Here is a 57,671-nt window from a genome sequence, read left to right on the forward strand (position 1 = left end):
ATCTCATTTGGTCCACAACGATTCCAACCACCAGTTTTGGCCGGTCAACTGTTGTAATATCCTGTGCAACAGCATTCAAGGCTAACAATAGCCCACATAAACCAAATAGTAACTTTTTCATCATTTATAATTTTGAGGCCAAATTTACGGATAAAAGCCTTTTTAAATGATCATATGTCTGCTAAATTTTAATATTTTAGCCCTATTGTAACAGTTATGAAATATTTACAAAATATTGGTCTTTATTTTATCATGCTTGGACAGGTATTCAAAAAACCGCAGAAAATTTCGGTATTTAGAGAAAACCTGTTTAAGGAAGTAGAAGAACTGGGATTAAAATCTTTGGGAATCGTAGCTTTTATCTCATTTTTTGTCGGAGGTGTAGTTGCCATTCAGACTGCTTTAAACGTAGATAGCCCCTGGATCCCTAAATACCTGATAGGGTTTGCAACCAAGAGATCAATTATTCTTGAATTCGCTCCTACTTTTATGTCGATCATACTTGCCGGAAAGGTAGGTTCATATATTACATCAAGCATAGGAACCATGCGTGTGACAGAGCAGATTGATGCCCTTGAAGTCATGGGGGTAAACGCCTTGAATTATTTGGTGCTGCCCAAAGTGATTGCCGCAGTGTTTTTTTATCCTTTTATTGTATTACTGGCTATGTTCCTGGGTATTTTTGGAGGATGGGTTTCAGGATTTATGACCGGACTGTTTCTTTCTGATAGTTATATCGAAGGTGTTCGATTAGATTTTCAGCCTTATTTGATTCGTTATGCCTTGATCAAGACAATGGTTTTTGCTTTTGTCATCTCAACGATTCCCTCTTTTTATGGTTTTTATGTCAAAGGAGGTTCACTTGAAGTCGGCAAGGCAAGTACGCAGGCGGTTGTCTGGACAAGTATCGTGATCATTTTGTTAAACTATTTCCTGACTCAAATGTTATTAGGATAAATGATAGAAGTTAAAGACATACATAAATCATTTGGTGATCACCATATTTTAAAAGGGGTTTCGGCAACATTTCACAAAGGTCAAACCAGTATGATCATCGGATCCAGTGGCTCCGGTAAAACTGTGTTTTTAAAATGCCTGCTTGGTCTATTCGCTCCCGAACAAGGAGATATTTGCTACGATGACCGCTATTACAGTAAAATGACCTTGTCAGAAAAACGAGAACTCAGAAAAGAGATCGGTATGGTTTTTCAGGGGGGTGCCCTTTTTGATTCTGAGACCATTGAAGACAACATCAAATTTCCTCTAAAGATGTTTACCGACCAAACCGGGGAGGAAATGAAAGAAAGGGTAAATTTTGTGCTTAATCGCGTGCATCTTGAAAATGTAAACGACAAATTTCCGGCAGAGCTTTCAGGAGGAATGCAAAAAAGAGTGGCTATCGCAAGAGCTATCGTAATGAACCCCAAATACCTGTTCTGCGATGAACCCAATTCAGGACTTGACCCGCAAACAGCTATTGTCATTGATAATCTAATTCAGGAAATTACAGAAGAATACCAAATGATCACAATTATCAATTCTCACGATATGAATTCTGTCATGGAAATTGGTGAAAAGATTATTTTTCTTAAACAAGGTTTAAAAGAATGGGAAGGTTCTTACAAGACTATCTTTAAAACCGACAATAAAGCTGTTACCGATTTTGTTTATTGCTCAAACCTTTATAAAAAGGTCAGAGAAGTCTATAATAAAAGCTGATCCTTTTATTATTTAGCCTTAGTCTGGGTTTTAAGAAATTCCTTTTTCAATTCAACCGTTTGCCTCACGCCTGTTGAATCCCGAAACACAATTTGCAACTTGCGATTCTTTTCAAAAAGTGATTCCTGAATCAAAAGGTCACAGATATCGATTTCTTCTGTCTCAAGATCATTGATCATGAGTATTGCATCACCAAAACGGGCCATTTTCGCCAGATCCTTATTCCATATAATTCCCACAACAAGCGATGAATCCTTGACTGTGGGGCTAAGTGGCCAGACTTCTTCCCGAAGATCAACCTCTTTTTCAAATCCTTCCAGAAAGAATTTTTTATTTTTAAAATCCAGGGTAACTTTACCATGGGACAGCAGGTCGGCCCCAATCCTTGATTTTGAAGCTCCGGTTGAAATACTGATCACATTTAAAAAAGAAGTTCCGAGTATGGCTAGCTCAGGTACCAGCACCCTGTAATGCACCATAGGTTTTGAAACTCCAAACAATCCAAGCCCCTTATAACCTGTGGCCGATTCCACGCTGCCAAAAACCTTTAGATTGTCGAGTACCTCGAAACTGTTTCCTGAAAGGTCATAAAACCCCTGAGCCCCTGTATCAATTAAGATCTGTTCACTTGCCTTGCCTTCTCCTCTGAGCTGAATCCATATATATGGGCTGCTTTGCCCGCTGCTTAAGGCCATATCAAGGAAACCCTTCCCTTCCAGATCCAAAAGATTCATCTGGTCAGTAATGATGATCTGTTTTTTACTTGAATCAATTTGAACGATGGAGTTTCTCAATAAGTTGCTTCCGATGATCCCATCAATACCCAAACAGTCAAAAAGGAAATTACTGGCTGGATCATTTACGATGGCAGGTGAGTTTTTAAAGACCACCCCTCCAATCTCCAGGACAGGAATAGTTACAACATTCAGGGGCCTCCCGGAATCATTGGCGTCTTTAACGCGAATACTGCTCAATTCCCTAGTTTGAATCTCTTTTTTTACAGTATGACTTATTAAATTCGGGGCGCCGGTATCAAACAAAAATCGATACGTTTTATCTTGAATGATTACAGGAATAATCAGTTTGCTTTTTAACTCCTTATAGCCAACTTCTGTGTAATAACCCTTGTGTTCCGGCCTTCCTTTGTTAAATTTTACCTTCTGAGTATACCCTGGAAAACCACAAAATACGATAAGGATTAGCAGTTTTGCAAAACAGTTTATTGGGGGAGTCATATACTTATGCAACTGAAATGCTATTTGAGTTCCCTGACTTCAATGTTCTTAATATTCAAACGGGTTTGTAACCAGGCCTTGAGCTGCTCCTGCTGTTGCTTTTTCTGTCGGTTGCTCACTTTGGCTTTCCATTTGACAGAGACAATATTGAGCGTGTCCATTTTCTCAAAATTGGTAACATATTCTCTCGCATACCTAATTTCATCAAGATCAACGTAGTTAATGTGAATTTCTTTGATCATTCTGTCAAAATGAACCTCATTGGCATAATACCTGCGTAAATCCTTTTCAAGCTCATCGATTCTAAGATCCTTGTCTTTTATGGTTTCATCTCTGGAACTCAACATCTGATGAGAATTAATATAGAGCTCCTTGAGCTTATCGATATCTTCCCTGATGCCAGAATCGTCCTGGCTCTTCAATATGGTCAAGGTGCTGTTTTTTAAACCCAAATCTTCCATCTGCTGTTCCCATCGCTCTTTGTCACTTGCCGAATAATCACTTCCGAAGACATATAATTTGATCTGCCTATCTTGAAAATTAATACTTTCCTTGCTGTCACCAATAATATTTACGCCCTCTACTTTTAAATTTTCGATAAATTTCTCAGCTTTAATCGTATAATCATTTAACACGTAGAGTTGATAAAAAAGATAAATACTAAAGGCCAGAATTACAAAAGCAATCAGGGAAGCAATACGTGAAATTCTCTTTCTCTTTGCCTGATTGATATACTTGAGCATAGGAAACTTTAAGTATTTTGTGATCACAAAAGCAGCAAGGGCTATATAAATACAGTTAATCATAAAGAGGAACATGGCTCCTCCAAAATAATTGAATTGTCCGGTAGCCAAACCAAAACCTGCCGTACATAAAGGCGGCATCAGTGCAGTAGCAATGGCTACACCGGCAACGGTATTGAATTGTGGCTTATTTCGGCTTATGGCGATGATCAGTGCCAAACCACCGGAGATGGCGATAAGTACATCCCTTACATCGGGTTTTGTACGGGCCAGAATTTCAGGGGTTGCTTCCTTAAAAATAGGAATGCTAAAGAATATAAATGAGGTCAGCAGGCTCAGAAAGACCATGGCTCCAAAATTAATGACCGAAGATTTTAAAGTGTCCACATCATTGACCCCTATAGAAAACCCTATTCCAAGAATTGGGCCCATAAGAGGTGATATTAACATGGCACCAATCACTACGGCCGTCGAGCTGACATTAAGACCAATGGATGCGATTAATATTGAAAAAACAAGGATCCATGCTGTTTGCCCTTTAATGGATACGCCTTCCCTGATCGTCTTGGCAGTTGCTTCTTTATCGGTATCCCTTCGAATACTTAAAAGTTGAGGGATATATTCCTTTAAACTCTGAAAAAAGCCCTTAAATTCCTTTTGGACTTCTTCTTTTTGCTCCTGAAATTTTTTATCCTCCCCTGCCAGGTCCTTTTTATTTTCTTCCATTAAAATGCGATTAGTCAGATGACTCTAGTAAATGTAGTAAAAATTAGCCATTGGTAAATCTCTCTTCTGCTTCTTTTGAAACGAGTTTGATATTTTGTTCATCAGATTTGGGGAAAATCAGAATCGTATCATTAGTTTCCACAATGATATAGTCACTGATCCCTTCAACAACGATTTTTTTACCGGCCTGGGTACTGATCATGTTGTTTTTGGAATCTAAAAAATAGCCACTGGCATTTACCAGGGCATTTGCGTTTTCATCCTTTGGGAGTTTATCGTATAAAGAGCCCCATGTTCCCAGATCATTCCATCCAAAATCAGTAGCCATAACATATACGTTTTGCGCCTTTTCCATGATGCCGTAATCGATAGAAATATTCTCGGCAGACGGGTAATGATCAGCAATAAAATCGCTTTCGCCTTCAGAATTCCAACAGGTTGCTCCACCTTGAAACAAGTCATACATCCCTGGAAGGCTTCCTTTAAATGACTTCAGAATACTTTTAACGCTCCATATAAAAATACCTGCATTCCATACATAATCTCCTTGAGCAAGGAATTTCTCAGCTGTTTTCAGATCTGGTTTTTCAGTAAAATTCTTAACCTTCTTTACTTCTTTTTCTGAATCTTCAAACTGAATATAACCAAAACCGGTATTTGGCCCCGAAGGAGTTATTCCCAAGGTCATTAACAAATCGTTTTTCTCACAAGCCTCGAATGCCGATTTTACATTTTTTACGAACTCCTCCTCGTCTTCGATATAATGATCAGAAGGAGCAACGATCATCACTGCCTCCTCGTTTTGCGCTGCAATTTTAAGTGCTGAATACAAAATGCACGGGGCCGTATTTCTCATTGCAGGTTCCAGCAGCAACTGGTTTTCAGAGATCATAGGGAGATGCTGCAGTACCAAATCTTTATACCTTTGATTGGTAGCGATTAAAATCTGTTCCGCAGGAATCAACTTAGCCAGCCTGTTAAATGTCTGTTTTATAAGTGATTGCCCGGTTCCCAGCATATCGTGAAACTGTTTTGGGTTATCAGGGGTACTCACAGGCCAGAATCGGGAACCCACGCCCCCGGCCATAATTACTGCGTAATAATTTTTACTCATGGTTTTTATTTAATGATTTCCACCTCTGCATGAGGGTGAAAGATATATTTTCTATCGGTTAATACCTCTACACATTCGTATCTCGTTCTGCGCCTGTCACCTTTGATAAACGTCTTATTGCGGTACTGAAATTTACTTTTATCCGGGATCTCAAAAATAAGTGTTTTATCGCTATAACGATCATGATTTCGAAATGCCAGCGATAAATTAATGTCACCATCACTGCTGGCCTTCGGATTGATCAGATATTGAGCAAGAAGGCTCAAAATATCATCGGGAAAAATCTTCGGACTCAGAAAAGGAAGCATCAGTAACTTAAAATTATTTTTCCATTCCATGCCGTGTGGTTTCACATTTTTGTACTCCTTAAAAGTGACTAAATGCGCAAATTCGTGAATTAATGTCAATAAAAACCGATAAGGGTTCAGGTCATTGTTAATGGTGATCTGCACCTTGCCATTACTAAACCTTTTAAAATCTCCGTGCTTACTTCGTCTTTTCCCTACAATTCTGAGGTGGCATGGATAGCGCGCTATCAATTCCATAACCCCGGGCAATGATTCCTTGGGCACGTATTTTTCAAGTATATCTGTTCTGGTTTTCATTATATTTACGCTTTTTGCTTCAAATAAATGGATCAAGGCGTAGAATTAGAAACCTGTAAAACCTTTCCGTTGAACAATTTATTCCCATTAAGCCCGAATTCCATGATATATTGTGCCATATCAGCAGCTGTTACAGGTGCTTCATAATCAGGAAAAGCTTCCTTAAGCATTTCGGTTTGTACTGCTCCCAAAGCCAGGGCATTAAAAGATATGCCTCTGTCTTTATATTCCTCGGCCAGGAGCTCCATAAGCGTAATAACGGCCCCTTTGGATGAACTGTAAGCAGATAGTCCGGCAAACTTCATACTCCCTTGTATCCCGCCCATACTGCTTATCGCAACAACATGGCTTCCTTTGGCTAAAAAAGCATCAAGTTTTCTTGTTAGCTCCGCCACGGCAAAAACATTCACCTGATAGATTTTTATAAAATCTTCAACTGTTGTTTCTTTGAAAGGTTTATGGAGCAAGGCTCCTGCATTGTGTATGACAACATCGACAAGGCCCCATTTTTTCCCGACAAAATCAGCAACTGCCTCGATTCCTTTAGCTGTGGTGATTTCGGTTTGTATTGCAGAGAGCTGTTTAAATTTTGATTTTAATGCATCAATACGCTCTGTATTTCGGCTTAAGGCAAGGACCTGGTGACCCGCATCAGAAAACTGTTTGATCAGTTCTAAACCAATTCCCCTGCTGGCACCTGTTACCAGAATTTTTTTTTGACTCATGTTATTCCGATTAACCTGATTATATTTATCATATTAAACAACCAAAAATATGAAATTTTTAAGCACCGTCTTTCTATTCCTGCTGTCTTCTTTTATTTTCGGACAAACCACTTTTATACATTGTGGCAAACTCATAGATACAAAAAACGGAAAGGTCATGAAAAATATGACCATCAGGACAGAAGGAAATAAGATTTTATCAGTTGATCAAGGTTTTACATCGGCAAAAACTGATGATGACATTGTGATTAACCTTCAAAATAAAACCGTACTGCCCGGTCTTATCGATATGCACGTGCACCTTGAACTGGAATCCAACCCAAAGAGCTACCTCGAAAAATTCACAATCAACCAGACTGATATTGCCCTTCATTCTACTGTATTTGCAAAATCAACCCTGATGGCCGGTTTTACAACGGTCAGGGATGTAGGTGGATCCGGTGTTAACATTGCACTGAGAAATGCCATAAATCAAGGGTATGTAGAAGGGCCAAGAATCTATACCTCAGGCAAATCGCTGGCTTCTACAGGCGGGCATGCGGATCCTACCAATGGAATGAGAAAGGAAATCATGGGGGACCCCGGGCCTGCTGAAGGGGTTGTGAACGGCCTGGAAGATGCAAAAAAAGCAGTGAGGCAGCGCTATAAAAACGGGGCCGATCTGATTAAGATTACTGCAACCGGAGGAGTTCTCAGCATGGCAAAAAACGGGCAAAACCCACAATTTACATTGGAAGAAATCAAAATGATCTGCGAAACGGCAAAAGATTACAACATGCATGTAGCTGCCCATGCCCATGGCGACGAGGGTATGCAGCGTGCCATTTTGGGTGGTGTTAAAACCATAGAGCACGGAACTTTGATGAGCGAAAAAACAATGGAGATGATGAAACAGTACAACGTTTATTACGTTCCAACCATTACAGCTGGCAAGGAAGTGAGTGAAAAAGCAAAATTAAAAGGTTATTATCCTGATATCATTGTTCCCAAGGCAATAGAAATAGGCCCAAAGATTCAAGCTACTTTTGAAAAAGCTTATAAAAAAGGGGTGAAAATCGCTTTTGGCACTGATGCAGGTGTTTTTTCGCATGGATTGAACGGTAAGGAATTTGGCTATATGGTTGAGGTGGGTATGTCAGAAATACATGCCATTCAGTCGGCAACAGTCGTGAATGCTGCTCTGTTGAATAATGACTTAATAGGGTCTATAGAAAAGGGTAACTATGCCGATATCATTGCCGTTAATGAAGATCCCACTGAGCATATAAAGACACTGGAAAATGTTGTTTTTGTTATGAAAAACGGGGTCATATACAAGGATTGATCCCAACAGAATTCTTTTTACTCTTCAAAAATAATGTGCTGATAAGCCCCCATATCAGGTGAAGTTACGCGATTGACGCCCAAAATATCAAAAGGCACTTTTTGAGCCGCAGGAACATTTGCGTTTGAAATGACATCAGAAGCAGCGCCAATAAAAAGTTGATTTTCGTTGACATCTTTAAAATCTGCCTCACCATTTAAAATATTGTTTTGATACCTGCTGACATCTTCAAAATCGTATAGAGGATTATTGGAAAAATTACCTCCCGGGTCGGTAAATCGCAACAGGTTGTTCGCAAAATTAAATTCAAAACCTGCCTGCTCATTTTCCTGCATCAAAAATTCAATATTTTGATTTCCTTCTATGATACAATTCGTAAAGTTTGCTGCCAACAAGTCATTGAATATTATACTTTCTGAACCATCAGCCTCTGTAGATATCTGAAAATTATTGACAAGAACAGCCGGAAACTCCCTGATCCCACCAGACCAGAAATTGGCAAAAGTAGCATGCGTAAAATCATAGGTTCCGCCCAGGGTACAGGCTATCGATGACTGCCCGTTGTTACCTATGACCAAATTTGAACCTGAAATATGAGTAGCCCTGCCGAACAACCCAAAATTACTTGTATTGTATATTTCGGTATTCTGTATCCTAAGGGTGGGGTCGTTAGAACCACTAACAGAATCCATCAAAACCCCAATGATATTATTTTTGATAATGGCGTGGTTAATCATATGGTCTTTACTGCCTGCCCTTAACCAAATCGTCCCCCATTGACCTGCAATGTTTTCATAAAAAGGCTCCAGCCTGTCTCCCTCGAAAATTACTTTATCATCTAAAGTCCCATTGATTTTTAGTGTGCCGTTTTTCTCAACGAGAAGCCCTGAGTTTTCATGAAAATAAATATGTGCCCCTTTTTCGATGGTAAGCTCATTTCCTTTATTAACGCCGACATACCCATAAATTACATAAGGTTTTTCGCTAGTCCAGGTAGTATTCCCTTCCAGGTAAAATCCTTCAACTGTAATCTCCTCACCCTGGTTGTCAATACCCAGAACAATCTTCTCCTTGATGCCCTGAGCATCCCTCTGAGGGAACAAAAAATAAGCATCCTGAACAAGGGTAACAAGTTTCACACCCTGTTCATTACTGCCCTGATCGAAAATAACTTCATCCACATATAATGGATCGTTTACTTTTTCAAAATCGATTGTCGCCTCAACAAAAATATAAATACTGTCTCTTGGCAATATGCCAATATTTTCAAAAGATTTTCCAGGTTCACCGTTCACATTAAGTCGGTAAAACGACTGCTCTCCCCTGCTTAACCTTACACTCGGAATACTTATATGATTGCTGCTTTTGTTATAGACCTTAAAAGTTCTGGTACTGGAGCTTATATTTGTAAATACGGTATCTAAAAACACTGTGTCCTTTGAAAAGGTCAACTGACCGGTACTGGGTGTGGTTTCAAAGATATCGTCATCACAAGAATACAGGGATGCAAAAACGATCAGTATAAAAACTACATAACGAAACATAACCAATTATTTTTCGATCAGTTTGATCTCAAAGACCTTATTCCAATTCTTCCCGGTAACGTACAGGCGGTCTTGTTCGGCGTCATAAGCGATTCCGTTCAAAACATTGTCTTCACCTGTTTGGCCTGCCTTTGTCTGCAATCCTTTCAGGCTCACAATTCCTTCAATGGCGCCATTGGAAGGTTCAACAATGAGAATGCTGTTTTGCTGCCAGATATTTGCATATATTTTACCATTGACAAATTCAAGCTCATTCAATTTTTCAGCCTTTCTTTTATTCGTATAGGTTTCAATAAAGGAAACCTCTTTAAAAGTTTTTGGATCGAGGAACCACATACGTTCGGTACCATCTGTTTTTATCAAATACTCAGAATTATGCGTAAGCCCCCAACCTTCTGAACTCACCCCATAATCAAAGGTCTTTTCAAGTTCAAAATCTTCAAGGTTATAGATGAATCCAATTTTTTTTCTCCAGGTCAATTGATAGATTTTTCCATCTTTAATGGTCATCCCTTCTCCAAAATATTGCCTCTCCAGGTCGATCTTTTGAAGAATTTTCCCTGTTTCAATTTCGGTCTTTCTCAAGGTTGATCTCCCGTTTTGACCAGTACTTTCATAAAAGAAACCGTTGTGGTACACAAAACCTTGTGTAAACGCCTGATCATCATGTGGATATTCATTCACTACCTCATAAGAATACACCTTTGGAGGCGTATCATTTAAAAAATAGATGGTTTTATTCAGCTTTTTGCTTTTTCCTTCAAAATAAATGGTGGCAGACAAAGCCTGTTTCCCTAACTTATAACTTTTTATATCAACTGCTTCATGATTGTCAATCAATCTTCCATTGATAAAGTACTGAATGGAATCAATAGGGTTTCCACTTCTTTCCCTGACGCTTATTTTTAGGGGTTTATCAATTTGAATACTTTTAGGAGACTCTAACTGCAGTTGGTATTTATTACCACAGGCATTAAAAATAATAAGGCATGCCAGCGTTAAAATGGAAGCAATTTTATTCATATTATTATTTTTTGCTTAAAATAACTAAAATAATGTGTGTGAATTAAAAATATTATTTAAATTTGCACTCTCAAATTCGGCAGGTGCTGAATCTGCTTTTAAGAGAAGCGAAAGTATAAAATTTAAATGAGTTTACGATGAGAAAAGGAATACATCCCGAAAATTATAGAATGGTAGCATTTAAAGACATGTCTAACGGAGATGTTTTTTTAACAAAATCAACTGCCAATTCAAAGGAAACTATTGATGTTGATGGTGCAGAATACCCGTTGATCAAATTGGAGATCTCTCGTACTTCACACCCATACTATACAGGTAAAATGAAGTTGGTTGATACGGCTGGTCGTATTGATAAGTTCAAATCTAAATACGCTAAGTTTAAAAAATAAACTTAGGTTCAATTATTAAGATCTTTTAAAAAAGCCTTTTTGTTAAACAAAAGGGCTTTTTTTATTCATGGTATACCATGAAATTTATCAACAATTGCAGGTATTTTTACAACAATAATTAGGATAAGATCTTTAAAGTTTTAACTTTGTTTTAAGATTGATTATAAGCCTTTGGCAAAGTAATTGATTTACCCCTTGTAATAACTCCCCTCAAATAACGTTAGTAAATATATAGATTGAATTTAATTATTCGGTTTATTAGTGTTTAAACTAAACAGAACCATGGAGATAAGCGAGGTAAAAGTTAGAAATGAGTTTTTTGTATCAGCGTTGTTCATAGAGAGCACAATCACAGACTACCTGTCTGAAAAACTCAATATCAAGGATATTATTAATTCTGAATTTCTTGGAAATCACGACAAGGCTTTGTCATTTAATCAAAAAATGGATGCCCTTCTCGATTCGGTTAATTTCTCAATTATTGACAAAAGTAAACTGTCAGTGTTCAGAGAAATCCACAAGGAGTTTATAGAAAACAGAAATGCACTTACTTTGGAGGAAAGTTTTACCTCTGATGATCATAATGATGATTTTTTATTGATTCTTTATCCTCAGAATGATTATATCCCAAGAGAAGAAAAATTGATCAATGCCTGCTACCAGCTTATTGGTGAAGTTTCTGAACTGGTCGCAGAGAACACTCAAAAACCTGAAGTTAAAATGTCGGGGAAAAAGCATTATTTTAATTTAGAAAATTTCAAAATCGGAAAATTCGCCATGTTATTTTCCTTTTTGTTTGTTTCTTAGAACCATATAATAAATATTTATATTTCAATAGAAGATGACCGGAGTTCCGGTCATTTTTTTTTGTTAAATTTGTTTAAAACATCCAAGGCCATGGGAAAAATATACAGGCAAGCTGTTATGGCAGTTATCGTAAATGAAGAATCAAAAGTACTTATTGGTTATTCTCCGCGCGACAAAAGCTATAAATTTCCTCAGGGCGGATTAGATGAGGAGGAAGATCTCATCAGTGGCATCGTCAGAGAATTAAAGGAAGAATTAAACTACAATTTGCTTCACGATCATATCCTTGAAGTCTATAATGAAAAAGTCAGATATCCTTTTCCACCTGATTGCCACCCTTTATATATGGGTCAGGAATTGTCTATTGTAAAGATCAGGCATCGCCAGGATGCCGATACCATTCCACAGGATGATGAATTTGATGAACTAATTTGGATTCATCCAAAAGATTTAGGATCCTATAATTACGAATACCGCTCTGATGCCTACAGACAAGCTCTTAGCATCTGCGGGCTGATCTAAGACTCCATTGTTATGATGTCAAATTCCAATTGCAGCGGTTTTAACACTTCAACCAAAGCCGGAATGAGTTCATCTCCGTAATCTTCATAGAATTCAGCAAAGTTGGCCTGTCTTTCCTGAAGGCTCTGTTTAGGAAAAAGTTGTTCCTGGAGCCAAGTGATACGGGATACAATCTCTTTGTATTTTCTCTTTTGGGCCTGTAAGAGCCTTTTTTCCAATTTGTTTAGCCCATTGAGCTGTTTCTTCTCCTGGGCCAGGACAGCACCTGAAAATGATTTGTCAGTTCTGTCTGACAATGACTTTAAATGTCTGAACATTTTTTCCAATTCACTGCGCTGCTCAGAAAAATCAATTTTCAAATCTGATATTTCCTTGACTTTCTTTCTGACAAGGTCATTCTGACTTAAAAAGATCTCCTCCTCGCTAATGTGCAGTTTTTTTAATTTCTTTCCCTGCTTCTTATTAATGATGAGAACTGAATTGCGCAATAACAGAATAGGAAAAGGCACATTAACGCTTTTAAAGAAACTCTTGAGTTGCATCCAATAAGCCATTTCCCCACCTCCACCTATATAGCATAAATTAGGCAGGATTACTTCCTGATAAAGTGGACGCATCAATACATTCGGGCTGAATTTTTCAGGAGATACAAGCAGTAAATCCAGGAGCTGACCTTTTGTAAAAACAAGATCAGTATTGTTTACTTTAAAACATCCTTCTTCGATCAAAATTCTTTCCCTGAGTTCATTATCCAGAAAAAACAAATTGATCTCTCTGGGATTTACCTGAATCGGATAGCTGTCCCCTAATGAAACATTGGTCTTGCTTACCTCCTTAAAGCAGGTTTGATCCATCAATTCCTCTTTGATATGTGGAACAAACAAGGTTTTTAGACCAGGATCATCACCATCAATGATTACAAGTCCATAATCGGTAAAAAGTTCATTGGCCAAATAACGTGTAGCTTCGGTCAATGTATCATGCTCCAGATAAGATTTAGAAAACAATTCCTTTAATTTATCAGCATTTTTACTTTTACCAAACCTTTTTTCAATTTCATCAAAAACCAGGTTGAGCCCTTGTGTTGATGTCCTTCCTACGGCTCCTTTTACGTCTTTGTTCCATTGAATTTTTTTCCCTTTATAATTAAAAAACTGAATCTCTTCAAAATCGTGATCTTCAGTTGCCATCCAGTAAACCGGAACAAAGTGATAAGCGGGAAAATTCTTTTTAAGTTCAGTGGCAAGATTGATTGCCGAGATAATTTTATATAAAAAATACAGTGGTCCTGTAAAAAGATTCAATTGATGCCCTGTTGTCACGGTAAAAGTTTTCGGATCCTTTAATAGATAAAGATGTTCTTTGGTAAGTTTAGACAGAGAAAGATGTTTTGTCTGCTCCTGCACGCATTGAAACAACACCTTTCTGTTTTTATCCTTATAAGACCCTGACTTTTGCGCTATCTGTTTTTTAAACCCTTCTATGTCAGGGAAGTTCCCATAAAAATCCTTGATTGAATCCTCTTGATCCAGATAATCACACATGATTTTTGAGAAATACCCTGTATTCTGAAATTTAATAGTCGACTTGAGCTGTGTCAATGAATTGTAGTTTTTAGTAAAAATACACCTTTTTTAATCTTAAAAAAGAGGCTCCATTTTTTTTTAACCTTGTTTTAAGACAAAAAACTTACATCTACCTTACAAATCCTGTCTTCAATTACCCTAACCCAATTATAAAATCAGATATTAGCCTTGGGCAGGGCTTCCATAAAGGTCAAAATCAGTTGCCTCAGTTATAGTAATATCAATGAATTGCCCAATCTGAAGATAATGCTTCGCAGCGTCAACAATCACATTATTATCAACATCAGGGCTATCAAACTCTGTTCGGCCAATAAAGTAATTACCTTCCTTTCTGTCAAAAATACATCTAAAAGTCTTACCGATCTTTTCCTGATTCAAATCAAAGGAAATCTGACCTTGAATCTCCATTAATTCTGCTACCCGCCTTTCCTTGACCTCCTCAGGAACATCGTCTTCCAGGGCATAGGCATGTGTATTTTCTTCATGAGAATAGGTAAAACAACCCATTCGCTCGAACTTGGTACTCCTGACAAAATCTTTCAGCTCTTCAAACTGCTCTTCGGTTTCTCCCGGATATCCTGCTATAAACGTGGTTCGAATAGCCATTTCAGGAACCATTTGTCTGAATTTGTCAATGAGAGAAATTGTTTTTTCAGAATTATTACCCCTTCTCATTGATTTTAGAAGTTCTGAATTGATATGCTGTAATGGAATATCGAGGTAATTACAAACTTTGGGTTCATTTTTCATCACCTCCAAAACGTCAAGCGGGAAACCTGTAGGGAAGGCATAATGCAACCTGATCCACTCTATGCCATCTACCTCGGCCAGTGCCTTTAGCAGGTCTGCCAAAGCGCGCTTTTTATAAAGATCCAAACCGTAATAGGTAAGGTCCTGAGCAATCAGGATCAATTCCTTGACTCCATTGGCAGCCAGATTTTCTGCTTCATTCACGATTTGTTCTATTGGCGTAGACTTGTGGCCGCCTCTCATCAAGGGAATGGCACAAAACGAACAAGGCCTGTCACAACCTTCTGCTATCTTGAGATAGGCATAGTGTTTAGGGGTTGTCGTCAAACGTTCTCCAAGCAATTCGTGTTTATAATCGGCTTCAAGGGCCTTTAGCAAATTGGGAAGGTCATGCGTTCCAAAATACTGATCCACATCAGAGATTTCCTTTTCCAGATCAGGTTTATACCTTTCACTTAAACATCCGGTCACAAAAACCTTATCAACGGTACCCGCTTCCTTTTTATCGACATAATGCAAAATCGTATTGATAGACTCTTCCTTTGCTTTTCCTATAAATCCGCAAGTATTGATCACAACAATATTACCATCGTCATGCTCATCTTCGTGCACTACTTCTTTGTTATTGGCCTTGAGCTGACCCATCAACACTTCGCTGTCATAAACGTTCTTGGAACAACCTAAAGTGACAACATTAATTTTATTCTTTTTAGAACTTTTTGTTCTCATAATTTTCCTTCTTTCTTAATTCTGCCTTCTATCTTCTGCCTTCTCACTTAAAAAAAGAATCCACGAACTCGATTTTGTTAAAAACCTGCAGGTCATCAATTCCTTCTCCAACGCCAATATATTTTACGGGTATCTGGAATTGATCCGAAATTCCAATCACAACGCCACCTTTAGCCGTGCCGTCCAGTTTGGTCACCGCCAGAGATGTGACCTCTGTCGCTTTAGTGAATTGCTTGGCCTGTTCAAAAGCATTTTGACCGGTAGAGCCATCTAAAACCAATAAAACATCATCCGGTTTATTGGCGGCAACTTTCTGCATTACTCTTTTTATCTTTGACAATTCATTCATTAAATTCACTTTGTTGTGAAGCCTTCCGGCTGTATCAATGATCACCACATCTGCATTCTGCGTCACGGCCGACTGAAGTGTATCATAAGCCACAGAAGCGGGATCACTGCCCATTTCCTGTCTAACCATAGGCACGTCCACTCTGTCTGCCCAAACCTGCAACTGATCAATGGCGGCGGCCCTGAATGTATCAGCAGCTCCAAGTACCACTTTTAGCCCCTGCTTCTTAAATTGAGCTGCCAATTTCCCGATAGTGGTTGTTTTTCCAACACCGTTCACACCAACAACCATGATTACATAAGGTTTTTCGATGTCTTTTGGTATGGCGAATTCAGTCTCGTTTCCGGTATTGGTCTTTGCCAATAAAGCGGCGATTTCCTCTCTGAGAATACCGTTGAGTTCATCGGTTCCAAAATATTTATCTTTTGAGACGCGTTCTTCTATCTTATCGATAATTTTAAGGGTAGTCTCTACGCCAACATCCGAAGAAACAAGTACTTCTTCCAGATTATCCAGTACATCATCATCAACTTTTGACTTTCCGGCAACAGCTTTTGACAGTTTATTAAAAAAAGACGTTTTAGATTTCTCCAGGCCCTTGTCGAGGGTTTCCTTTTTTTCTTTGGAAAATATTTTTTTGAACAAACTCATGATGATTCGAATTAGGTCGTTTTTTTTTAGCGGACACAAAGTTAATCAAAATTCAGGGGAAAATAACCTGGCCCAAAATCAAAAAAGCCACTTTCAAAAGAAAGTAGCTTTATGTATATAGTTAAAAGTAAGGTCTATTTCTTGCTCAAGAAATCGTTTACTTTTGTTGGATCCATAATGCTTTCAACAAATGTATAAGCTCCTGATTTTTCAGATCTTACCATTTTAATAGCCTTGGTCAATCTCTTTGACCCTGTTTGTAAAGATGCTACTGATTTCTTTGCCATGACTCAATGTTTATTTTACATTCCCACAAATGTGAAAACCGCTTATTATTTAATTTCCTTGTGAACTGTCATTTTTTTCAGAATAGGATTGAATTTCTTCACTTCCAATCTGTCCGGAGTATTCTTCTTATTCTTCGTTGTAATATAACGAGAAGTTCCTGGTTGTCCAGAAGCTTTGTGTTCTGTGCATTCCAATATAACCTGTATCCTGTTTCCTTTAGTCTTTGCCATCTCTTCTTATTTTTTTAGATAACCATTTGCTCTTGCCTCAGCAATTACAGCCTCAACACCTTTTTTATTGATGTTCTTCAGTGCTCTGGTCGAAACTTTTAAAGTTACCCATTTATCTTCCACTGGTAAATAAAAACGTTTTTTTACCAAATTAACTTTGAATTTTCTTTTAGTTCTATTCAAAGCGTGAGATACGTTGTTTCCAACCATTGCTCTCTTGCCCGTTAACTCACAAACTCTTGACATTTTCTGACTGTTTTAATTCTTATTTCAAAACGAGGTGCAAAAATAAATATTCTTTCCTAATCTGGCAAACTATTTACTGTGTTTTTTAAAATTTCTTTTCTCAGGAGTTCCAGGGATTTAACAGAAGCTCTTTCTATCACTTTCCCTCTGGGTTTCCCGAAGAAATATTCGCTGGCGTAAACTCCAGCCGGAGTTGCAATTCCAATAAATACAACGCCGACAGACTCATCTGTTTCGTCAGTCGTAGGTCCTGCATTACCCGTTGTTGCCACGGCATAATCAGTATTAAATAATTTTTGACATTGAAGGGCCATTTCAATGGCCACTTTCTCACTTACCACTGAATGTGCATTGATCATATCAGCAGGCACATGAAGTATTCTTTCTTTTACCTCTGCGCTGTAGGCCACCAAAGCTCCTTTTAAAAATTTTGAAGCCCCTGGTATGGCAGTTATCATCCTGGCAACATTGCCCCCGGTACAACTTTCCGCCAAACTCAAAGTTAAAGAATTATCGGTTAATATTTTATTCAGAGATAGTTCCAAAGCCTCATTTTCATCTTCATCAACAAAAATATCTTCAACAAGCAAACGTAGTGATTCTGCTTCTTTATTGAGCTCATATTGCAATTGCTTCAAATCTTTTCCCCTTGCGCTTAATCTAAGTCTTACTCTTCCGTATGAAGGCAAATAGGCCAACCTAATAGATTGAGGGAGTTGATTTTCCCAGGCTTCGAGCCTTTCTGCGACCCTGCTTTCTCCCAGACCATAGGTGTGAAGTGTTTTATGTAGTATAAAAGGAAGGTGAAAACTTTCTATAAGCTTGGGAAGGACCGAATTGGTCATTAAGCCCTTCATTTCATTTGGGACTCCGGGCAGAGAAATTATGACCTTTTGCCCTTTCTTGAACCACATCCCCGAAGCAGTTCCCAATTCGTTTTTTAGTACCGTAGCCTTTGCTGGCAGCATGGCCTGGCGAATATCCATGTCGGTAAATTTATATTTGATCCTGCCAAATAATTGTTTGATATGATCCTCTATTTCCTGGTTCCTGACCAAAACATCGTTAAAATATTCTGCCAGCGTCAACTTGGTAATATCATCTTTGGTAGGACCCAGGCCTCCCGTAATGATAATTATATCAACATTAGCTTCTGCCTCCGAAAGGGCTTTTAAAATATGCTGCCTGTCATCCTGAATTGAAGTGATCTGATATACGGAAACCCCAATTTCATTCAATCTTTGACCCAACCATTGTGAATTTGTATCAACGATCTGCCCTATGAGTATTTCATCTCCAACTGTAATAATTTCTGCCTGCATCAGCCTTGTAAAATTTATTGAGAACAAATATAGTCATTGCGGAGAAGAAAAATTGGGCTCAACCAAACACAGCTTAAAAACCTTTATAAGAAATTTATATATTTACCCAAACTTTAAAATATCAATTCATGAAACACAATTTAATATTTGCCATTCTAGTTGGCTTTAGCCTTTCTATATATGCACAATCAGAAGCAGAAGTTGCCAAATCAACGATTTTCAAAAATGACATAGAAAGTCATATTTATTTTCTCGCTTCTGATGAATTAAAAGGCAGACAGACCGGTTCGGGTGAATTAGACATCGCTGCAGCTTATATTGCGAATATGCTTCGGAAATTTGGTGTAAAACCTGCAGGTGAAAATGGTAGTTTTTATCAAAACGTCCCTTTGGAAAAAATAATCCCTGCCAAGAATATCTCCGTTAAGATCAATGATATGTCAGGTGATAAATTTTGGGCATTATATGCCAGAAATATAGATTTTAAAGGAGAAGCCATCTATCTTGGATACGGAACCAAAGAAGATTTTGAAGGAAAGGACCTGAAAGGAAAAGTGCTTATTGTAAAAGTAGGTACATCTGAAACTAAAGATCAGAGATCAAAGTTTATGGCTGGAAGAGCCAAAAGGGCATTGGCCAAGGAGGCTGGAGCAGAGGCACTGATCGAACTGGCAGAAGTTGAACAGGAAATGTATGAAAGATATTCTCATTACTTTAATGAAGCCAAAACAGGCTTAAAAAGCAACGAAGAGAAAGAAGAACAATTTGTACATCTTTATATGATAGATAAAGGTATGGCAATTGCATCCAAGCTGGAGGCATCAGGTGCATCAGAAAAACTTCAGGTGGAAGTAAAAGTTGAAGGCATCAAGACTGAATTCTTTTCCTCAAGAAATGTTGTCGGATATCTTGAAGGATCCGATCCTGAGTTAAAAGACGAATTTGTGATTTATTCAGCACATTATGACCACGTGGGAATTGGAAAACCAAATGCTGAAAATGATTCAATCTATAACGGAGCAAGAGACAATGCAGTTGGAACGGTAACAGTGTTGAGTGTAGCCGAAAACCTTGCCAAATACCCGGTAAAGAGGTCCTCATTATTTATCCTGTTTACAGGAGAGGAAAAAGGATTATTAGGCAGTAAATATTATACCGAAAATCCTGTGATGCCCTTAGACAAAATGGTCTATTGTTTTAATAGTGACGGGGCCGGATACAACGATACTTCAAAAATTACCATATTCGGATTGCACAGAACTACTGTTGGCCAACACATGATTGATGCCGGTTCTGCATTTGGCCTTACTGTTATTGACGATCCGGCCCCTGAGCAAAACCTTTTCGATCGATCAGACAATGTAAACTTTGCCGCCAAAGGGATCCCGGCTCCAACTTTTAGCTTGGGATTTACTGCATTTGATGAAGAAATCAATAAATACTACCATCAGGTTACCGACAATCCTGAAACCTTGGACTATGATTATTTGGAAAAGTTCTTTAAGTCATATGTTTTAGCATCAAGATTGATCGCCAATGATCCGAAAACACCATTCTGGACAGAAGGAGATAAGTATTATGAAGCAGGTGTAAAACTATATTCCAGTAAGAAAGAAGAAGCACCTGTTTTAGATTGATGTTTTTTGTATTTTAATGGGGTAAAAAAAGCAGATTCATGGAATCTGCTTTTTTTTACCATTTTTTAAAAGGGCGTTTACTCAGTGATGAATTATAATATCGTGCTTGCCCGGTAACTTCCTTTCCTACCCATGCAGGCATCATGAATGTTTCATGCTCCGAATCCAACTCGAGTTCAGCAATTACAAGGCCTTGATTTTCAAGACTAAAGACGTCAATTTCAAAAATATGCCTCCCGGACTTTACATAATATCTCTCCTTGTCTATGATTCCGGGCTCGCAGAGTGATAAAAGTTTTTTGGCCTCTTCTCCCTCAATTTCTTTTTCCCATTCAAATCGGGTTGTACCGGATTCGTTCCCGATTCCTTTTACCGTTAAAAACCCCTGATCACCAATAAGCCTGACTCTTACAGTCCTTTCGGGAACTGAAGAAAGAAATCCTTGAATGATTCGCTCCTTTTTGAACGATTCTTTTTTAAAGTCATCATTCAAGACCAAAAATTTCCTTTCTATTTCTGTATTCTTCAAAAACTATTTGACTTTAACTTGAAAAATTTCCTTCCCTTCAAGCATCCCTTTGAGCACGTCATTCGGAGCCACTTTTCCAACCCCGGCAGGGGTCCCGGTAAAAATAACATCACCTATCTTGAGTGTAAAATACTGCGACACATAGGCGATCAATTCATCTATCTTCCATAGCATATGTGAAGATTCTCCGTCTTGGACAAGCTCTTTATTTTTCAAAAGTTGAAATTTGATATTATCAAGGTCAATTTCCGATTTATGACAAAAATTACCAATCACTGCACTGCCGTCAAATGCCTTGGCTTTTTCCCAAGGGAGTCCCTTTTCTTTTAACCTGTTTTGAAGATCTCTAGCCGTAAAGTCTATACCTAGGCCAATTTCATCATAATATTTATGTGCAAATTTTTGTTCAATAAACTTTCCAATCCTATTGATCTTCACCAGAACCTCAACTTCATAATGAATATCCTGAGAAAAGGGCGGAATGATAAAGGGATTGTTTTTTAATAATACCGCCGAATCCGGTTTCATAAATATAACCGGTTCTTTTGGTTTTTCATTGTCCAGTTCTTCTATGTGCTTGGCATAATTTCTACCTATACAGATTATTTTCATAATTCAGTTTTAATAATTCTTGAAACGATTAAAAGTCATTTTCACCTACCTCTCACTTCTCACTTCTGCCTACTCACTTCTATCTAAGGAATCCACTTTTTTTCAAAATTTGGCTTTCTCTTTTCCAGGAAGGCATCCCTTCCTTCTTTGGCTTCGTCAGTCATATAGGCCAGCCTGGTAGCTTCACCTGCAAATACCTGCTGCCCTACCATGCCATCATCGGTAAGGTTCATGGCGAATTTTAACATTTTTATCGAGGTCGGTGACTTGGCTAGTATTTCCTGGGCCCATTCAAATGCCGTTAATTCCAATTCTTCATGAGGAATCACAGCATTAACCATACCCATTTCATAGGCTTCCTGAGCCGAATAATTCCTGCCAAGGAAAAAAATCTCACGGGCTTTTTTCTGGCCCACCATTTTTGCCAGATAAGCAGAACCATATCCTCCGTCAAAACTTGTCACATCGGCGTCGGTCTGCTTAAAAATAGCATGTTCCTTGCTGGCCAGGGTCAGGTCACACACCACATGAAGGCTATGACCTCCTCCTACGGCCCATCCCGGGACAACAGCAATCACAGCTTTGGGCATAAACCTGATCAGTCTTTGGACTTCCAGTATATTGAGACGATGGTAACCATCATCACCAACATATCCCTGGTGTCCTCTTGCTTTTTGGTCTCCTCCACTACAGAATGAAAATACACCATCCTTTTTAGACGGACCCTCGGCAGAGAGTAAAACTACCCCAATATTCACATCTTCCTGAGCGTCGTAAAATGCATCGTAGAGCTCCCTGGTGGTTTGCGGGCGGAAGGCATTTCTCACATCGGGTCGGTTAAAGGCAATCCGTGCCACTCCATCACATTTTTTATATGTAATATCCTCAAATTCTTTTGCTATTTGCCAATTGGGTTGATTCATTTGATAAGTTTTATGGATTTGATAAAATAATTACCCTTATTCATCGTTGGTTAAGTAATTAGTAGGAGCGAAATTAACAAAAGTTTTAGGATAAAACTTCTTGTTAATCGTTTTTGTGGTGAAAACCAATAACAATTTAAAGCATTTCTTATGAGAAAATTCATGGTAATCTTATTCTTTATTTCCTTTCTTGGCCAGGCTCAGGACAACATCATCTATAAAAGATTCAATTCCTTTAATTTGAATCAGGAAAGAATTTTAAAGATTTATGTTCCTGATTCTTTTGAAGAAAATGATAAAAATACCTATCCTGTTGCAGTCGTATTGGATGCTGAATTTTTGTTTGATGTATATGTGGCCAACTCAAAGCTATTTGCCGCCAGAGACAAAGCTCCGGAGCAAATCGTTGTAGGTATTTTTCAAAATCAAAATGAAGAAAGATACACAGACTGTGATTATAGCGAGGACACAGGTTTACCCAACCAGGAAAGTTCAAAGTTCTATGGTTTTATAAGAGATGAACTGTTGCCTTATTTGGATGATAATTACCCTACCTCTTTGTTTAAAACAATTATAGGAAATACCCTTACAGCAAATTTTATCAATTATTTTTTTCTTGAAGAAACCCCGGTATTTAACGCCTATATCAATATCAATCCAAGTTTTGCTTCTGGATTACACGAAAAGCTAGAATCAAAAAGTCAAAGCCTGATTACACCCTACTATTATTATTTGAGCGGTGGAGACTATAATACAGAGAAAAGAACTGCATCCATCAACGACACACACAACCTGTTAAAACTGTCTGAAAACCCAAACTTCAAATACAAGTATGACGATTTTTCGAATTCCAGTAAAACAGCCTCTATCGGGCAGTCTGTGGCAAGTGCCATAGGTTTTACCTACCGGCAGTTTGCTGCCATTTCAAAGGAGGAATTTGATGAACAGATTGCCGATATGGAACCTGGAGACGCCATTGAATACCTTGAAAGAAAATATGTTGAAATTGAATATTTATACGGTTCAAATGTAAAAATCCGTGAAAGTGATATCTATAAGATCGAACCCATTATCATTGATAAAGCAAACGGGGATTATCTCGAAGAATTCGGAAAAATGATCATGAGATTATATCCGGAGACAGCTCTAGGCGATTATTATATTGGCCTGTATTATGAAACCGGTTACGAATACAAGAAAGCACTTAAACACTATAAAAACGGATACGCGAAAATTGGTTCCGACAATCCTAATTCAGACGGTTACTATGCCAATATCGAGCGGGTTCTTGAAAAGCAAAGAGCCGAACGTCTTGGCTATAACGCAGGAGAAGAAGTACCTGAAGAGGAATTACCTGAAGAGGAAAATCAAGGATAATAAACTAGGGTTTTAGGTTTATTTTAAATTGTCAAAATAGTCTCCGAGGATAGCGTCGTTAACATCACTGGAAGTAAAAACTTCCAGTAAAGCCGGCTTGTTTGACGGGGCGTAGAATTTTGCCAAATGAGTTTCCAATTGCAAACCGTCTCTGGCATCAAAATAGTCAAAACCAAACATCTCACATAAAGCTGAAGCGTTTAACTGGTGTGACGTTTCAAAATAATCCAGGGCACCTGATGACTTGGGGCCAGGAATAAATTTAAAAATCCCGCCACCAGCATTATTGACTATAATAATTCTAAAATCTACAGGAATATACTTGTTCCAAAGCCCATTGCTATCATAAAAAAAGCTGATATCCCCGGTGATGAAAACTGTTTGCCCACCATTCTGAAATGCGGCCCCCAGAGCAGTCGAAGTACTGCCGTCAATTCCGCTTGTTCCTCTATTACAGTACACTTTTATTGTAGGGTCGAGATCAAATAACTGCGCATAACGGATAACGGAACTGTTGGCAAGCTGTAAATTGATGCTGCCCGGCAAACTATTCAAAACCTGATCAAATACTTTTAAATCTGAAAAACTAAGGTTAAGAACAAAATTATCGTGTTTAATTTTTCTTGCCTCTTTAAGGACAAGCCATTTATCCTGATATGAACTGTCTACCGTTTTTGTTAAAAAGAAAAACTGACTAAAAAACAATTGCGGGGATATTTCAAAATGCCGGGTCATGCTGTGATAGGTATCCAAAGATCTGTGCGCATCTACATGCCAGTGATGCTGCGGTGGATGTTTTCTCAACATTTGTTTTATCCTTTTTGATATCACCATCCCTCCAAAGGTCAGCAGGATCTCCGGCTTTAATGCTTCAAAATCAACATCATTCAAGGGGAATATAAGCTGATCGATACTATTGATGAATTTATCATCAGCCACATTTGATGTTGTTTCGGTGAGAATGATCACTGAAGGGTCTTTTATCAAATGAGTCATTTGGGCCTGTAACAATTCATCCGGGTCAATACTTCCGATGATGACCATTTTTTTGTCGGAACCATTCCAAATCAAAGAGAAATTTTCTAAGTCTTCAAGCTGCAGCGGCTCTTCCTCCAACAAAGATCCGGTGAGTACAGGTTCCTTTTTATTAGACAGAGAACCAAAGTCGTATAAATGGTCAACGGTTTCGTATAAAGGCTCGTCAAAAGGAACATTGATATGAACCGGGCCCCTTCCGGAAGCTGCACTGACGAGTGCCTCAACAATAGCTTTTGCATTTTCAACAAGCATTGTTTCCAGATCGTTGTACAAATTAATCTGATCCTCACTATTTAAATTTGTCTGAAAAAGAATGTGATTGCTGAATACTCCTTCCTGCCTGATCGTTTGCCCGTCACCAATATCCAGAAGCCGTTTGGGCCTATCTGCCGAAATAACCAACAAGGGTATTTTACTGTAATAGGCTTCGGCAATTGCCGGGTAATAATTCAACAATGCAGAACCTGAAGTACATAACAAGGCAACCGTTTTACCTGATTGTTGTGCAAGTCCCAGCGCAAAAAAGGCAGCGCAACGCTCATCAACAATGCTGAAAGTTTTTACTTTCGGGTGATTTACAAATCCAAGTGTCAGCGGTGCGTTACGCGATCCGGGGGAGATTACTACCTGCTCAATACCATGATTTACGCAGGTCTGCATAAGCAGTTGAGCGAGTTTTTTTTTGGGGTACTTAGGCATCAATGTCATTAAAAAATAGGATACAAAAATAAGTGATTTTTTCTTGAAAACACCTTAAAAAACTACTTGTGATCCAGACCCTGAACTATCCCAGAAGAACTGACTTCATCACAAGACTCTTGTCGACCGTCTCCTCCCATTCCAAAACCGGATTGCTTTTAGCGGTAATGCCGCCTCCCACATAGACAATGGCTCCCGGTATTGGTTCGGACTTTAATTGCATACACCTTAGATTGACAAAAAGATTTGATTCAATTTCTTTTGATGATACATCCTTGTTGATGTCATAATCTTCTTTTTCCCAATTCAATTCCCCCAAAAAACCTGTATAAAAACCGCGATGATAACCTTCTTGTTTCAGAATAAACTGCTGCACCTTTTTTTTGGGAAAGCCGCAAACGGCCGCAGTGGGATGCAGCCTGTCAATCAAATGCTTCAAAGTTTCTTTACCATCAAGAACTCCTTGGATATCATTGCATAAATGCACTAGATTTCCTGCCTTTTTGGTATAGGTACTGTTGACTTCAACTGAGATTCCTTCCAAAGAATCCAGCAGGTGATCTGTTACAATTTGCTGCTCCTGAACTTCTTTCTCTCCCCAGGAAGCCTCGACTTCAGCCTGGTATTTTTGGGTGCCAGCCAAAGACATGGTTTTAAACCGATTTCCTTTTGTTCTTAAAAGTGTTTCCGGACTTGCTCCGGCCCAAAGTCCTACTTTCGGATGATACCATACATAGACAAAAGCCTCAGTGTATTTTGCCATTAACTTGAGGAAAATCTGGATGATATCCGGTTCTTTTATCTCGACAAATTCAGATCTTGAAAGAACTGCTTTTATAAAATCACCATTTTTAATGCTTTCTATACCCCTTTCAACAAGGTCGATATGCTTTTCCTTTGAGGCTGCGGGATAAACCGGCTCAATTTTATGCAATGGTTTATCGAGATTCAAATTACTTTTTGAGGGTATTTGGCTTTGGTAACGATAAACATTCCCTTTAGCAAACAAGACGGTCTTTTCATGTTGGTCAAAAGGTGCCATGACAAAGCCTGATTCCTTAAAATCAATAACATGATCCAGGCGCCTGTTTTTCTGAATAATGACTTCAATAAAATCAGCGTCTGGAATTTTGTACATTACAAACGGGATTTCCTTGACTTTGGCTTGTTCGACCTTTTCTAAAATCTCCTTCAAAATCATTGTTGCTCAATACTTTTTATTAATTCAGACTTGATGAATTCAAAATTAGTCCAAATAAGTGAATGGTTGCCATTTTCAAGGGGAATTAAACTAAACTTATGATCCTCAAAAAGTTCTTTCAAATACAGGGAATTCTCAAATGGTACTATAAAATCTTCTTTTCCATGAATAGACAAAACAGTCGAAGGGCTCCGGTTCCACCTTTTCTCATAGGCAGGCAATTCTGTAACATGCCTCAATTTCTCTATACTGGCTCCCTGGAACACCATGGGAACAATAGGTCTTGTAAACTTCCATTGATACAAATTCATCGCCCAGAACATGGGTTCAAGATCACCTCGAACAGAAGCTGCCAGAACGATTTTCTTCATATATTCTTTTTCTGAGGCCATAACGACCGTTCCGCCATAAGAGTATCCAACCACGATGATTTTTGAAGGTTTAAAAGGCTTGATTAATTGATGCAACAAGTTAACTTCCTCTTCAAGGGATTCTAAAACCCTACCTGTATCTTCTTGTCCATAACCTATCCTGTCGTAGGCAACTATATTGGCCAAACTATTTAAGCCCGGATCTTTTAAATAGCGTTTAAAGTCCATAGCAGAACCCGGGGAACCGTGTACAAAAAACAAAGTGGGCAAAAGTGTATCAATGGTTTTCTTCATTTTGATCAGCCTCACTTTTCTACCTTTAAAGAACTCATAACTTATATCGGGCTCAAAAGCAGTATCCCTGAACTCCTTCCTGATCTCATTATCAGAACCGGGGCTTATAAAGCCATACAGCAAATAACCAAGTATCAGAACTACTACCAAAAAGATGATCCCTGTGATTTTTAAGATCTTTTTGACAAGGCTTCTTTTCATTGTGGGGTTCTATTTCCGTTCTAATATGATACATGTGAGCTTACACAGAGAAATCAATCTGTCTTTTTCGTCTTCAATCCTGATCTCCCATAAGAGTGTTGTCCTTCCGCGGTGAACCATTCTGGCTGTGGCTTTGACCATTCCTTCCCGTATGCTTCTCACATGATTTGCCGAGATTTCAATACCTCTGACCTCACCTAAAGAATGATCTATAAAATGAAGGGAGGCAGCACTCCCCACGCTTTCCGCAAGGGCAACAGAGGCTCCACCGTGCAGAATTCCCATCGGCTGATGCACTTTTTTATCAACCGGCATGGTCGCCACGAGATAATCTTCTCCCACTTCGATATAGTTGATACTAAGGGTTTCCATCAAGGTGTTCTTATTGAGGGAATTGAGTTTTTCCAAAACGTTTTTACTATCCATGATACCGGGAAAATTATGACATTTTTTAACAAGGTAAAAGTAACACTTTTGGATTAAAGTATTATTTTTGCAAAAAATTACGAAAGGAAATCATGGTGTACAAAATCAGGATAATTTTAAATTCGAAGGAAGATGTGATAAGAGACATCGCTGTTGAGAAGGATGCAAACCTGGAAGATCTTCATAATGTGATTACTAATGCCTTTGGTTTTACAGGAGACCAGATGGCTTCTTTTTACAGGTCAGATGAAACCTGGATGCAGGGTGAAGAACATCCTCTCTTTGACATGAGTGAAGGAAATGAGAGAAAGGTACCAATGAGTGAAGTAATGCTCAATGAGGTATTACAAAAGGAAAATGACAAAATGCTTTATGTATATGATTTCTTTAATATGTGGTCTTTTTACGTTGAATTAATTCAGACTGATTTTGATCACAATAACCTGGTCCTGCCCTACTTGCTTTTTTCTTTAGGAGTTGTTCCTGCAAATGCCCCGGAAATTCAATTCGAAAGCGAAGATCTGTCTCTGGATGATTATGAAGAAGATGACTTTGATGAATTCGAAGATGATTTTGGTGATTTTAGTTATAATTAAATTTTAAAAAAGATGATTCTACTTAGCTGGAACTGATCTTTACTTATAATCATTTTTTATTCTTTTTTTCAGGCCAAAAATAGAATTGATTTATTTTCACTAATTTAGTAACTCAACTTAAATCAAACTATTATGAAAAAATTACCATTAATTTTGATGGGCTTGCTATTCTGCATTCCCTCTATGATTGCGCAAGGGGTCACCATGCATCAGTACAGAAGAGTAGAACCCCAAAACATGGAAGAATACCTTAAACGTGAAACTACTTACTGGCAAAAACTTGCCGAAAGCGAAGTCACCAAAGGCAATCTTACTTTTTGGGCAATCCTGCAAAAAGTAGGTGGTACAGACCAAAAAAACGGATCCAATATCCTAATTATCAATTCATTTAAAAATATGGATACCGCCAACGAAATCTGGGGTAATCTCCAGGAACTATTCCCTGATACAAAAATGGAAGATATGAATACCTGGGAACTTGCTGAGAACAGAGCGACAATTTATCTCAGAAATCTGGGAAATCACGTAGAGGTTCCGAACGCAAATCCGGATAAGGACTTCAAATATGTCTATATCATCTACCACAATCCAAAAAACATGAACAAGCTTCTGGATTTCGAAGCCGATAAATGGAAACCCATGGCAGAAAAGGCAATGGCTGATGGAATGACAACAATGAAAGGCTGGGGTAACGCAGTGGTGGTTTCACCTCAATCGAGTAAATTCCCATACGCAACCCAGAGTTATGATCTTTTTGCCTCCATGACGGATGCTTTAAGCCCTACCTTCAAAGAAGGTTTTACCTGGCCGGATAATTTTATGGCCGATATAGAAGGAAATGATGCTGGCCCAAGACATAAAAATTTATACAGAATAATAACTGTGGTCTCCACGCCCAGTGAGTGATTAAATTAATAAAAAGGCTTGCTAAAGTAGCAAGCCTTTTTTTTGGTGTCTAACCCAAATTTGCCAATCTGGCCCTTATTTAAAATTTATATATGGTTACAATTCTTTCAACCATTGCCGTATCTCATTCTGAAATTCAGGATCAAATCCATTCTTTGTGGCCGTATCCCATTCTACGCATTTGTTTTCCACCTTATAAAATCCGTGATTGCCCTTAGGCATGACTTTATAACTAATGTTTTTTGGTATTTCATAATCAAATAAGGTATTTAAAAGGTTAATATTAATTTGCGGGTCTACATTGATATCAAACTCCCCGAATAAAAACAAGGCCGGACAGCGCAAAGCTTTCAATTCTTCTTCATTCGTATAATCATGGATCAGATACCAGTGTTTTGCACTACCGATCAAACCTGAATTCTTTCCCAAATTGGCTGATTTCACTAAGGCCCTTTTTCTTTTTTCTATTTTTTTATCCAATTTATCCCCGGTATATCCCTCACAAATGAATCTGGACCTGTCATTGTCATCTACCTGTGCCTGAACCCCTATGGTCGGGCCTGCCAAACATAGTACAAAGGCAATATCATCATGCTCCGATGCCACAATCTGAGCGATCCAGCCTCCCTGGCTATGACCTGAAATACCTATTCGATTCGGATCGATAAATTCCAATGATTTTAAATAAGTGATGGCTGCATAAGCGTCTTTGGCCCTGCCGTAAAAATCATTTTGCCTCCAGTTTCCTGAAGAATTCCCCAAGCCTCTTTTATTACAGTACAATACTGCATATCCCTGCTCCAGCAATACATCTTCAATGTAAAATTTATGTGGCCCCCATGCTTCTTTTTCATATCCGTCAAAGGCATGTGGCCCTGAGCCCTGCTGAAAAACTACGGCAGGCGTATTGTTTTGCATATTTGGGCGAATAAGTATACCTTCAATCGATTCCTCTCCGCTTTTAAACATTACTTTGGAGGCTATTCTATCCTGAGCATGAACAAAAAAAGAACCTAATAAGATCATCGCTATTGTCAAAGTGGCCTTGACTTTAGTGTTCTTTGTTTTTTGATATAGCCTTAAGTGACTGAAATTTTTATAGCTAAGTTTCTTCCATAGGAACTCGACCGGGCCTTGAGGAAATTTTCTTAACCAAAGTGAACTGATCAATGACTGCAGCCCAAATAAGACCAGTGCAAGCGTATATGTTTCCCCTTGCGTAATCTTACCGAAAAGATGCAACCCTGGAAGGCAGAGAAAGAAAATCAACAGGTAAAACACAGACTGCATCAAATAATTTGTGAGGGCAGTTTTACCAACCGGGTTAAAAAACCCAATCACTTTCTTAACCCTCTCGGATCGGTAAAGTCTCAAAAAGATTGAAATATAACTCAGGCTTTGCAACAACATCCCCGCGATGATAACAAATGGAACCCAAAGTTGGGGAATATCCAATTCCAAGGCTCCGGTAAATATCAAATGTAAGATATAGCTGGAGGCCAAGCCGATAGTCAGCCCAAGTCCAATCAGCCAATTGGTAAGTGTTTTCAATTTCTCGGGAAGCCTGAAAAAATCTATCCTTCCCAATAACATGCCAATAATCATGTTTCCAAAAGTAAAGGCTAAAGTTAAAGGCATATCATTTAAAAAGTTGGTCCAGGGAGAGGTAATCCAGTTGATTTCTAAATATCGTAAAAAAGATTGAGTGATAGGCTGCTCCGCTGCCAAAGCAAAATCATAACTGTATTCTGACCACCCCAAAGAAGAATTTCCAATAAATATAATACCGGTGATAAATACGTTAAATACCACGGCCAATATCATTAAGGCCTTGTTAGATAATTTTCTGATCAGTAAAAGAAAAATGCCTCCAAAAGCATAAGACATTATAATGTCTCCGTTCCAAAAGAGAAAACTATGTATGACTCCAATAAGAAAAAGAAGTAACATTCTTTTTACGAAATAGGGCTGAAAGCTGATATTCTTTTCTTCTGCTCTTGTCATTTGGATATAGAATCCAAATCCGAACAGCATAGAGAAAATAGTGATAAACTTCTTATCGATCAACAAGTGATATAAAAAGGTCAGGGCCGGATCGGATGCAGTTTGAATTGCTTCAGAATTGCCATAAGGAACATTGGCAAGTAATACGCCTAATAAAGCAAACCCTCTAAGGGCATCAACAACTTCGATTCTGTTTTGTTTTGTAGTTGGCTTAAATTCCATGATATTTAATTTTAATGATTTATGATATTTGTATATACCATAGACTCAAAATTAATTTAGAATATCACTTTAGATGGGTACATGATGTGTCAAAATCCGATTTCAGGACAATACTTATGTGCGAAATTCAGCATTCAGAACATCAGGCATTCACTGCTTCCTGAAATGTCCCGGGGAATAACCTGTTTTTTTCTTAAAAGCAGTGTACATCGCAGAGCGCGATTTAAAACCGGCATCTTCTCCTATACCTTCGATGGAATAATGAATTTTAGAAGGATCTTGTAATAAGTCAAGGGCTTTCTCAACCCTATAATTATTGACCCATTCGTTAAAATTTACGCCTATTTCCTGGTTGATGCAAGTGGATAACAATCTGGGCGGAATATTCATTTCCTTTGAAAGGTCGTAAATTGTAAGGTCATGATTTAGATAGTAGTTTTTAGATTCCATGGCATGTTGAAGTTCTATACTCATGGCTTTAAAATCCCTGCCGCTATGATCGTTTTTTTGCTCCGTTGCCTCTTCATCATTCATAACGAGCTCAGGAACCCCTTCAAATAAATTTTTGCGATGAAAGGCAATAAAGCTGACAAAATAAATAAATACAATGATAAAAGCCCAGGTAAGTAAAACAAAAACTGACATTCCCGAACCTCCAAAAGCAATTCGGGTTAATTCAAGCCCCCACATGAACGTTATAGGTACTAAAGCAAATATAAACTGCCATAACCATTTTATCTCCAGCATATCCAGGTCAGAATAGGCATTCCTTATTTTATTTTGATAGCGTAAAACCTCTTTGATTGATATAACCAGCGCCACTATCGTAAGAAAGAAAGCATAATATTGATTTGCTAAAAAAACATTGGAGATCGTGTCCCAAGAAAAATAATCACGAAGCGACTCGCCACTGACCGCAAAAAGAATTAGGTTCGGGAGGGTGAGTAACATGACCGCAAAAACAAGAATATAATGGAATTTTAAGAATGTCCGGTAATTTTTAACTGCCCCTAACTTTTCAAGAACATAATTCAGAAACAATACCGGAAATAACAATTTCACCTCAGGCAGGTCAAAGTATTGGCTTACACTATAGCTCCCAAGATAATCAAAGGGTAACCACATTGTCAAGGCCTCCAGAACAAAGCATAAAAGAAAAAATCCCAGCAATTTATTGGCCCTGCTCCTGTGTCTTTTAGAAAATATATAAAGCAGACCAAGCAATAGGCCCTGTATAATGGCGGCCCATACTATGGTGTTGATAACAGACTCCATAACAAAACTTTAGTTTACGAACGAAGGCATTTCAATACCCTAAACTTATCTGATGATATAAGTATTCGCACTTTCATAATTCCTGACGACAAAATTAAACACCACCTGAATGATCTCTCCCATGTTCTTGCAATCCTTAAATTCCTTATCATGGGTATATTCGATCAGATCCCTTTTTAGCATCTCCACGTTCTCCTTAGTAGAAATCGTGTCGTTTTTCATGCATTCCATCAACCTGCGAATTCTGTTACCTGTTGCTTTTAACCGTTTTGCCAGGGCTGATCGCTCTTCTTTTTTATATTGCTCAACAGATTCTTTACCCAAATGTTGTTCGACCATTTTTATAAATTCATAATTATCCTTAAAAAACTGTGGCCTGTATACTTTTAAGTTTCCCTCATAACTTTGCTGGTCAAAATCCATCGCTCTGATGCGGTACTGTACCTGGTCAAAATCATGTGTTGGAACGATTACGTAATTGTAAGCACGCATATCTCCCAACAACCTCAGCGTAGATCGCTCATTGAATTTTACAAATTCCTTCGACAATCGTTGCTTCTCGGTTTTTGATATTCCTGAAAGGTTTTCTTCCAAAAACATGTCACCCGGAATACCCAGCACGTGTTCTTCAATCAGGGTGTCCTTATAAATCAAAAAATTAATGCTGTTAGGCGACAATAAATGTTCGAACTCAAGTCCATATACCCTTGAGGCATCGGCTTTCTTTACATAAATATATGTGTAGTTATCGTTTAGCAAGTTTCTAACCCTTACCCTAAACGGTTTCGAATTTCCAAAAGTGCAATAATCAATTTCGTCTACAATCAGGTTTTCAAGAACCTCCTCACTCCCATCGCCATGAAGGATATTATACATCCTCTTTAAACTCATATCGATCTCCTTCTGCTCGAACTCCGGATAGTATACCCTGATCCAGAGTGTATCCTTCTCATACTTATCAAAGACTGTAACAGAGCCTGAAAACCTCAGCAAATCATCATAAAAAATGGGGATCTTAATACTTCTGTTATAGGTGCTCAAATAGTCGTACAGTTCCTCATTTATAGGAAAAGTAGGCTTCTTTCTCGAAATTAATTTTTCATCCATCGTTCCTTGTTTTGGATCTACGCATCTGTGACGAATTTAATAAACTTTATGGCCAGAACCTAACTTTAAGTTTCAACCTTTGGTTTTTTAGTAACAAATCGCTATCATGCTCGTCTAATAATTGTCAACTCAAAAGATACAACTTGGAAACAATCTTATCGCTAAACAAACTTCACAAAAAATTTGGCAGCATCCATGCTGTTAACGACCTTTCTTTCGACATTCAAAAAGGCAACGTTTATGGAATACTTGGTCCTAATGGTAGTGGCAAGTCGACAACCCTTGGAATTATACTAAACGTTGTGAATAAATCATCCGGCAGTTTTAGTTGGTTTGACGGAAAACTGTCAACCCATGAAGCCCTTAAAAAAGTCGGAGCCATTATTGAACGCCCAAACTTTTATCCTTATATGACTGCAACGCAAAACCTGGAACTGGTTTGCAGGATAAAAGAGATCTCCTTTGATAAAATTGATGAGAAATTGAAAGAGGTGAACTTGTATGAAAGAAGAAACAGTAAATTTAAGACCTACTCTTTGGGCATGAAACAGCGCCTGGCCATAGCTTCTGCCCTTTTAAACAATCCTGAGATCCTGATCCTTGATGAACCCACGAACGGGTTAGATCCTCAGGGCATCCATGAAATAAGGAGCATCATAAAAAATATTGCAGCGAATGGAACAACAATTCTACTCGCCTCCCACCTGCTGGATGAAGTGGAAAAAGTCTGTACGCATGTTGTCGTCATCAGGAACGGCATCAAACTTTATTCGGGCAGGGTTGATGAAATTACATCCTCATTTGGGGTGATAGAACTCAGTACTACCAGCTCTAACAAAGAACTATTCCAGGCACTTAAAGATTATGAGGGTATAGAGAGCAGCCACGAGGAAGATGGGAAAATATACCTAAAATTAAGCAAAGATATTTCAGGAGCCGATATCAACCAATACCTGATGAAAAAGAATATCGTACTCTCTCATCTGGTAAAACGCCTTCCGACCCTGGAACAACAATTTTTAACCATAACCAATAATAACTGATCATTTAATCAAGATCTTAGACCATGTTAAGATTACTCAATATTGAAATCCACAAACTCAAGTACAGTCGTGCCAGTAAAATACTGATTATTACGTATTTTGCGCTACTCACATCTATTGCGCTGATCGCAGCCATCAAATTTGACATTGGTCCGATTGAATTTCATCTGGCAGAACAAGGTATTTTTAATTTTCCTTTTATCTGGCATTTCAACACCTTTATAGCAGCTTTTTTTAAGTTTTTCTTGTTGCTTGTGATCGTTTCGATGATGGCCAACGAATACACCAACAAAACATTAAAGCAGAATTTGATAGACGGTTTGAGTAAAAAGGAATTTATCCTTAGTAAATTCTATACAGTTGTTTTGTTCGCGCTTATTTCAACTGTTTTTGTTTTTCTGGTTTCCCTTGTACTTGGGATGATTTATTCTGACTACAATGAGATCTCTATCATCTTTTCTGATTTAGAATACCTGGTGGCCTTTTTTGTCAAACTGCTGGGATTCTTCTCCTTCGGCCTCTTTCTCGGAATGCTCATCAAGCGTTCGGCTTTTGCCGTAGGCGCCATGCTCATTTGGTTTATAGCAGAAACCATAGGCTATAATATTCTTAAATGGAATGTTTTTAGGGGCACTGATATTGCGGACTATATTTTTCAATTCGCTCCTCTTAAAGCCATGTGGAACCTTATAGATGAGCCGTTTTCCCGCCTCAATGCGGTAAGAACGCTGGCCAATCAAATTGGAGAGGATATCAGCGCCGACCACGGGGTGGATATTTTTGAAATCGCCATTGTTTTAGGTTGGACATTTCTTTTTATTTATGGTTCCTATTATCTATTAAAGATCCGTGATTTGTAAAATTCTGTTGTGAATATGTTATTTTTGCAGCATGCAATTTCAAATAGAATCCGAATTCAAACCTACAGGAGACCAGCCCAATGCCATTGAGCAATTGGTCAAAGGTTTAGTGGATAACGAAAAATACCAGGTACTCCTTGGTGTAACCGGCTCAGGTAAGACTTTTACTGTGGCCAATGTTATTGAGAGGGTTCAAAAACCTACTTTGGTTTTGGCACATAATAAAACCCTGGCGGGACAATTGTATTCTGAATTCAAGCAATTTTTTCCGAATAATGCAGTGGAATACTTTGTATCCTACTATGATTATTACCAGCCGGAAGCATTTATTCCGACCACAGGTTTGTACATTGAAAAAGACCTGTCTATCAATGATGAAATTGAAAGGATGCGTTTGAGCACAACCTCCTCCCTCCTTTCGGGAAGAAGGGATGTTTTGGTGGTGGCCTCGGTTTCATGTTTATACGGTATTGGAAACCCTGTTGAATTCAAAAAAAATGTGATTGAAATTGAAGTCGGAGAAAGTATAGCAAGAACAAGGTTCTTGCATCAGCTCGTCACCAGTTTATATTCGAGAACTGAAGAGGAAGCCAAAAGTGGAACTTTTAAGGTAAAGGGCGATACAATTACGATATATCCCTCATATGGAGAATACGGTTTTAGAATTCACTTTTTCGGGGATGAGATAGAAGAAATTGAAAGTTTTAATCTGATCAGTAATGAAATCATAGAATCCTTCGAGCAGTTGACTATTTATCCGGCGAATTTGTTTGTGACCTCCCCGGATGTCCTTCAGAATGCCATCCATGAAATTCAGGATGACCTGATGAAACAAGTCGATTTTTTCCATGAATCCGGAAGACCCCTTGAGGCCAAGCGCCTAAAGGAGAGAACAGAATTTGATTTGGAAATGATTAGAGAACTGGGCTATTGCAGCGGTATAGAAAATTATTCCAGGTATCTTGATGGCAGGTCAGCAGGTACAAGGCCGTTTTGCCTGCTCGATTATTTCCCTGATGATTATCTTATGCTTATTGATGAGAGTCATGTTACCATTCCTCAGGTACACGCCATGTATGGCGGTGACAGGTCAAGAAAAGAAAACCTGGTTGAATATGGCTTCCGTCTGCCGGCAGCGATGGATAACAGGCCCCTGAAATTTGAAGAATTTGAGGCCATTCAGAATCAGGTGATTTACATAAGTGCCACTCCGGCAGATTATGAATTGCAACTTAGTGAAGGTGTTTTTGTAGAGCAGGTAATCAGGCCAACAGGCTTATTGGATCCTGAGATAGAGGTAAGACCCAGTCAGAATCAAATTGATGATCTTATTGAAGAAATTCAACAGCGTATCGAGGTCGATGAAAGAATATTGGTGACAACCCTTACCAAGAGAATGGCTGAAGAACTGACAAAGTACCTTGCAAGGATTCAAATCAGGTGCAGGTATATCCATTCTGACGTGGATACCCTGGAAAGAATAGAAATCATGACAGATCTTCGTAAGGGCCTTTTCGATGTGCTTATAGGAGTTAATTTACTGCGGGAAGGACTGGATTTGCCAGAAGTTTCGTTAGTGGCAATTCTGGACGCTGACAAAGAAGGTTTTTTAAGGAGTCACCGTTCGTTGACACAAACAGTTGGTCGGGCTGCCCGAAACATTAACGGAAAGGCTATTTTGTACGCCGACAGAATTACCAAAAGTATGCAGCTCACTATTGATGAGACCAAAAGAAGAAGGGAAAAACAGACGGCTTACAATAAAAAACATGATTTAACGCCGACACAGATCAAAAAGAACATTGATGACTCGCTGACCAAAAATCAGCTTGTAACCTATCAATATGACGGAGCAAATACGATGGCTACAGACCATGATTTACAGTATCTGAACAAAACAGAAATTGAGAAAAGAATCAGGGAAACAAGAAAGAATATGGAAAAAGCAGCTAAAGCCCTGGACTTTTTGATTGCGGCCAAACTCAGGGATGAAATCAAGGAATTGCAAAAACATTTGCACTAAGCCCATGACTTTCCAAATCCAAAAAGTAAATTATTTCGATCATAATCGGATTTTTGCAAGAATTATTGAAAATTAGTTAACTTGCGGATAGAATACACCAATTCCTGATGCTTTGAAAAACAAATATTTATCCATACTGTTCATCCTGGTTTTTGCTTTTGGTTACGGGCAAAAAGAAACCGCCAATTGGTTTTTTGGACAATACGCCGGCTTGAATTTTAGCAGCAGAACCCCGGTTGCCCAAAAGGGAAACCTGAACACTTTAGAAGGTTGCGCCAGTATCTCCAATGCGAAGGGTGCCCTGCTATTCTATACCGACGGCTCGACAATCTGGAACAGAAACCATGAAGTGATGCCTAACGGAACAGGATTGTTCGGGCAAAAATCAAGCACCCAGGCAGCAATTATCGTCCCCAAGCCGGAAAGCAAAAACATTTATTACGTCTTTACGGTAAGCCGGGCTGAATATCTTGAGATTGGCGAGGTAAAAAACGGCATCAACTACAGTATCGTCGACATGAATCTGAACAATGGAAAAGGAGACGTGATTCCGGAAGCAAAAAACATACATTTGGTGACTTATGATCAAAATGATGCCGAACAAAAAGAGTGGAAAGGTTCAGAAAAAATTTCAGCCACCCTCCATTTTGACGGCATATCCTATTGGATTCTAACCTATTTTGTCGACACTTTTTACGCCTTTAAACTCGATGAAAACGGTTTAAACGAAACGCCTGTAAAAACTAAGGTCAACGACGTGATTCCCATTGTGGTGTCTAAAACCAACACCACCCTTGTAAATTTGTCTTCTATAGGATACCTGAAGCTCTCTCCCAATGGAAAAAAAATAGCGATTGCACACAGTTTTACCGGACAGAGCAGCACTTCAGGAAGGGTGTTTTTATATGACTTTGATCCTGAAACGGGTAAAACATCCACTAACGGTACCCGATTGATCAGCAGTACCTATCCCTATGGGGTGGAATTCTCCCCTAAATCAAGGAAAGTCTATGTTTCGACAAATACCTATGTGACCAACCGGGGGATTTCATATTTCCAGGGCAGTAACGTATATCAATTTGACCTTGAGAGTCAGAATATACTCGGCAGTAGAGTTGAAATTCACAATTCCACAACCTTGCTCGCAGGTGCCCTTCAATTGGCCCTGGACGGCAAAATATACAGGTCAAAACACAAAACTGATGCGTTACTCGGGGAATCTAGTTTGGCGGCCATCACCAAACCGGAACTTAACGGCAGGGACGCGGCTTATATTGATAATGCAGTTACACTGGCTTCTGGTAGTTATGCAAACTACGGACTCCCACCTTTTATTTCATCGGCCTTTTTACTGACTTTTGATTTTGAGTTTACGTGTATAGGAGACGAGACCCACTTCTTTATTACTTCTGAGGACCCCTATGATACCGTACTATGGGATTTTGGAGATGGCACAACCAGCACAGATCCAGAACCTTACCACCGCTATGCCAGCCCTGGGGAGTACGAAGTTAGTCTGACGACTCTTGACGCGCTAGGAAATGATGGTAAACCGATGGTCAAAAAAATTGAGATCGTCGGAAAAATTGAAGTCCTCCCTGAGCCCTATGTATTGATTCAGTGCGATACCGATGAGGAGCCGGAAGACGGCATTACAACTTTTAACCTTCAACTTGCCAATGACCCCATTAGTTTGGGTCGTGGGAGCGAAGTAGATGTTTTTTATTACACAGACATGGATGTTTTAGCAAATGATAGTTTGAATATCAAAGCATTGCCTAATTTTTACAAAAATAATACTCCAGATGAACCCCTTTTAGCTAAGGTGGTGCAAGCGGGTTCTGATTGCTATAATGTGGCCGATATAATCTTAAAAGCGACAAAAACAATTGATTTTGTGGCAGAGAAATTTTTTGGATGCAACCAGGGTGATGGCACTGCAATCTATGACCTTGCCTCCCGTAAAGAAAAAATACTGACAGACCTGGGACTGTCACCCTTAACAGAAGTGACTTATCATGCTTCCATGAACGATGCTGCCTTGGGATATGAGCCACTGGCGGAGAATTATATAGGAAGTCCGTCGTTAATCTATATTAGACTGGCCAATGACAATATTTGCTCTGGGATTGGCAAAATGGATCTTGACATGCCGCCGTTACCCAGAATCAATCTCGATGAAGAATACGATGTCTGTATGGCTGATTTCCCGATAAAAATAAACGGAGGCGTTGAAGTTTCCGAAAGGCAAAATTATTCGTATGAATGGCTAAGCGGAGAACAGACTTATGAAATAGAAGCCGAAGCTCCCGGTACGTTTTATTTGACAATTACCGATAATTTATCCCTTTGCAGCACAGTCAAAAGTATCTATATCAAAGCTGTGGACATTCCAGTGATCAGAGCAATTGAGCTTGATGAAAATGGAACCACACATACGGCATCGGTACTGCTTGAATTTGAAGGAGATTTCGAATTTGCCCTGGATAATTCGTTCGGGCCCTATCAAGATGAGCCGGTATTCGACGAACTGCCGCCCGGCTCCTATACCGTTTTTATAAGGGATAGAAAATCTTGTAACATTGTAGCGAAGAAATTTTTTATTTTTGGGTTCCCTAAATTTTTTACCCCTAACAGCGACGGACAAGCAGATGTTTGGGAAGTCAGAGGCCTGAATCCTGTAGACTTCAACTATTCTGATATTCAGATTTTCAACAGGTTTGGCAAATTAATCGCGTCCTTTCCGCCAAATGGACATTGGGACGGAACTTATAACGGTAAAACGCTGCCTTCTGATGATTACTGGTTTACTGTTACCGTAACAGACAGTGATGACATCTCAACAACTTATATCAAACATTTCAGCCTGCTACGCAACTAAAAAAAGGCCGGATATGATCCGGCCTTTTTATGCTTATTGTATCTTAAATATAAATCCTACCACACTTCTGTTTCAAGCCAGGAGACTGCTTCTTTAAACTCGTCTAAATAGGTGCAGGGTTCGTTATGCACGAGGCCATCAGCAACAACAAAGGTAATGTCAGAACCCGCTGCAATTGACTCTTCAACAAATGCCTGTGTCATTTCCAATGGGAAAAGGTCATCTTCAGAGCCATGGATCACATATAAGGGAATGTTTATCTTTCCAGGGTTCTTGAACGTATCATAGGATGTTGCCATTGGAATAGAGGCAGCGAACAAGTTTGAATAAAACTGTGCAAAGAACCAGCTTCCATTGCCGCCATCGCTATATCCTGTTATCACTACCTTATCCGAATCCACATTCAAATTCGATGTAGTTAAATCTAAAAGGGCAAGTATCTGCTGGATATTTGCTTGGGTTTCCCAGAGCGCCCCATTACTGTTGGGGCTCAAGATAAATACGTCCTTTCCTTCAAAGCCGGGCTCAACCAAACATGCTGTAGACTGATGTGCAGTTGGGGAATTGGCCTGAGCCGCTCCGTGCAATCTAAGCACCAATGGTCGTTTATTTGCAGCAGTGGCTCCTTCAGGAACGATTAACCGGAAATTCCAGAATACCCCTTCGACCAGTGACTCCAAAACCAGGTCATTGGTTCCGATATTGATCGTTAAATTATTGAAATCATCAATCACATCCTGAGCAGATCTTGGACGATCCGGTGGATTATCAGGACCGTCATCACCGCCCCCTCCACAGCTAAGCATCAAAAAAACCAGGCTCAATAATAAGAGTGGTTTCATAAAAAATTTTAGTTTTTGCATCTTTTTTTAGTTTGTAAATTTTATTAAAACTAAAACAAAAATGCCTTATCCCAAAATTAATCTTGTTAAAAGAAAAGCCACAACAGGTTGTGGCTCTCTTAAAACTAGGTGTTTATAACTAGATTGTTCTGTGTTAAACAGGCTGGTTTCCTTTTTTAAAATCCTCCAAAAATTTTGCAAGACCTATATCAGTTAATGGATGCTTCATCAATCCCTTTATGGCATTAAGAGGCCCGGTCATAACATCTGCTCCAATTTTCGCACAATCTATGATATGCATGGTATGACGAATGGATGCAGCCAGGATCCCGGTAGTATAACCGTAGTTGTCAAAGATCAATCTGATTTCAGAGATCAAACCCAATCCATCAGTGGAAACATCATCAAGTCTTCCGATAAAAGGCGATACATATGTAGCTCCAGCCTTTGCAGCGAGCAAGGCCTGCCCCGCTGAAAACACAAGAGTCACGTTCGTTTTTACCCCTTTGTCAGAAAAATATTTACAGGCTTTTATCCCTTCTGCAATCATAGGAAGCTTAACGACAATCTGCTGATTTAAAGCAGCAAGAGCTTCTCCCTCTCTCACCATTCCTTCAAAATCAGTTGCAATCACTTCGGCACTTACATCACCATCAACGGCATCACATATCGCTTTATAATGGTCGGCAATCTGCTGAGCACCTGTAATGCCCTCTTTTGCCATAAGTGAGGGATTGGTTGTAACTCCATCCAGAATTCCAAGTGCCTGAGCTTCCCGAATCTGTCCTAAATTCGCAGTATCTATGAAAAATTTCATGCTTAATTTTTATTTTTTTACAAAATATAATGTATAAACTCTCATTGTTGGTCCTTTATTGTATGTTAAAACATATTCGTTGGAGCATTAATTCGTATATTCCTGACAGGTAAATTAAAATTATCATGAGCATGGAGGTTTATATCGAACGCTCAGTATAACAATTTTTTAAACATGTTTTGGATCGATCACATAAATTATAAAGACGCAGATAGTTCATTGAGAAAAATATATGATCGGGTAAGTGGGCCCGGGAATAAAGTTGACAATATCCTCATGGCACACAGTCTGAGGCCTCATACACTTTTAGGCCATATGGCATTGTATAAAAATGTAATCCACAACAGCAATAACACGCTTCCTAAATGGTACCTTGAAGCCGTTGGTATTTATGTGAGTTATTTAAACCATTGTGACTATTGTGTAGACCATCATTTTACAGGCTTAAAAAGGCTTTGGAATGATCAAAAAAAATCTGAGAATTTCATGATTGCCATTAAAAAAAACACGCTTCAGGAGTTTTTTGACAAAAAATGGTTTGAAGGCATTGTGTATGCCCATTTGCTTACAATGAATCCGAGAAAGATCAATAAAAATGATATTTACCGATTAAGGGCAGTGAATTTTTCTGATGCCGAAATCCTTGAGGTCAATCAGGTAGTGGGCTATTTTAATTATGCCAATCGAACCGTATTAGGACTCGGTGTGCATACAGAGGGCGATGTTCTTGGATTGTCACCAAACAATAGTGATGATCCCGAGAACTGGAACCACGACTAAACGGGTCAAAACTTAACATTTTTTCATAATTGGTCTTTAACAAAATTCGTAACTTAGATATGAATTTTAAAGTATTGAACATGGGAACAATTAGACTTGGAGATGTGGCTCCTGATTTTACTGCAAAAACCACAGAAGGTGACATTAATTTTCATGAATGGTTAGGTGACAGCTGGGGAGTTTTATTCTCTCATCCCGCGGATTACACTCCGGTTTGTACAACCGAATTGGGTACAGTCGCTAAATACAAAAAAGAATTTGACAAGCGGAATGTCAAGGTGATGGCTTTAAGCGTTGATGGGCTCGAATCTCATGATGACTGGATAAAAGACATCAATGAAACTCAGCATACCACTGTAAATTTCCCGATCATCGCAGATGAAGACAGAAAGGTTTCTGAATTATATGACATGATACATCCCAATGCCAGCGCCAAGTTTACAGTACGATCAGTTTTTGTTATCGGCGCCGACAAAACAATTAAACTTATTATAACCTATCCGGCTTCAACAGGGAGAAATTTTGACGAACTGCTCAGGGTGATTGATTCGCTTCAGTTAACGGCATATGAAAAAGTGGCAACCCCTGCAAACTGGCAATATGGCGAAGATTGCGTCATTGTGCCATCTGTGACCAAGGAGGAAATTCCTAAATTATTCCCTAAAGGCTACACCGAGGTCAAACCCTACCTGAGACTGACACCACAGCCAAATTTAAATTAAATGAAAGGGCCCTGAAAAAGGGCCCTTTTTTTATACCCTGCACATCATTAATCGGATACTATGCTCTAAATTCATATCTTGCTTTGTCAAAACTTAAATTTCTTACGCTTGCTTCTGAATCACTGCCTGAAATAGCTTTCAAATTGAAAATCATGAATAAAAAAGAAATTAATATCCACGGCTTTCGCCATATTGAGTATAAACATGAATCTTTTAGCCCTGATGACATGCTGCAGAAAAGTGAAGCTTTTTACCATTGGATGGACAAACGCAGGTCAATCAGGGAATTCAGTGATCAGGAAGTACCAAAAAAAGTTATTGAAAATATTATAAAAACAGCTTCAACTGCACCTTCCGGGGCTCATAAACAACCCTGGACTTTTTGCGCCATTTCAAATGGCAACCTCAAACATCAGATAAGACTTGCGGCGGAGGCGGAGGAAAAAGAAACCTATGAAAACAGAATGGGAGACCGATGGAAAAATGATCTTGCGCCCATGGCAACAGATATGCACAAACCTTTTTTGGAAATTGCACCCTGGATCATAGTGGCCTGCAAAAGGGCTTATGAATACGAGGAAGATGGAAGCAAACGCAACAACTATTACGTAAACGAGTCGGTCGGCCTTGCCTGTGGTATGCTGATCACTGCTATTCACAATGCCGGCCTGGTTACCTTAACCCATACGCCCAGCCCTATGAAGTTTCTTACCCGGCTTTTAAAAAGACCTGATAACGAAAGGGCTTTTTTGCTACTTCCTGTAGGATACCCCAAAGAACCTGTTTTTGTCCCGGATTTAAAGAGAAAAGAATTGGATCAGGTTGCAGTATTTTACGAATAGTGAGACTTACATTCCGTAATGATTCATGATCAGTTTTTCGTACAGGCGGTCTGGTAAAATTCTCTTTAAAACCACAGAGAATTTCTGCATGAATTCACCTACTTTATAATGTAATTTAGGATTGGGATCGTTAATGATGTGGTAGATTTGACGCGCCATAAGAATCGGGTCCTTCCCTTTATCCACGTGCTCATCCATTAAATCGAGGTTATTTTTGTAAATCCCGGCATAAGGAGATCCTTTAAAAACGGGTGTATGGAACCTTCCCGAAGCGATATCAGTAGCAATATCACCAGGAGCAATATTGGTCACCTTGATATTGAACTGTTTCAACTCCATGCTCAAGGTCTCAGTCAAGATTTCCAGTGCTCCCTTTGCGGCAGAATAAATTCCCCTGAAAGGAAGTCCCATATAACCGGCGATAGAAGTCACGTTGATAATCAGGCCTTCATTTTGCTTTCTCATATGAGGGATAACGCATTTCATCACCTCAATCGCCCCAAAAAAATTAGTGTCAAAAGCCCTTTTCATTTCTTCGGTTGGCGTCTCTTCAATTGGGCCGGTGATCCCCATTCCTGCATTGTTGATCAATACGTCTATCCTTCCTTCGGTTTCAATTATTTTACCAATGGCATCCTCTATACTCGATACATCCTGCAAGTCAAGCCTTAATAATGTAAAGTCATGATCCGCTTTTTTAGGATTTCTGCTCGTACCGTAAACTTTAAATCCTTTTTCAGCCAAAAAACCAGCTGTAATTTGGCCAATACCTGATGAAGCACCTGTAATTAAAATAACCTTACTCATAAATGCAAAGATGCTATAAAAAGTTGATATTGAAGTGTCAAAATAGAGGATTCTATATAAAGACTATTTTTAAAAAAAGAAAATAAAAAAAGGCAAGCTACCTGCATCACACCGCTACGACCTAATACCTTTGCTGCGTTCCCGCCCTGGAGGATTCAAAGGGAGCTGGTTGTGCAGGACTTGCCCATGCAAAAATACTACCCTTTTACAATTAAACAAGCTTTTTTTTGTAACTTTTTAGATTGTAAGGATAGGCATAAGCCTCAATGCATATTATTATATATATTTGTTCTACCTTAAATAAAATTTTTATGGAAAATCAACCAAACACTTCAAAAAAATCAATCATGTTAAATTACGGTGCAATACTTGGGTTTGCATCTATTATAGTGATGTTAATCAACTATGTTATTGGTGACATCTATCAACCACACTGGTCACTGATGATATTTTCACTGGCAGTGACTTCTACAATTATCGTTTATGGGCTTAAAAAAGCAAAAGAAATGAATTCCGGATTTTTGAGCGTCGGAGAGGCGATTAAGACAGGTCTGGGAATTTCACTGATTTCGGCCTTAATCTATATTGTTTACTTGTTTATTTTTTACAATATGATCGAACCCGACTATTTTATAAACATGGCAAAGGTTCAGGAACAAATGATCATTGAAAGATATCCAAACCTAACGGATGAACAGATGGAAGGTGCCATCAAAAATGCCGGCATGTTTGCCAATACTGGTGCTAACCTCACACTTACAATGATTATAAGTCTTTTCTTTGGCTTGATTATTTCATTAATTGCGGGTCTTGTCATGAAAAAAACCGAAGAAGCATAATTAATTCCAATTATTGATGGATATAAGCATAGTTGTTCCTTTATTGAACGAGGAGGAATCATTACAGGAATTACACGATTGGATTGCAAAAGTCATGCAATCCAATCGTTTTTCATATGAACTTATTTTTATTGATGACGGCAGTGATGACCGGTCATGGGCCATTATTGAGTCATTGTCAAAATCAAATCCGTCGGTGAAAGGACTGAGGTTTCAACGCAACTATGGAAAATCCCAGGCCCTGAACGCTGCTTTCAAAAAAGCCGCCGGTGACGTGGTAATCACCATGGATGCAGATCTTCAGGACAGCCCCGATGAAATTCCCGAATTATATGAACTTATTCGTAAAGAGGGCTATGATCTTGTGTCAGGCTGGAAAAAGAAACGCTATGATTCCAAATTGAGAAAAAACCTCCCGTCGAAATTATTTAATGCCGCGGCGCGGAAAACTTCCGGACTTGAACTTCACGATTTTAACTGTGGATTAAAGGCATACAAGAATGATGTGATCAAGAATATTAACGTATCGGGTGAAATGCACAGGTATATCCCCGTGCTTGCCAAAAATGCGGGTTATCACAAAATAGGTGAAAAGGTAGTGATTCACCAGGCGCGAAAATACGGGACCACCAAATTTGGAATGGATCGTTTTATCAACGGGTTCCTCGACCTGATCACCATCAATTTTTTGACCAAATTCGGAAAAAGGCCCATGCACCTGTTTGGCCTCCTCGGTACAATTGTTTTTATATTTGGTTTCCTTGCTTCTACCCTCATTGGTATTTCAAAGCTCGTGAAACTGTACCGGAACGAGCCTGCTATTTTGATTACTGATAATCCCTGGTTCTATATTGCCCTCACTTGCATGATACTTGGTTCACAGCTTTTTCTTGCCGGTTTTCTGGGGGAACTGATATTGAGGTCAAAAAGTGAGCCCAAGCGATATTCAATAAGTGATAAGATAAATATATAAGCCTGAAACCAAGTTTTACCTTCACATTTTTACAGAAATAACGCTAAAAATTAAGGGTATTCCAAAAAAAAGAGAAGGTAGTTACATCCTGAAAATTAGCCTTAAAAAGTTTATATTTGTTTCCTTAAATTTCCATAACCAATGAATAGCAACGAAATAATCAACAAAGCCAAATTATGGATCAAAGCGCCTTTTGATTCAGAAACACAAAATGAAATCCGGGAATTGCTCAATAGTGATTCAAAAGATCTTACTGACAGATTCTATAAGGACCTTGAATTTGGAACCGGAGGAATGAGGGGGGTCATGGGAGCCGGAACGAACCGGATTAACAAATACACTTTAGGAAAAAATACCCAGGGTCTTTCGAATTATCTTTTAAAAACATTTACCGGTAAACAGCCAAAAGTTGCTATTGCTTATGACTGCCGGCACAACAGTAAGTTTTTTGGACAGTCTGTCGCCAATGTATTTTCTGCTAATGAGATACAGGTTTATTTATTTGAAGATTTAAGGGCAACACCAGAACTGTCTTATGCAGTGAGAGAGCTTGGCTGTGATGCAGGTATCGTTTTAACGGCCTCTCACAATCCTCCGGAATACAATGGCTATAAGGTTTATTTTAATGATGGCGGACAGATTATTCCTCCCCAGGATGGTGAGATCGTCGATGAAATCAATAAGGTAAACTTTGAGGATATCAAATTTGAATCCAACCCTTCGCTGATTCATATCATAGGTGAAGAAATCGATCAAAAGTTTGCCAAAGAGGCGGTTGCCAATGCAACCTTTAAAGACACGAAGCATCGCGATCAGTTAAAAATTGTCTTTACTTCGCTGCATGGAACATCCATCACCATGGTTCCGAAAACACTTGAGCTGGCTGGATTTACAGATGTACATATTGTTGAAGAGCAAAGAGAGCCCAACGGCGATTTTCCAACTGTAGCCTCCCCAAACCCGGAAGAACCGGCAGCCTTAAAAATGGCGACTGACCTGGCCGATCGAATCGGAGCAGATATCGTCATTGGAACTGATCCTGATTGCGATCGGCTGGGTATAGCCGTAAGAGATCTCGACAACAAACTTGTCTTGCTTAACGGTAACCAGACCTTCGCCATACTGGTTGACGCACTGCTTAAAAAATGGCAAAAAGAAGGAAGGATTGACGGCAGGCAATTCGTTGGCTCCACGATCGTCTCTACCCCGATGATCATAAAGCTTGCCAGCAGTTATGGCGTAAAAACAAAAGTTGGCTTAACCGGTTTTAAATGGATTGCCAAAATGATCCGGGAAGCTGAAGGAAAAGAAGAGTTCATAGGTGGCGGTGAAGAAAGTTTTGGCTTTATGGTAGGCGATTTTGTCAGAGACAAGGATGCTGTTTCGAGTACCCTCCTGGCATGTGAAATTGCTGCTCAGGCAAAAAATAACGGTAGTTCGGTTTATGCAGAACTGTTGGAATTGTATAAAAAACACGGTTTTTATAAGGAACACCTTATTTCGGTCGTAAAGAAAGGGGTTGAAGGTGCCCGGGAAATCGAGCAAATGATGATCGACATGAGAAACTCCCCTGTTACCGAGATCCATGGTGAAAAAGTTAATTTCCTGTTTGATTATCAGACCTCAGTTTGCAAAAACCTGATTACCGGTGAAGAAACCGTCATAGACCTTCCTAAATCCAATGTTCTTATTTACCAAACCACAGAAGGCACCCGAATGGCGGCCAGGCCCAGTGGAACAGAACCTAAGATCAAGTTTTATTTTAGTGTTCATACAGCACTGGATGACACAAAAGATGCCAAGAAGGTTGAAGCAGAATTGGATCAAAAGATTCAGCGTATCATTAAAGAATTTAAGCTGAATTAATCACCTGAACCACCAACAATAATTGATGAAATATTTCAAACAAATTCTGATGTATGCCAAACCCTATAAAGTGTTTGGTGTTTTAAATATCATCAGTAATATATTTTATGCCTTATTCGGAACCCTGGCATTTGTATCACTGATGCCTATGTTAAAGGTTTTGTTCAAAAGTTCCCAACCCGTAAGTGCGCCACCTGTTTATGCAGGAATTTCAAAACTTGGTGATTATATAGAAAATTACATCAACTATTTTATTACTCAAAAAGTAAACAATGAAGGTGAATTAAAGGCCCTATTGTTTATGATTATCCTAATCATCGCGACCTTTTTGCTGAAAAACATCTTTGGCTATCTGGCCATGTTTTTTATCACTTTTTTGCGCAATGGAGTGCTCAAGGACTTAAGAAATGACCTCTATGAAAAAACGGTGGACTTACCTCTTTCTTATTTTTCTGAAAAGAGGAAAGGTGATTTAATTGCCAGGATCTCAACTGATGTACTGGAAATCCAGCATTCATTTTTATCAATTTTGGAACTGATCGTTAGAGAGCCTTTAACGATTATTTTTACAATTATAGCCATGCTTGCTTTAAGCCCGCAACTCACCTTGTTTGTTTTTATTTTTATTCCAATATCAGGATATGTCATTTCGCTGGTTGGGAAATCCTTGAAAAAAAAATCAGACAGCGTTCAAAAAGAGCAGGGGTATTTCTTATCAATACTTGAAGAAACACTTGGCGGACTGAGGGTTATTAAAGGATTCAATGCAGAAGGTTATTTCAACTCAAAATTTCGGGCCTCAACGTCAAGGTTTTATGCTTTTTCAAATTCATTGCTAAACAGGCAGAACCTAGCTTCTCCAATGAGTGAATTTTTAGGTATAGGAGTAATCGCCATTTTATTATGGTACGGTGGCTCCCTTGTACTCGTTGAAAAGACATTGGCGCCTGATGCCTTTATTGTTTATATGGGTTTAGCCTATAATATCCTTACCCCGGCAAAGGCGATCTCTAAAGCGGTTTATGGCGTAAAAAAGGGCGATGCCGCCGCAGAACGTGTCTTGGAGATTTTAAATACCGTCTCTCCTTTAAAGGATAAAGATACTGCCATTGTTAAAGAAGATTTCAATGCGACTATTTCCCTCGAAAATATTTCCTTTAAATATGAAGATGATTATGTGTTAAAGGATTTTTCATTAGAGATTCCAAAAGGTAAAACAGTGGCCTTCGTAGGGCAATCAGGTAGTGGTAAATCAACGATTGCCAATTTAATCTCAAGGTTTTATGACGTCAATGAAGGAAGCATAAAAGTTGATGGGGTAGACGTTCGTGACATCACAAAAAAATCCTTGAGAGCTTTACAGGGGTTGGTTTCCCAAGATTCGATTTTGTTCAATGACACGATTAAGAACAATATACTTTTAGGGGTTACCGACAAAACAGATGAAGAAATTTTAGCAGCTGCCACCGTTGCCAACGCCCATGAGTTTATCAAAGATCTTCCTAAAGCTTATGACACGAATATAGGAGACAGTGGCAATAAATTATCAGGTGGACAAAAACAGCGCTTGAGTATTGCTCGTGCAGTGCTTAGAAACCCTCCAATCATGATACTGGATGAGGCAACTTCTGCACTCGATACGGAGTCAGAAAGACTCGTTCAGGATGCTATTGAAAAAATGATGAAAAACAGGACGTCAATAGTAATTGCTCATAGGCTATCAACCATTCAAAATGCAGATTTGATCGTAGTGATGCAAAAAGGACAGATTGTAGAAATGGGAAAAAATGATGAATTGTTAAAAAAGGAAGGAGTCTATTATAACCTGGTCAAAATGCAATCATTGAATTCGTGAAATTAAATCTTCACGAACATTACCCAACCGCAACATTCATTATATGAACTCAGAAACAAATATTATCCAAAGCCTCACTTGGCGCTATGCATGCAAGAAATTCGATCAAAATAAAAAATTAAATAAAACTCAGATCGATGTGCTATCCAAAGCATTTAATCTAACCGCCACCTCTTTTGGTCTTCAGCCTTTAAAAATGCTGATCATAAAAAATGACTCCTTAAAGGAACAATTACTCCCCCATGCTTATTTTCAAGCTCAGATAACAACTTGTTCTCATTTGTTGGTCATATGCATTGATACGGCCTTTGATGAGAATTCCATCGATGAATATTTTGATCTGGAAAAAAACATTAGAGGAACTTCAGAGGAAATCATCGGGAAATTCAGAAATCAGCTAAAAACCATCTACAAAAACAAAGATCGTAAGCAAATTGATACATCTGCAATTTATCAAGCTTATATTTCGATTGGAACCCTGATGACTGTATGTGCTGATCAAAAAATAGATTCCTGCCCGATGGAAGGCTTTAACCCTGTAAAATTCGACCAGGTTCTGGGGCTTGATAAAATGAATTTGAGGTCTGTATTGCTCCTTCCGGTTGGTTATCGCGCCGAAGATGACATCATGAGTTCCATGAAAAAAGTGAGAAAACCATTAAATCAGGTAATTATAGAACTGGATTAATCATTTAAATTTCAATAGATTTACGCCCTTAAAAGAAAATAAGCCATGCCAAATTCAATGATAAGAAATCAGGAACCAAAAATATTATGGAATCATTTCGCAGATATCAACGCCATACCCAGGGCTTCGAAAAAAGAAGATCGCATCGTAGCGTTTATGGTTGCTTTTGGAAAAAACCTGGATCTGGAGACAATCGTTGATCCTGTTGGCAATGTTATCATACGCAAACCGGCTTCTATCGGCATGGAAAACCGAAAAACAGTAGTTGTTCAGTCTCATCTGGATATGGTACATCAGAAAAATACTGATGTTCAATTTGACTTTGACACAGAGGGCATCAAGATGTACGTCGAGGGTGACTGGGTTAGAGCAAAAGGTACTACCCTGGGTGCTGATAATGGCCTGGGTGTTGCGGCAATTATGAGTTTATTGTCTTCTGAGAATATCGTTCATCCGCCACTTGAAGCCTTGTTTACCATTGATGAGGAAACCGGAATGACCGGAGCTCAGGGATTACAGCCGGGATATCTGACCGGAGAGATTTTACTTAACCTTGATACAGAAGAAGATGATGAGATTGATATTGGCTGTGCCGGTGGAATTGACATTACCCTTTCGAATAAATACGAGGAGATTGAATTGGAAAAAGGCTATGCAGGGTTTAAAATTGAGGTTAAAGGTTTACAAGGGGGCCATTCGGGAATGGACATTCACAAGGGCCTTGGCAATGCCAACAAGATCATGAACCGCATACTTCTTGATATAGATACAGCTGTTAAAATAGCTCAGATTGACGGCGGGGGACTGAGAAATGCCATCCCCAGGGAAAGTTTTGCAATCATTGCGTGTAAAGAGTCTGAGGCGACTCAATTGGAGTATGAATTTGATAAGATCCAGAAAATGATCGTCAGCAAATTCGAAAGTGTAGAGCCCGATTTGAAATGTACCCTTCATAAAACGTCCACACCGGAAAAAGTAATGGATGAAAATGCACAGGAGAAATTGCTAAAAGCCTTGGAAAAGGCTATTAACGGGGTTTATAAAATGAGTGAGGAAATCCCCGACCTTGTAGAGACTTCCAATAATATTGCCCGGGTGTTGGTTGAAAAAGGAAATATCAAAATCCTGTGCCTTACGAGATCCTCAACAGAAGAAAGTAAAATGGAGCTTGCAAATTCCTTGAAAAAAACTTTTGAGCATGAGGGTTTTACCGTGAAATTTTCAGGGTCTTATCCGGGTTGGAGCCCCAATAAAGATTCGGCTATTTTAAAAGTGCTGACAGAACTTTATGAAAACATGTTTCACGAACAACCTGAAGTTGTAGCCTGTCACGCAGGGCTGGAATGCGGAATTTTAGGAACACACTATCCTGATATGGATATGATCTCTTTTGGACCAACCATCAAAGGAGCCCATTCACCTGATGAAAGAGCAAGTGTATCTTCTTCTGTTAGATTTTGGGGTTTTTTACAGGAAATTTTGAAAAACATACCGTTAAAAGACGCTTAAACAATCTTTTATAGTGTAAGGAGAATATGAGTGCGTGGCAAACAATATCACCACTGAATCTCCTGCTTTCCTATTTTTCTTAAATAGCTGTTTGTTTCACTAAAATGTTTGTTTCCAAACCAATAACCCCTGTTCGCACTTAGGGGTGAAGGATGACCACTGCTTAATACCAGGTGCTTCTTCTGATCTATTTTACTTCCTTTTTTCTTTGCATAACCTCCCCACAGTAAAAAAACAATGCCTTGCTTTTTTTCGGACAAGTGCTCAATGACGGCATCGGTAAAAAATTCCCAACCTTTTTTCTGGTGAGATCCTGCCTGTGAAGAGCGAACAGTAAGGGTGGCGTTTAACAATAAAACCCCCTGGTTTGCCAAATATCCGAGGTCGCCGTTGACAGGATACATTTTTCCTGTATCAGCCTGAAGTTCTTTAAAAATATTGACCAGTGACGGTGGATGAGGAATTCCTTTATGAACCGAAAAACACAAACCATTTGCCTGCCCTTCCCCGTGATAAGGGTCCTGTCCTAAAATGACGACTTTGACATTTTCAAAACTGCAGTGGTTAAATGCAGCAAAAATTTCATTGCCTTTAGGGTAGCAGTTATGGGTATGGTACTCTGAACGAACAAAGCTTACCAAATTTTTAAAGTATTCCTTTTCGAATTCTCCCGAAAGAACCTTTTTCCAACTATCGGAGATATTTATATTCATAGTATAAATTTGGTTATTTTTGTCATTACAAATTTAAGCGTTTGGGAAACAAAATCACAGATAAAACATTAATTGACCTGGAATTTTCAACAGTTCTGGATACCATCGAGGAATATTGCATTTCGGATCTCGGAAGAAGCAAGGTAAAACAAATAAGACCCATAAGCCGCGTTCTTGAATTAAAATCAGAATTGAATCAGGTAAATGAATACTTGGCATCTTTTGAAAATGAAAACCGGATACCAAGCCATTACTTTGAAGAAATAAGCAAAGAAATTTCTCTTTTAGGTATTGAAGACAGTTTTCTTGAAGGAGCTTCTTTTATCAAGATTGCCGCCATATCTGAAAATGTCAACAATCTGTTGTTGTTTTTTAAAAAGTTTAAAGAGTATTACCCAACACTTTTTGCTGAGTCGGAAGACATTGAATTCAATAATTTTATCGGAAAACACATTAAGTCGCTCATCTCTCCATTTGGGGAATTGGTAGACGATGCCTCCCCTGCCCTTCAGCATATCAGAAAAGAAATGAACAAGATAAGAGGGCAATTAGGTGGGAGTTTTAATAAAGCCCTTGCGCATTATGCGGCTCTGGATTATCTTGACGACATCAGAGAGTCCGTTGTTGACAATCAAAGAGTTTTAGCCGTGCAAGCGATGTACAGAAGGAAAGTTAACGGAGCGATCATGGGAAATTCAAAAACCGGAAGTATCGTGTTTATTGCACCTGAAGCCACGCTTCAATTGTCAAGGGAGCTTCAAAACATCAAATACGAGGAGCAGGAGGAAATTGTAAAGATCCTTAAAAACCTTACCAATAGCATCAGGCCCTATGCACCTCTTCTTAAAAAATATCAAGACTACCTCGCTCATTTAGACAGCGTTGGCGCCAGAGCAAAATACGCCGTTAGCATAAGGGCATGTTTGCCAAAAATAGTAAGTGACAAGATAATTTATTTTAAAGAAGCCTATCACCCCATTTTATGGCTTGAAAACACGCATAAAGGTCTGGTGACAATTCCCCAAACCCTTGAACTCAATAAAACACAACAGATCATTGTGATTTCAGGGCCCAATGCCGGAGGTAAAAGTATCACCTTAAAAACCATCGGGTTACTTCAGGTAATGCTGCAAAGTGCCATCTTGATACCGGTACATGAAAGAAGCGAAGTAAGTATTTTTGATAAAATCCTCACCGATATAGGAGACAATCAATCTATTGAAAATCAGCTGAGCACCTACAGCTACAGACTCAAGAACATGAGGAATTTTCTTAAGAGATGCAATGACAACACCTTATTCCTTATTGATGAATTTGGCACCGGGAGCGACCCTGAACTGGGAGGCGCTCTTGCCGAAGTATTTCTGGAGGAATTTTATGAGAAAGGAGCCTTTGGCATTATCACCACCCACTATTCGAATTTAAAAGTTCTGGCGAGTGAATTAGAACATGTGACCAATGCTAATATGCAATTTGATCAAAAATCTCTGGAACCTTTATTTAAGTTACACACAGGACAAGCCGGAAGTTCTTTTACTTTCGAAGTAGCTCAAAAGAATGGCATCCCTTTTAGTTTGATTAACAGAGCCAAAAAAAAGGTGGAAAAAGAAAAAATACGCCTTGACAAAACCATTGCCAAGTTACAAAGGGAAAGGAATGAGTTGCAAAAAAAAGCAGACAACCTTGTCAAGGAGCAGAACTCAGCCAGGGCAGGCGCAAAAAAACTCATGCAGCAGCAAGAAAAAATACAGGATAAAATAGAAAGCTTCCAGGAGCTCTATGACAACAACCAAAAAATGCTTTCATATGGACGGAAAACCAATGAATTATTAAACAAATTCTTTCAAACCAGGAATAAAAAAGAACTCAGGGAGGAATTCACCAAATGGTCGTTGATAGAACAAACAAAAAACGAATTGGCCAAAAACGAAAAGATCAAAGCTGAGTTACATAAAAAAAATGATCAGAAGGAGAAACCTCTGTCAAAAAGAGAAAGAACCAAGATCAACAAGGAGCTTAAACAGAGACAACGACTAAAAGAAGCCGAACTGAAAAAGACCGAACAGGAAATCTTGCCCGAGGTAAAAAAAATAAGGGTTAAAAAAGAAAAGGTAAAAAGAGAAAAAGCCATCTTTATAAAAGACTATCAATTTCAAGTCAACGATACAGTTAGGTTAAAAGAAGGTAATGCCAAGGGTACGGTTGAGAAAATAGAAAAAAACACAGCCACTATTAATTACGGCATGTTTACTGCCAAAACAGACCTGACCCAGCTGGAACTCGTAAAAAAGGGAAAAAAATAAGCAGGGTTATTCTTCGGCGTATCTTTCCATTTCCCTGTCATAGAAAATACTGGCCTCTTCTATAAGTGTGGTTATTTCAATCGCAATTTCCGACTCATCGCCTCTTAATTCATCCAGCCATTCAATATCATCATTTAACAAATTAATGATAAACTGCGGGTATTCTGTATGAATGATAAAAATATCCTCCGGGTGATCTGTATTGTCCCCTAATAAAAATTTTGGTAATGTCATTGACTTTCTTTTTTTGATTCTCCCCCACATGGTCTGTAAAAAAACACCCATTTGGAAAAATCGCTGGTAAAATTATTAAAATGATGTTCAATCTTGCCGAGTTTCAAAGTTAATCATTTTACCAGGATAAGCAATTTGACAAAAAAAAGTATTTTTACACTTCAATATTTAAGAACCTATGAACAAAAGAACCGTTTTTTCGATGCTTAACACGGCAGTTTCGAAGTACCCAAATGACCCTTATTTAAGTTCAAAAAGCGATCATGGATGGGAAAGGACTTCCTTTAGTGAAGCACAATCAAGAGCAAGGCTGCTCGCATCTGCTTTTTTGGAATTAGGCGTTGATAAAGACAGCAAAGTAGCTATTCTATCCGAAGCCAAGACCGACTGGATCATAGCCGAATTCGCAGCCTTGTATACCGGAGGAATTTCAGTTCCGCTATCTATTAAATTACTTCCGGAAGAAGTTCCGTTCAGGGTGAATCATTCAGACTCAATTCTGTTTGTTATTTCTGAAAACACTTTGGAAAAAGTAATCAGCCAATGGGATAAATATAAAAATAAGTCACTCCGCTTGGTGGTGCTGGACAAGCCTTCTGAAAAAATCAGCAAGCAATGTGCTCAATACGAATTTAATGAAGATGACCTTCTTTTTATAGAAGACCTTTATGCGATAGGAAAAGAGAACATAGAGCATCATCAGGAACGTCTTTCTCGTATCGAACAGGAAACAAAAGAAGACCAGGTCGTTACGATCTCTTATACTTCTGGTACCACAGGGAACCCCAAGGGCATTATGCTTACGCATCTTAATTATTATTCCAACAGTCATGCTGCCGTTTCTACCTTTCAAATCAAAGAGAAGATTTCTACGCTGCTCATCCTCCCTACCGATCACTCCTTTGCCCACACCGTTGGCATATATACCGCTTTGGTAAAAGGGCTTTCCCTTCATTTTGTTGATGCCCGTGGCGGGAGTGTAAACGCTCTGAAAAACATTCCTGCCAACTTAGTCGAAGCAGAATCTAA

General features: G+C 38.8%; 55 protein-coding genes and 1 other RNA gene (2 of these 56 cut by a window edge). 25 read left to right on the forward strand and 31 right to left on the reverse strand.

Annotated features, from left to right (window positions below):
• A protein-coding gene (pafA, locus tag AABB81_RS07890) for an alkaline phosphatase PafA (RefSeq protein ID WP_342159774.1) crosses the window boundary here: on the reverse strand, positions 1-121 show its start. The gene continues 1,517 nt to the left of window position 1, outside the view; the window shows 121 of its 1,638 coding nt (coding positions 1-121); its start codon is at positions 119-121; its stop codon lies beyond the left edge, outside the window.
• A 95-nt stretch (positions 122-216) separates the two neighbouring features.
• Here pafA and AABB81_RS07895 point away from each other — a divergent pair, with 95 nt between their 5' ends.
• Complete coding sequence (locus AABB81_RS07895; RefSeq protein ID WP_342159776.1) at positions 217-957, forward strand: MlaE family ABC transporter permease; 741 nt, start codon at positions 217-219, stop codon at positions 955-957.
• Positions 958-1,719 carry an ABC transporter ATP-binding protein gene (locus tag AABB81_RS07900; protein ID WP_342159778.1) on the forward strand — a complete coding sequence of 254 codons (762 nt, stop codon included), beginning with the start codon at positions 958-960 and terminating at the stop codon, positions 1,717-1,719.
• Between the two features lie 8 nt (positions 1,720-1,727).
• On the opposite strand, the gene AABB81_RS07905 is transcribed toward AABB81_RS07900, so the two are convergent.
• Genes AABB81_RS07905 through AABB81_RS07925 form a run of 5 tightly spaced genes read right to left on the reverse strand, consistent with a single transcriptional unit; the run spans position 1,728 to position 6,867 of the window.
• On the reverse strand, positions 1,728-2,954 hold the full coding sequence (locus tag AABB81_RS07905; protein WP_342159779.1) for a retropepsin-like aspartic protease: 1,227 nt from the start codon (positions 2,952-2,954) through the stop codon (positions 1,728-1,730).
• 20 nt (positions 2,955-2,974) lie between these two features.
• Positions 2,975-4,423, reverse strand: coding sequence for a TIGR00341 family protein (locus AABB81_RS07910; RefSeq protein WP_342159780.1), 1,449 nt, complete (start codon positions 4,421-4,423; stop codon positions 2,975-2,977).
• 43 nt (positions 4,424-4,466) lie between these two features.
• Positions 4,467-5,537 carry a mannose-1-phosphate guanylyltransferase gene (locus tag AABB81_RS07915; RefSeq protein ID WP_342159781.1) on the reverse strand — a complete coding sequence of 357 codons (1,071 nt, stop codon included), beginning with the start codon at positions 5,535-5,537 and terminating at the stop codon, positions 4,467-4,469.
• Positions 5,538-5,542: 5 nt separating this feature from the next.
• Positions 5,543-6,142: a SprT-like domain-containing protein gene (locus AABB81_RS07920; RefSeq protein WP_342159782.1), complete on the reverse strand. Its 600-nt coding sequence runs from the start codon at positions 6,140-6,142 to the stop codon at positions 5,543-5,545.
• A 32-nt stretch (positions 6,143-6,174) separates the two neighbouring features.
• Positions 6,175-6,867, reverse strand: coding sequence for an SDR family NAD(P)-dependent oxidoreductase (locus tag AABB81_RS07925; RefSeq protein WP_342159783.1), 693 nt, complete (start codon positions 6,865-6,867; stop codon positions 6,175-6,177).
• A gap of 49 nt (positions 6,868-6,916) precedes the next feature.
• On the opposite strand from AABB81_RS07925, the gene AABB81_RS07930 reads away from it, so the two are divergent.
• Positions 6,917-8,191 carry a metal-dependent hydrolase family protein gene (locus AABB81_RS07930; RefSeq protein WP_342159784.1) on the forward strand — a complete coding sequence of 425 codons (1,275 nt, stop codon included), beginning with the start codon at positions 6,917-6,919 and terminating at the stop codon, positions 8,189-8,191.
• 17 nt (positions 8,192-8,208) lie between these two features.
• Here AABB81_RS07930 and AABB81_RS07935 read toward each other — a convergent pair whose 3' ends face one another.
• Complete coding sequence (locus AABB81_RS07935; RefSeq protein ID WP_342159786.1) at positions 8,209-9,735, reverse strand: hypothetical protein; 1,527 nt, start codon at positions 9,733-9,735, stop codon at positions 8,209-8,211.
• A 6-nt stretch (positions 9,736-9,741) separates the two neighbouring features.
• The gene (locus AABB81_RS07940; protein WP_342159787.1) at positions 9,742-10,758 is read right to left on the reverse strand and encodes a glutaminyl-peptide cyclotransferase; all 1,017 of its coding nucleotides are present in this window, start codon (positions 10,756-10,758) and stop codon (positions 9,742-9,744) included.
• A 137-nt stretch (positions 10,759-10,895) separates the two neighbouring features.
• Between AABB81_RS07940 and AABB81_RS07945 the strand changes: the two genes are divergently transcribed.
• The 3 genes from AABB81_RS07945 to AABB81_RS07955 all read left to right on the forward strand — a co-directional run bounded on the left by AABB81_RS07945 (position 10,896) and on the right by AABB81_RS07955 (position 12,476).
• Complete coding sequence (locus AABB81_RS07945; RefSeq protein ID WP_342159788.1) at positions 10,896-11,147, forward strand: type B 50S ribosomal protein L31; 252 nt, start codon at positions 10,896-10,898, stop codon at positions 11,145-11,147.
• A 282-nt stretch (positions 11,148-11,429) separates the two neighbouring features.
• The gene (locus AABB81_RS07950) at positions 11,430-11,954 is read left to right on the forward strand and encodes a hypothetical protein (RefSeq protein ID WP_342159789.1); all 525 of its coding nucleotides are present in this window, start codon (positions 11,430-11,432) and stop codon (positions 11,952-11,954) included.
• Positions 11,955-12,044: 90 nt separating this feature from the next.
• Positions 12,045-12,476 carry an NUDIX domain-containing protein gene (locus AABB81_RS07955; protein ID WP_342159790.1) on the forward strand — a complete coding sequence of 144 codons (432 nt, stop codon included), beginning with the start codon at positions 12,045-12,047 and terminating at the stop codon, positions 12,474-12,476.
• Here AABB81_RS07955 and bshC read toward each other — a convergent pair.
• The 7 genes from bshC to AABB81_RS07990 all read right to left on the reverse strand — a co-directional run bounded on the left by bshC (position 12,473) and on the right by AABB81_RS07990 (position 18,627).
• Positions 12,473-14,077, reverse strand: coding sequence for a bacillithiol biosynthesis cysteine-adding enzyme BshC (gene bshC, locus AABB81_RS07960; protein ID WP_342159791.1), 1,605 nt, complete (start codon positions 14,075-14,077; stop codon positions 12,473-12,475). The two genes, AABB81_RS07955 and bshC, sit on opposite strands and share 4 nt — an antisense overlap.
• Before the next feature lie 147 nt (positions 14,078-14,224).
• The gene (rimO, locus tag AABB81_RS07965) at positions 14,225-15,541 is read right to left on the reverse strand and encodes a 30S ribosomal protein S12 methylthiotransferase RimO (RefSeq protein WP_342159792.1); all 1,317 of its coding nucleotides are present in this window, start codon (positions 15,539-15,541) and stop codon (positions 14,225-14,227) included.
• A gap of 43 nt (positions 15,542-15,584) precedes the next feature.
• Positions 15,585-16,541, reverse strand: coding sequence for a signal recognition particle-docking protein FtsY (gene ftsY / locus AABB81_RS07970; RefSeq protein ID WP_342159793.1), 957 nt, complete (start codon positions 16,539-16,541; stop codon positions 15,585-15,587).
• 134 nt (positions 16,542-16,675) lie between these two features.
• On the reverse strand, positions 16,676-16,828 hold the full coding sequence (locus tag AABB81_RS07975; protein ID WP_342159795.1) for a DUF4295 domain-containing protein: 153 nt from the start codon (positions 16,826-16,828) through the stop codon (positions 16,676-16,678).
• 45 nt (positions 16,829-16,873) lie between these two features.
• A complete protein-coding gene (rpmG, locus tag AABB81_RS07980) occupies positions 16,874-17,059 on the reverse strand; it encodes a 50S ribosomal protein L33 (protein WP_342159796.1) in 186 nt (61 codons plus the stop codon).
• Positions 17,060-17,065: 6 nt separating this feature from the next.
• Positions 17,066-17,305 (reverse strand): 50S ribosomal protein L28, encoded by a 240-nt coding sequence (gene rpmB, locus AABB81_RS07985; RefSeq protein ID WP_342159797.1) that lies wholly within the window; start codon positions 17,303-17,305, stop codon positions 17,066-17,068.
• 56 nt (positions 17,306-17,361) lie between these two features.
• A complete protein-coding gene (locus AABB81_RS07990; RefSeq protein ID WP_342159798.1) occupies positions 17,362-18,627 on the reverse strand; it encodes a competence/damage-inducible protein A in 1,266 nt (421 codons plus the stop codon).
• Positions 18,628-18,755: 128 nt separating this feature from the next.
• Between AABB81_RS07990 and AABB81_RS07995 the strand changes: the two genes are divergently transcribed.
• Positions 18,756-20,264, forward strand: coding sequence for a M28 family peptidase (locus AABB81_RS07995; protein WP_342159799.1), 1,509 nt, complete (start codon positions 18,756-18,758; stop codon positions 20,262-20,264).
• Between the two features lie 55 nt (positions 20,265-20,319).
• On the opposite strand, the gene AABB81_RS08000 is transcribed toward AABB81_RS07995, so the two are convergent.
• The 3 genes from AABB81_RS08000 to AABB81_RS08010 form a co-directional block, all read right to left on the reverse strand.
• Positions 20,320-20,793 (reverse strand): CYTH domain-containing protein, encoded by a 474-nt coding sequence (locus AABB81_RS08000; protein ID WP_342159800.1) that lies wholly within the window; start codon positions 20,791-20,793, stop codon positions 20,320-20,322.
• Between the two features lie 3 nt (positions 20,794-20,796).
• Positions 20,797-21,405 (reverse strand): fumarylacetoacetate hydrolase family protein, encoded by a 609-nt coding sequence (locus tag AABB81_RS08005; RefSeq protein ID WP_342159802.1) that lies wholly within the window; start codon positions 21,403-21,405, stop codon positions 20,797-20,799.
• A gap of 83 nt (positions 21,406-21,488) precedes the next feature.
• Positions 21,489-22,328 carry a 1,4-dihydroxy-2-naphthoyl-CoA synthase gene (locus AABB81_RS08010; RefSeq protein WP_342159805.1) on the reverse strand — a complete coding sequence of 280 codons (840 nt, stop codon included), beginning with the start codon at positions 22,326-22,328 and terminating at the stop codon, positions 21,489-21,491.
• Between the two features lie 150 nt (positions 22,329-22,478).
• Here AABB81_RS08010 and AABB81_RS08015 point away from each other — a divergent pair, with 150 nt between their 5' ends.
• Positions 22,479-23,705: an alpha/beta hydrolase gene (locus AABB81_RS08015; protein WP_342159806.1), complete on the forward strand. Its 1,227-nt coding sequence runs from the start codon at positions 22,479-22,481 to the stop codon at positions 23,703-23,705.
• Between the two features lie 18 nt (positions 23,706-23,723).
• On the opposite strand, the gene menD is transcribed toward AABB81_RS08015, so the two are convergent.
• The 4 genes from menD to AABB81_RS08035 form a co-directional block, all read right to left on the reverse strand.
• Positions 23,724-25,451 carry a 2-succinyl-5-enolpyruvyl-6-hydroxy-3-cyclohexene-1-carboxylic-acid synthase gene (menD, locus tag AABB81_RS08020; protein ID WP_342159808.1) on the reverse strand — a complete coding sequence of 576 codons (1,728 nt, stop codon included), beginning with the start codon at positions 25,449-25,451 and terminating at the stop codon, positions 23,724-23,726.
• Between the two features lie 76 nt (positions 25,452-25,527).
• Complete coding sequence (locus AABB81_RS08025) at positions 25,528-26,643, reverse strand: chorismate-binding protein (protein WP_342159809.1); 1,116 nt, start codon at positions 26,641-26,643, stop codon at positions 25,528-25,530.
• Positions 26,640-27,509: an alpha/beta fold hydrolase gene (locus tag AABB81_RS08030; RefSeq protein ID WP_342159810.1), complete on the reverse strand. Its 870-nt coding sequence runs from the start codon at positions 27,507-27,509 to the stop codon at positions 26,640-26,642. Before AABB81_RS08030 ends, AABB81_RS08025 begins: the two co-directional genes overlap by 4 nt.
• Before the next feature lie 9 nt (positions 27,510-27,518).
• Positions 27,519-27,935 carry a hotdog fold thioesterase gene (locus tag AABB81_RS08035; protein ID WP_342159811.1) on the reverse strand — a complete coding sequence of 139 codons (417 nt, stop codon included), beginning with the start codon at positions 27,933-27,935 and terminating at the stop codon, positions 27,519-27,521.
• A gap of 92 nt (positions 27,936-28,027) precedes the next feature.
• Here AABB81_RS08035 and AABB81_RS08040 point away from each other — a divergent pair, with 92 nt between their 5' ends.
• Positions 28,028-28,531, forward strand: a complete 504-nt coding sequence (locus AABB81_RS08040) for an IS1096 element passenger TnpR family protein (RefSeq protein ID WP_342159813.1) — start codon at positions 28,028-28,030, stop codon at positions 28,529-28,531.
• A 132-nt stretch (positions 28,532-28,663) separates the two neighbouring features.
• Positions 28,664-29,437, forward strand: a complete 774-nt coding sequence (locus AABB81_RS08045) for a hypothetical protein (protein WP_342159814.1) — start codon at positions 28,664-28,666, stop codon at positions 29,435-29,437.
• Between the two features lie 96 nt (positions 29,438-29,533).
• Here the strand turns inward: AABB81_RS08045 and AABB81_RS08050 are convergent, their stop codons facing one another.
• From AABB81_RS08050 to AABB81_RS08060, 3 genes are all read right to left on the reverse strand, one after another.
• Positions 29,534-31,663, reverse strand: a complete 2,130-nt coding sequence (locus AABB81_RS08050) for a DUF418 domain-containing protein (protein WP_342159815.1) — start codon at positions 31,661-31,663, stop codon at positions 29,534-29,536.
• Between the two features lie 150 nt (positions 31,664-31,813).
• On the reverse strand, positions 31,814-32,938 hold the full coding sequence (locus AABB81_RS08055) for a helix-turn-helix domain-containing protein (RefSeq protein WP_342159817.1): 1,125 nt from the start codon (positions 32,936-32,938) through the stop codon (positions 31,814-31,816).
• Positions 32,939-32,983: 45 nt separating this feature from the next.
• Complete coding sequence (locus AABB81_RS08060) at positions 32,984-34,045, reverse strand: hypothetical protein (RefSeq protein WP_342159818.1); 1,062 nt, start codon at positions 34,043-34,045, stop codon at positions 32,984-32,986.
• A 143-nt stretch (positions 34,046-34,188) separates the two neighbouring features.
• Between AABB81_RS08060 and AABB81_RS08065 the strand changes: the two genes are divergently transcribed.
• The 4 genes from AABB81_RS08065 (at position 34,189) to AABB81_RS08080 (ending at position 40,852) form a co-directional block, all read left to right on the forward strand.
• A complete protein-coding gene (locus AABB81_RS08065; RefSeq protein ID WP_342159819.1) occupies positions 34,189-35,088 on the forward strand; it encodes an ABC transporter ATP-binding protein in 900 nt (299 codons plus the stop codon).
• 23 nt (positions 35,089-35,111) lie between these two features.
• Positions 35,112-35,948 carry an ABC transporter permease gene (locus tag AABB81_RS08070; RefSeq protein WP_342159820.1) on the forward strand — a complete coding sequence of 279 codons (837 nt, stop codon included), beginning with the start codon at positions 35,112-35,114 and terminating at the stop codon, positions 35,946-35,948.
• A 31-nt stretch (positions 35,949-35,979) separates the two neighbouring features.
• On the forward strand, positions 35,980-37,971 hold the full coding sequence (gene uvrB / locus AABB81_RS08075; RefSeq protein WP_342159821.1) for an excinuclease ABC subunit UvrB: 1,992 nt from the start codon (positions 35,980-35,982) through the stop codon (positions 37,969-37,971).
• A gap of 112 nt (positions 37,972-38,083) precedes the next feature.
• Complete coding sequence (locus AABB81_RS08080; protein WP_342159822.1) at positions 38,084-40,852, forward strand: T9SS type B sorting domain-containing protein; 2,769 nt, start codon at positions 38,084-38,086, stop codon at positions 40,850-40,852.
• 56 nt (positions 40,853-40,908) lie between these two features.
• Here the strand turns inward: AABB81_RS08080 and AABB81_RS08085 are convergent, their stop codons facing one another.
• Both AABB81_RS08085 and fsa read right to left on the reverse strand, forming a co-directional pair.
• Entirely contained in the window at positions 40,909-41,694 is a 786-nt protein-coding gene (locus tag AABB81_RS08085; RefSeq protein WP_342159824.1) for a carboxylesterase family protein, read from the reverse strand.
• A 154-nt stretch (positions 41,695-41,848) separates the two neighbouring features.
• Entirely contained in the window at positions 41,849-42,511 is a 663-nt protein-coding gene (gene fsa, locus AABB81_RS08090) for a fructose-6-phosphate aldolase (protein WP_342159825.1), read from the reverse strand.
• 174 nt (positions 42,512-42,685) lie between these two features.
• On the opposite strand from fsa, the gene AABB81_RS08095 reads away from it, so the two are divergent.
• The 3 genes from AABB81_RS08095 to AABB81_RS08105 all read left to right on the forward strand — a co-directional run bounded on the left by AABB81_RS08095 (position 42,686) and on the right by AABB81_RS08105 (position 44,855).
• The gene (locus tag AABB81_RS08095) at positions 42,686-43,291 is read left to right on the forward strand and encodes a carboxymuconolactone decarboxylase family protein (protein ID WP_342159826.1); all 606 of its coding nucleotides are present in this window, start codon (positions 42,686-42,688) and stop codon (positions 43,289-43,291) included.
• An 80-nt stretch (positions 43,292-43,371) separates the two neighbouring features.
• Positions 43,372-44,013 carry a peroxiredoxin gene (locus AABB81_RS08100; protein WP_342159828.1) on the forward strand — a complete coding sequence of 214 codons (642 nt, stop codon included), beginning with the start codon at positions 43,372-43,374 and terminating at the stop codon, positions 44,011-44,013.
• 152 nt (positions 44,014-44,165) lie between these two features.
• Positions 44,166-44,855: a nitroreductase family protein gene (locus AABB81_RS08105; protein WP_342159830.1), complete on the forward strand. Its 690-nt coding sequence runs from the start codon at positions 44,166-44,168 to the stop codon at positions 44,853-44,855.
• 6 nt (positions 44,856-44,861) lie between these two features.
• Here AABB81_RS08105 and AABB81_RS08110 read toward each other — a convergent pair whose 3' ends face one another.
• The gene (locus tag AABB81_RS08110) at positions 44,862-45,662 is read right to left on the reverse strand and encodes an SDR family oxidoreductase (RefSeq protein WP_342159831.1); all 801 of its coding nucleotides are present in this window, start codon (positions 45,660-45,662) and stop codon (positions 44,862-44,864) included.
• Positions 45,663-45,749: 87 nt separating this feature from the next.
• Positions 45,750-45,848, reverse strand: an RNA gene (gene ffs, locus AABB81_RS08115) — signal recognition particle sRNA small type.
• A gap of 125 nt (positions 45,849-45,973) precedes the next feature.
• Between ffs and AABB81_RS08120 the strand changes: the two genes are divergently transcribed.
• From AABB81_RS08120 to AABB81_RS08145, 6 genes are all read left to right on the forward strand, one after another.
• Complete coding sequence (locus tag AABB81_RS08120; RefSeq protein ID WP_342159833.1) at positions 45,974-46,501, forward strand: DUF4199 domain-containing protein; 528 nt, start codon at positions 45,974-45,976, stop codon at positions 46,499-46,501.
• 16 nt (positions 46,502-46,517) lie between these two features.
• Positions 46,518-47,474, forward strand: coding sequence for a glycosyltransferase family 2 protein (locus AABB81_RS08125; protein ID WP_342159835.1), 957 nt, complete (start codon positions 46,518-46,520; stop codon positions 47,472-47,474).
• Between the two features lie 141 nt (positions 47,475-47,615).
• Positions 47,616-49,340 carry a phospho-sugar mutase gene (locus AABB81_RS08130; protein ID WP_342159836.1) on the forward strand — a complete coding sequence of 575 codons (1,725 nt, stop codon included), beginning with the start codon at positions 47,616-47,618 and terminating at the stop codon, positions 49,338-49,340.
• 25 nt (positions 49,341-49,365) lie between these two features.
• The gene (locus AABB81_RS08135) at positions 49,366-51,195 is read left to right on the forward strand and encodes an ABC transporter ATP-binding protein (protein WP_342159837.1); all 1,830 of its coding nucleotides are present in this window, start codon (positions 49,366-49,368) and stop codon (positions 51,193-51,195) included.
• 43 nt (positions 51,196-51,238) lie between these two features.
• Positions 51,239-51,883: an NAD(P)H-dependent oxidoreductase gene (locus tag AABB81_RS08140; RefSeq protein ID WP_342159838.1), complete on the forward strand. Its 645-nt coding sequence runs from the start codon at positions 51,239-51,241 to the stop codon at positions 51,881-51,883.
• A gap of 45 nt (positions 51,884-51,928) precedes the next feature.
• A complete protein-coding gene (locus tag AABB81_RS08145; protein ID WP_342159839.1) occupies positions 51,929-53,392 on the forward strand; it encodes an aminoacyl-histidine dipeptidase in 1,464 nt (487 codons plus the stop codon).
• Positions 53,393-53,439: 47 nt separating this feature from the next.
• Here AABB81_RS08145 and AABB81_RS08150 read toward each other — a convergent pair whose 3' ends face one another.
• Entirely contained in the window at positions 53,440-54,105 is a 666-nt protein-coding gene (locus AABB81_RS08150) for a uracil-DNA glycosylase (RefSeq protein WP_342159840.1), read from the reverse strand.
• A gap of 41 nt (positions 54,106-54,146) precedes the next feature.
• Between AABB81_RS08150 and AABB81_RS08155 the strand changes: the two genes are divergently transcribed.
• Positions 54,147-56,408, forward strand: coding sequence for an endonuclease MutS2 (locus tag AABB81_RS08155; protein WP_342159842.1), 2,262 nt, complete (start codon positions 54,147-54,149; stop codon positions 56,406-56,408).
• Positions 56,409-56,414: 6 nt separating this feature from the next.
• Here the strand turns inward: AABB81_RS08155 and AABB81_RS08160 are convergent, their stop codons facing one another.
• On the reverse strand, positions 56,415-56,642 hold the full coding sequence (locus tag AABB81_RS08160) for a hypothetical protein (protein WP_342159844.1): 228 nt from the start codon (positions 56,640-56,642) through the stop codon (positions 56,415-56,417).
• A 178-nt stretch (positions 56,643-56,820) separates the two neighbouring features.
• On the opposite strand from AABB81_RS08160, the gene AABB81_RS08165 reads away from it, so the two are divergent.
• Positions 56,821-57,671 carry the 5' end (the start) of an AMP-dependent synthetase/ligase gene (locus tag AABB81_RS08165; RefSeq protein ID WP_342159846.1) on the forward strand. Its footprint extends 1,096 nt past the window's final position, so only the first 851 of its 1,947 coding nucleotides appear in the window; its start codon is at positions 56,821-56,823; its stop codon lies off the right edge, out of view.

It is taken from the genome of Lutimonas vermicola (genome assembly GCF_038433205.1).
Taxonomy (GTDB): domain Bacteria; phylum Bacteroidota; class Bacteroidia; order Flavobacteriales; family Flavobacteriaceae; genus Lutimonas; species Lutimonas vermicola.

What these genes read in the sequence shown, in the direction of transcription:
- AABB81_RS07895 (WP_342159776.1), top strand. Translation starts at nt 217, where the DNA reads ATGAAATATTTACAAAATATTGGTCTTTATTTTATCATGCTTGGACAG.
- AABB81_RS07900 (WP_342159778.1), top strand. Translation starts at nt 958, where the DNA reads ATGATAGAAGTTAAAGACATACATAAATCATTTGGTGATCACCATATT.
- AABB81_RS07905 (WP_342159779.1), bottom strand. Translation starts at nt 2,954, where the DNA reads ATGACTCCCCCAATAAACTGTTTTGCAAAACTGCTAATCCTTATCGTA.
- AABB81_RS07910 (WP_342159780.1), bottom strand. Translation starts at nt 4,423, where the DNA reads ATGGAAGAAAATAAAAAGGACCTGGCAGGGGAGGATAAAAAATTTCAG.
- AABB81_RS07915 (WP_342159781.1), bottom strand. Translation starts at nt 5,537, where the DNA reads ATGAGTAAAAATTATTACGCAGTAATTATGGCCGGGGGCGTGGGTTCC.
- AABB81_RS07920 (WP_342159782.1), bottom strand. Translation starts at nt 6,142, where the DNA reads ATGAAAACCAGAACAGATATACTTGAAAAATACGTGCCCAAGGAATCA.
- AABB81_RS07925 (WP_342159783.1), bottom strand. Translation starts at nt 6,867, where the DNA reads ATGAGTCAAAAAAAAATTCTGGTAACAGGTGCCAGCAGGGGAATTGGT.
- AABB81_RS07930 (WP_342159784.1), top strand. Translation starts at nt 6,917, where the DNA reads ATGAAATTTTTAAGCACCGTCTTTCTATTCCTGCTGTCTTCTTTTATT.
- AABB81_RS07935 (WP_342159786.1), bottom strand. Translation starts at nt 9,735, where the DNA reads ATGTTTCGTTATGTAGTTTTTATACTGATCGTTTTTGCATCCCTGTAT.
- AABB81_RS07940 (WP_342159787.1), bottom strand. Translation starts at nt 10,758, where the DNA reads ATGAATAAAATTGCTTCCATTTTAACGCTGGCATGCCTTATTATTTTT.
- AABB81_RS07945 (WP_342159788.1), top strand. Translation starts at nt 10,896, where the DNA reads ATGAGAAAAGGAATACATCCCGAAAATTATAGAATGGTAGCATTTAAA.
- AABB81_RS07950 (WP_342159789.1), top strand. Translation starts at nt 11,430, where the DNA reads ATGGAGATAAGCGAGGTAAAAGTTAGAAATGAGTTTTTTGTATCAGCG.
- AABB81_RS07955 (WP_342159790.1), top strand. Translation starts at nt 12,045, where the DNA reads ATGGGAAAAATATACAGGCAAGCTGTTATGGCAGTTATCGTAAATGAA.
- rimO (WP_342159792.1), bottom strand. Translation starts at nt 15,541, where the DNA reads ATGAGAACAAAAAGTTCTAAAAAGAATAAAATTAATGTTGTCACTTTA.
- ftsY (WP_342159793.1), bottom strand. Translation starts at nt 16,541, where the DNA reads ATGAGTTTGTTCAAAAAAATATTTTCCAAAGAAAAAAAGGAAACCCTC.
- AABB81_RS07975 (WP_342159795.1), bottom strand. Translation starts at nt 16,828, where the DNA reads ATGGCAAAGAAATCAGTAGCATCTTTACAAACAGGGTCAAAGAGATTG.
- rpmG (WP_342159796.1), bottom strand. Translation starts at nt 17,059, where the DNA reads ATGGCAAAGACTAAAGGAAACAGGATACAGGTTATATTGGAATGCACA.
- rpmB (WP_342159797.1), bottom strand. Translation starts at nt 17,305, where the DNA reads ATGTCAAGAGTTTGTGAGTTAACGGGCAAGAGAGCAATGGTTGGAAAC.
- AABB81_RS07990 (WP_342159798.1), bottom strand. Translation starts at nt 18,627, where the DNA reads ATGCAGGCAGAAATTATTACAGTTGGAGATGAAATACTCATAGGGCAG.
- AABB81_RS07995 (WP_342159799.1), top strand. Translation starts at nt 18,756, where the DNA reads ATGAAACACAATTTAATATTTGCCATTCTAGTTGGCTTTAGCCTTTCT.
- AABB81_RS08005 (WP_342159802.1), bottom strand. Translation starts at nt 21,405, where the DNA reads ATGAAAATAATCTGTATAGGTAGAAATTATGCCAAGCACATAGAAGAA.
- AABB81_RS08010 (WP_342159805.1), bottom strand. Translation starts at nt 22,328, where the DNA reads ATGAATCAACCCAATTGGCAAATAGCAAAAGAATTTGAGGATATTACA.
- AABB81_RS08015 (WP_342159806.1), top strand. Translation starts at nt 22,479, where the DNA reads ATGAGAAAATTCATGGTAATCTTATTCTTTATTTCCTTTCTTGGCCAG.
- menD (WP_342159808.1), bottom strand. Translation starts at nt 25,451, where the DNA reads ATGACATTGATGCCTAAGTACCCCAAAAAAAAACTCGCTCAACTGCTT.
- AABB81_RS08025 (WP_342159809.1), bottom strand. Translation starts at nt 26,643, where the DNA reads ATGATTTTGAAGGAGATTTTAGAAAAGGTCGAACAAGCCAAAGTCAAG.
- AABB81_RS08030 (WP_342159810.1), bottom strand. Translation starts at nt 27,509, where the DNA reads ATGAAAAGAAGCCTTGTCAAAAAGATCTTAAAAATCACAGGGATCATC.
- AABB81_RS08035 (WP_342159811.1), bottom strand. Translation starts at nt 27,935, where the DNA reads ATGGATAGTAAAAACGTTTTGGAAAAACTCAATTCCCTCAATAAGAAC.
- AABB81_RS08040 (WP_342159813.1), top strand. Translation starts at nt 28,028, where the DNA reads ATGGTGTACAAAATCAGGATAATTTTAAATTCGAAGGAAGATGTGATA.
- AABB81_RS08045 (WP_342159814.1), top strand. Translation starts at nt 28,664, where the DNA reads ATGAAAAAATTACCATTAATTTTGATGGGCTTGCTATTCTGCATTCCC.
- AABB81_RS08050 (WP_342159815.1), bottom strand. Translation starts at nt 31,663, where the DNA reads ATGGAATTTAAGCCAACTACAAAACAAAACAGAATCGAAGTTGTTGAT.
- AABB81_RS08055 (WP_342159817.1), bottom strand. Translation starts at nt 32,938, where the DNA reads ATGGAGTCTGTTATCAACACCATAGTATGGGCCGCCATTATACAGGGC.
- AABB81_RS08060 (WP_342159818.1), bottom strand. Translation starts at nt 34,045, where the DNA reads ATGGATGAAAAATTAATTTCGAGAAAGAAGCCTACTTTTCCTATAAAT.
- AABB81_RS08070 (WP_342159820.1), top strand. Translation starts at nt 35,112, where the DNA reads ATGTTAAGATTACTCAATATTGAAATCCACAAACTCAAGTACAGTCGT.
- uvrB (WP_342159821.1), top strand. Translation starts at nt 35,980, where the DNA reads ATGCAATTTCAAATAGAATCCGAATTCAAACCTACAGGAGACCAGCCC.
- AABB81_RS08085 (WP_342159824.1), bottom strand. Translation starts at nt 41,694, where the DNA reads ATGAAACCACTCTTATTATTGAGCCTGGTTTTTTTGATGCTTAGCTGT.
- fsa (WP_342159825.1), bottom strand. Translation starts at nt 42,511, where the DNA reads ATGAAATTTTTCATAGATACTGCGAATTTAGGACAGATTCGGGAAGCT.
- AABB81_RS08095 (WP_342159826.1), top strand. Translation starts at nt 42,686, where the DNA reads ATGTTTTGGATCGATCACATAAATTATAAAGACGCAGATAGTTCATTG.
- AABB81_RS08100 (WP_342159828.1), top strand. Translation starts at nt 43,372, where the DNA reads ATGGGAACAATTAGACTTGGAGATGTGGCTCCTGATTTTACTGCAAAA.
- AABB81_RS08105 (WP_342159830.1), top strand. Translation starts at nt 44,166, where the DNA reads ATGAATAAAAAAGAAATTAATATCCACGGCTTTCGCCATATTGAGTAT.
- AABB81_RS08110 (WP_342159831.1), bottom strand. Translation starts at nt 45,662, where the DNA reads ATGAGTAAGGTTATTTTAATTACAGGTGCTTCATCAGGTATTGGCCAA.
- AABB81_RS08120 (WP_342159833.1), top strand. Translation starts at nt 45,974, where the DNA reads ATGGAAAATCAACCAAACACTTCAAAAAAATCAATCATGTTAAATTAC.
- AABB81_RS08125 (WP_342159835.1), top strand. Translation starts at nt 46,518, where the DNA reads ATGGATATAAGCATAGTTGTTCCTTTATTGAACGAGGAGGAATCATTA.
- AABB81_RS08130 (WP_342159836.1), top strand. Translation starts at nt 47,616, where the DNA reads ATGAATAGCAACGAAATAATCAACAAAGCCAAATTATGGATCAAAGCG.
- AABB81_RS08135 (WP_342159837.1), top strand. Translation starts at nt 49,366, where the DNA reads ATGAAATATTTCAAACAAATTCTGATGTATGCCAAACCCTATAAAGTG.
- AABB81_RS08140 (WP_342159838.1), top strand. Translation starts at nt 51,239, where the DNA reads ATGAACTCAGAAACAAATATTATCCAAAGCCTCACTTGGCGCTATGCA.
- AABB81_RS08145 (WP_342159839.1), top strand. Translation starts at nt 51,929, where the DNA reads ATGCCAAATTCAATGATAAGAAATCAGGAACCAAAAATATTATGGAAT.
- AABB81_RS08150 (WP_342159840.1), bottom strand. Translation starts at nt 54,105, where the DNA reads ATGAATATAAATATCTCCGATAGTTGGAAAAAGGTTCTTTCGGGAGAA.
- AABB81_RS08160 (WP_342159844.1), bottom strand. Translation starts at nt 56,642, where the DNA reads ATGACATTACCAAAATTTTTATTAGGGGACAATACAGATCACCCGGAG.